This window comes from Barnesiella sp. (assembly GCF_022723415.1).
Lineage (GTDB): Bacteria > Bacteroidota > Bacteroidia > Bacteroidales > Barnesiellaceae > Barnesiella > Barnesiella intestinihominis.
Genome location: NZ_JAIJHU010000020.1, coordinates 1 through 47,478, shown reverse-complemented (window position 1 = coordinate 47,478; position 47,478 = coordinate 1). Strand labels below are relative to the sequence as shown.

Below are 47,478 nucleotides of genomic sequence, written 5' to 3'. Positions count from 1 at the left end.
CGGCCGGTCATCTCGGTGAGCTCGGCCAATCGATAGCCTGTGCCCGGCAAGGTCACAATCAGGGCATCGGGGGTACGGGCGATACGCAAGGCTTCGATTTGTGTATCTAAGACCGACGACGTGCAAGGCTCCAACAAGTCATGTATAAAATAGTTATCCAAGTAAGAGATTTTGTCGCCAATTCGTTGGTAGTATAGCTTATCGCCGCAGTCCATTCCGCAACTTGGCTCGAACGAGTGCAGGGGAAGACGGTTTTCCGTTCCCAATCCCTCTATCCATGTATCATATCCTCTCAAATATATGCGTTTGCGTAATTTACCGCCTATCTCAAATGTGTCGGTATTCACGACCGGTATTTTTAGTTTCTCGCCCGACGGGTTAAGGGGCGATGCGGATTCAATGGTAATTGTATCGCCTTTCTCCAAAGTGAAGTCATACCATAGCCACTCTTTTTCTCCGTCCAAGAGGTAGACTTTTTTGTCCTCTTCGCGAATGAGAGCGATCTCCGTGCCGGAAGCGTAGTCGCAACTTTTCGATTCGACGAACTGTTTATAGATTTTTCCGTTTACAGCTTTTTCTCCTGTTATGTAGTAATGTGCAAATACGTCGATGTCCCAGATGTAACGGTCCTCCGGGTCGTGGTGATAAAATCCGAAATTGCAATCTTTCACGTAAGGGTCATATGCATAGGTGTCGCCACAAGCCCCCTTGTTCCCGTACTCATATTCGCCGGTGACAAGATTTTTCACATAGGACAAATATATCCAGACATTGCAATCTGGAACACATGGCGCTATGGTGAAGGCGGCGACCAGCCAATCATTTTTCAAACCGCCGATCCCTTCTATTACGTCATGAATAAGATATTCTAACCTTTTACGATAGGTCGAACCCACTTGTATTGTATCTACATAACGGACATCTATCTGCATATAATCCAAAGCCGAACGGCTATATAAGATAGACATATCTCCTTTTTCAAGAGAAAAGTCATAGATTAATCGTTCTTCACGGTTATCGCCGGTTATTTCCCGATAGTACACTTTTTTGTCATTTTCCCTTACTACCACGTAGCAGGGGGTATTCTTTTGCAATCCGCAGGTCGTGTACCTATAAAATTTTTTATATGTCGTTCCATCGATTATCGTGTCGCCTTTTATCTGACAGCGGTAGTCGCCCAGATCGCCGGTGTATCCCCATTCCACCCCTTCACGAACCAAAGGGACATATTCATATTTATCATCTAAATTATCATTCGGTCTTTGCCATTCGTTTTTACCGGTGGCAGTATTTTTTACGTATTCGAGTTTATTCTTGGTCTTTTCGTCAAACTCCGAAGTGATTTGATAGAACGGATACAAAATGTTATATCCGGTTTCGGTACTTCCGATTCCCTCGATACATTCTCCTCTTTGGTTTTCCAGTTTTATCATTTTCCTGTATTTCCCGTTTACTAAAATAGAATCGAGGCTTTCTACTTTCATGCCGAAATACCCCGGTTCTGTATGCCATGCCTGCATAATGTCGCCTACTTGTTTTACATTAAAATCATAAATGGGAACTTCTTCGGCATCTTTCGAGTACAAGCGATAAACAACCTTATTCTCTTCCCGGGCATAACCTGCAATTTTATAACTATCCGGATAATCACGGCTACTATTCCCCAGTTGCTTATATACTTTACCATTTATAATTTCCTCGCCAATGAACCGATAAATCTCACCATTTTTATACCCCCACTCTATTCCCTCCCGTACCAAAGGGACATACTCGTATTCCTGTGCTTGCAAGACGCTACCGCTCCATACTATCGACACGGCAATCAACAATAATAGTCTTTTCATATTTCGGTTCCTCCCTATATTATTTAAATTCTACATTTGCCCCAATTTTTGCTTCGAAGCCTTTTTGTATCATTATCTCTCCCCCGGCATCGATTCGCAACGAGCCACCGCGCTCCACTGTTCCACCGGAGATTGTTACATTTCCTTTACACTCGATTATCAATGTCGCACCGTTCTCTATGATTACCCCTTCGTCTATCCATACATCTCCACCGGATTCCAACGTGAGAGTTCCCGATTTTAAAACAACGTCTCCCTCCGTCCGGTTCGTATCTACCGCTTGGCCGATGTGGACGTTGTTCACGTGTAAATATTGTGAAGAACGTAGCGTGTCGTTTTGCAGGTATAGCGGGGCAATGTATGGTATGGCATTGTGCTTGTAAACCGTCACTACACTGTTGGGAGAGACTTCGTTGAAGGTTACGCTTGCTCCCGTCACAGTTTTTATTTCGGGTAATCCGTTTATTCCAGAGGTTATTGCCACTTTACTGCCGTTCAGTCCGTTACCGGCCACTGTAATCGAACTGTTCGAACGTGCAACCGAGATATCATCATATACCGAAGGGATATCGGTCCACATCTCGAATTCGGGACAGCCGATTAAACTGTGGGTCAAACTACACCAACGTGAATATTTGTTATACGCAAAACTTACTTTTGAAAAAGCCTCCGCTACACCTATTTGATTATTACCTTCTTTTATTTGTTCTACGAATTTTTTTTCTAATCTTACAGAGGAACCAATCCAACCGCTTCGAGTATTACCCAAAAAGGCAGGACCTCCATATAAGCCGGCTACCGTAAAGGAACTGCCTATGTTATATGTTACATTATATTGTTCATATATGTCGAATGGTGTCACATCGCAGGCTGTTGAGTAGGCTATGGCCGGATAGTCTTGATTCGTTAAATTATTTAATCCATTGCTTTCTTCAAAAACATGATGACAAGTTACCCCTTGTACTGCAAGAATCCCCCAATAAGGATATTCATGGTTTTTATGAGACTTTGTACCGATACCGCCGGGATTACCGTGTCCATGCCAACTGAAAAAACCGTATCTCTCATTCATTTCCGTTATTACTTCCGAACCGCTCGGAAATGTAGGATTTTCCGTATTATATGAAGGTTTTTCTTCAAAAATAGTATATTGCGGGAAAATCGGGCTAAAATTAGAAGATACAGAATCCGCTTCATGTATACCTTGTAATTCATCACATTGATGATAAAAAGCCTTTTGCAGATAACTGTAATCGCCATTGCCGGGGTTGCGCTCATACCGTATCAGTTTTTCGGTATAGTTTGCAATCTCCTGCCGATTGGTGCATAACAATCTACCCACAAAAATCTCCGGAGCATAGTCCATAGTATACATTTCACTACTTTCAAATTCCCCATACAAAGAATCTCCATCGACATTCCAATTTCCATTAAAATCACTAAAATACAAATCAGAAGGAATAGGCCAATCAACATAAATACTAGAATCTTGATTTTGTGAATCCTTTATTGTTATGCTCCGTCTTCCCGTTCCATATCGAATGGGCAATACGGTATAATCGCCCGCTAACAAGGCGTAGCGGAGAGAGCCGGAGTCGTAGGTATATTTCAGATAGGCTCGCGGTTTACCGGCATCATCGTCGATGTTAGAGACCAAATCGCCCCCTTGAAAATCGGGACACGCTAAGATATCCTCGATACAAACTACTCCTGCCGAGTATCCTTTTTGCCGTTTCCACCCGATGAGGCGATCGAAAGCCGGAGCTAATTCCCGATTTGTCACAACGGTATATTCGAAGTCGGGTAAAGTAGTAACTGTCCGGGACGAGGCTGAACGGGTCGCTGTCGCAGGGGCGAACCCATCGACCTGAGCGGGGTTGACGACTATCCGTTTCGCCTCCTCTCTTCCCCATCGAACGTTATTTCTGCCGGTTGCTCTGCGGGATATCGCCCGAAGGCGCGATGGGTTTTCGGAACCTGCGTTTTTCACCGAATAATCGAGACGAACGGTCACGGAATTACGAAAGAGGATTTCACCATCGGTCGGAGCGTAACTTATCGGGCATACAGCAACGGTGACGATGTGGTTGTCACCGTCGAGAAATCCTTCGTCTACCACTTGTACCGGAACAGCCGGCCAATATCGGTTGTTGCTATATACCGTGCTGTCGGGGGAAACGAACAGTTGCTCGCTTGTATTCCTGTCGGAGGGAATAGGCGGCTGGGTCGGATAAACCGGTAGCGTATACCGAGTCGCAGTTGTGGTCTCTCCCGTAACGGAAACCGTGAAATCGGTAGCATCGCAAGGAACGGAAAATCGCAAATAGTGTACAGGCAGCTCGGGCGTACCGGCTGCGGACTGTGTCCACAAGTCGGGATATCTGAGTCGAAGGTAAGAGTCGCCATTTTCACTAACCGTGTCGGTTGTCAAAAGGTGTTGGTCGAATGTCGCCGTATAGCTGATTTGCGCATTGGCTGCCGAGATGGAGAGGGCAAACAACAGGGCGACGACCGTATGCCTCAATCGTGATATTATCGGTTTCATGAGTGTTGCCTCTATTTGGTCAATATCATACGTTTACTGTCTATCTCTTTCCCATCGGCCACGAGGGAGTAGATGTACATTCCTGCCGAGAGCTCCGAGCCTTGCAAGGTTACTTTTCCTTCACCTCGGTCGGCGATTTCCATGCGGCGTATCTGCTCGCCTTGCAGATTGTAGATATATAGATCGGCCTGTTGTGTCTCGTAGGGTAGGGCAAAACGTATGACGGTGGTTGCACTGAACGGATTGGGATTGTTCTGATAGAGGGCGGGAACAATAGCACTTTCCGACTCGACTGCGGTATTGCGTCGCTCGGACTTGCGGAGTGCGCCGCCTATGGGTGTTCCGTCCCGCAAGGCTGCCAGATCTTTTTGCAATTCGGTGATGACAGTTTCTTGCGAGTCGACTTTTGCCTGTATTTCATTTAAGGAGTTAACAATCAGTGGAATCATGCCTATATAGTCGACATACATGTATCCTGCTGAATCGGTACGCACTAATTCTGGATAAACCTCTTTTACCTCTTGTGCCAAGAATCCGAAATGGGTACGGGCATTTTCTTTTTTGTTTATTTTTATGTTGTTTGTTCCGGCAGGAGTTTCCTTGTTCAACTGATAACTGATTCCCGAGAGTCGGAGTAATCCCGAGAGTGTGTTGTTTAGCGGTTGTATGTTTTTTTTGAAACGACTGTCAGATGGTGAATAAAAATAACCGATAACATCAACATTTAAGAATTGTATCATCGAACCATAATTGGCATTGTCATAGAGAACTACGTCTCCCTCGGAACTTGAAAAGCAGAATCCTTCACGGCCATATAAATGGAATAACGATGGATTTTCCGAAGTTATATATCGTCCGATATAAACATCATTTACAGGGTTACTTACCGAATTATAAAATGAAATACGGGCAGGGGCTTTTTCGTTTTTGGGGAAAAGGTTCAAAGTAGAGGAGCCCATAGAATTTGAACCATATCCACCTATTGAAATTTGTCCATCGTTTTGGATTTTCATTTGTCCCATTACGCAGAAAGAAAAACTGTATACTGCTATTACAAAAAAGAGGCGATTTGTTTTCATGATATTTTCGATTAAGTATTAAATTTTAGTTTATTCCAATGAGGTTATTTCGTTTAGAAACGATGTAAATATAATTGATTTATTTTTGATTTATTGTGTTTTTTATTATGAAAATATATGTTGTTAACAATAATTATATATAGAACTTTTAAGGGAGAGTATTGTGTATTTAGGAGTTGTGATTGTAGGGTTTACCCTCTTGCCTTGCGGGTACTCCACACCTATATATTGTGTGGCAAAACATAGGGGAGGAGGGTGAGATGTATTTCCCTTTCGCTTCTGCTCCGATTCTATATGTGACACCCCGTAATGCTGCGGGGTACGGCAGGGGGAGAAGTGAAAATCTATCTTTATGCCGAAACGAGAAGTACCACTTTCAATTCTCTCCCCTCCTTATCTCATTTGTGATGAGCTGTGGGAGAGGGGGAGGTCTCATTCTGTTTTCGTTATTGAGGGATTGGAAGTAAAGATAATTCTTACTGATTTCTTATTGTGTCGAGGTGGTGGGCCTGTTGCGGTGTTATGAAAAAAGCGAGGCCGCCCTAAAAGTTTTATGGACGATCTCGCTTCGCTGCTCCGCATGAGCGGTTGTCTTGTTGTGGACAGCCGTTTGAAATTTTTTCAAACGGTTGTGTTTTACGTTTTTATATTTCGTGTTTTTTCCCGAATGTGAAATTTATGCCGAAACAGAAATTGGCTCGGGCATGATTGATGGGAATGAACTGTTTGGAATATTTGGTGGCAAAATAGTCTGTGCCGAAAAACAGGTTGAAGCCGGGTGCGCATACGTTGAGAATGGCTCCCACGGAGCTACCCATATTGGAAACGGAGCCGTTGAGGGTGATGTGGAGCGCCGATAACGGGCGGAAGTTCACGGCGGCCATACCTTCGGCATAGGTGCGATGTCCGCCGAAGCGAGTCGTGGAAAGTAGTCCGAAAGAGATGTGATTGTCCAGAATGCTATATTCTGCGCCAATGCGCATGGTCGTGCGTAACGAATTGGTAACGGATTGGCTATCGGATTTATAGAATTTTGCCAGCGCTTCCAAATCGTCTCCTAACTCGTCGGCTTTATCGTCGAACGGGTTGTTTCCTTCTTCGTCGTCTTCGGCTCCGATATTGTCGAATCCTGTGTATCGGAATTCTTTGGTGGGATCGGTTTCTCCACGAGTGAGGTTGTTCCATTGCATGAATCCGATGTCGGTAAGGGCCGCAGATAAGGTGAGGTTATCGATCAGCTCGTAAGTCGCCCCTAAATCGAATCCCAGTCCGAAGCCTGCCACACCGAAATCTCCGGTGTCGTAGTCGGTGATTTCTCCGGTCTCGGGATCGGTCTCTAATTTCAGGAGGGAAGAGGCTTGTATATGTCCGGCTTGTTTGATGAACCATTCGTCTTGGGACATGGATATATCCATGCGATCTATCCTTGCTTCGGCATGTGCCGCACCTACCAGCACTTTTACTTTGGCTCCAACTCCCAATTTGTCGTTAATGTCCCGAGCGTGTCCTAATGCGAGTTCCACGTAATTGTCGGTCGAAACCGTGATGTTACTCATGTCGTAACGGGTAATCCCGGTTTCTTTTTGTCCGGTTTTGAGAAATTGGAATATTTCTTTGGGCATATATGCTCCCGAATAACTTTTGAGGGCGAGGTTGAACGTGTTTTGTCCACCCCATGCCCAGAATCCAAAAGAGATGATGTCTAATCCCAAATCGAGTTCGACGGTATTGTTGGGAGTGAGTTTGCCGAGAAAGTCGTCGGCGGGGACACTGGGGTGGAGGAATGTGACCAATTCGTTGCCTCTCGGATAGAGGAATGTCCCAAGTCCTAAATTGGAGTTCACTCCTAAATAGAAATTGCCGAGTGCAGGAAAACTGACGTATCCGTTGGGCGTTTTCAGGGCTGGATTAAGCTGGTTGCGTTTCGTCATCTTTTCCATGAAATAGGAAGAGTTGAGCGTTTGAGCCGACAATCCCATTGTCAAAGCGATGCCTATGCATACGCTCAGTATGTATTTTATATTGTGTTTCATTGCTTTCTGGTTTTAATCTATTACAAATCGTCTAAATCCATTTGTGCTCCATCGGGAAGTTTCGCCGACATGCGCACAACGATGAATTGGTCGGGGCGGAGGGTGACATCGTTATTGCCATCACTGTTGACTCCTTCGATTTTTATCGATAGTTTGTCGAGTTCTTGAAGGGCTTTATCTCGCTCTTCTTTGATGGTGATTTTTACGGCTGTGGATTGTATCGTGCCGTTTCCATTCGGAGCCGCTTCGATTTTTACGGATTCGGGTAACGTAATGCCTGATATAATTTCCCCGGCTTCGTTGCGAGGTTCGACAGAAAGCGTGAGATCCACGGGAATGGCGTTGTCGACAACGGCAGAGATTTCGAGGTGTTTGACTTTATCGGTGATATCGGCCAAGTCGCTGCTGAGGTCTTCTATCGTGTCGTTATAGAAAATTCGAAGGTTTTCAAATTCTAACGGAACGTTTATGTTGTAATCGATGTTTATGTTGTAATCGTTTTTCCCTAATGAGATGGCTTGGTCGTCGTTTTCACTTTCCACTTCTACTTCGGTTACTTCTATGTCGATCTTGTCGGGAATCGTGTGGAGCAGGGCCGTGAGGGAGCCCGATGTAATTTCGGGAGAGTTCTTGGTGATCGTGAAGTCGCTTTTTTGTCCTCCGGCTATTTTTAATGCCAGACTCACCACGTTGTCATTTACCACGTCTCCGTTTTCGTTCAACGGTGAAATTCGGAATTTCGTGGATATAGGCGCTTCGATGGGGTTCTGTACAGAGAGGCCGAGAGAAAGATCTTTTACTTCCAATGCTGTTCCTTCTTCTTTGAGGAAATCGGGTAGGTCGGATAGGGATACCGATGTATTTATGTCTACATTGGGCACTATGGTTCCTGCGACTTTATCCACCCGTATTTGCGGAGTCGGCAAAGTGAGATTGGGTTGGATATTGATTGTCGTGTTTTCGAGATCGTCGGCTCCTACGGTTTGTTTGTCGGCATAAATTTTTCCATTGATTGCAATTTCGTCGGTCAGAATCAAAGTCCCGTTTTCTACTATGGGATTTGAGAATCCATAGACGGTAATGGGAATGGATATTTTACCGCTACCTTGACTTAGTTCGACTGTCTTGGAGATGAAAATGGAAGAGCCGTCGCGAACGATTTCGTTACTAGCTTCTATGTCGAAATCGAGTACCTGAGGAAATTTCAATTCGACACCTACTAAGTAAAGTCGAGGTAAGAAAACGGGCATTCCCGATATTGTAATGTCGAGTGTCGTGTGAAGTGTTTGTCCGTTATTATCGGTGACTTTTATACTTTTTACCGCTTTTACCTCTGTCGGTATTTCGGTGTTGATGTTGAAGTTCTCTGTCGTGTGTATATCTGCTTCGAATTCCACTTCTATATCCGGGACTTCCAATCCGGGTATATCGGGTATTTCACCGGTCTGGGTTTCGAAACGTCTTGTATAAGGCTTAAAGTCGGGAGCGAAGTCGTCTATCACGACGGGATCGATAGCGTCGATATTTTCGGAAATATTATCCGCTTTGTTAATTACGTATTTTCCGTCGATGACATGGAGAACGTCCCCTTCTTCAATCATACGGCTGAGCCGTATCGTGTCGGTTTTGCCGATGGGCAAACTCAGATTACCTCCTACACTGATTTCCAAATTGATGTCTTTGTTTAAGTCATAATCGTTATCGATACACGAGAAAAGACCTAACAGTAACCCGGAAATCAAGCTACTTGTAGCAAATTTTGTAAATTTCATAAAGTGTATTAAATCGATAGTTTATTATATTTTAACATATTAACCCCTTTCTTTCCGTCGCAAATGTATCGCTTTTTTCTCAATATTCTATATATTTTTACAGAAAATAGTTATTATATTCTATTTATAGAATATTCGTAAATTTTTGATAGCCCTTTCACTGTCTGGTTTTTACTCTTTTCCTCTGTGCTGCGTTAGCGGTATGGGGAGGGGTGGAAAGGGGGCATAAGATTTTTGACTTGTAAGGTTTAATTCTGTCACTACCGTTGCCGGTATTTTCTAACCCCTCCGTCCTTGCGGACACCTCCCCTATATTTTGCAGGACAAAACACCCCATAATACTACGGGACACGGCAAGGGGAGAGGTTGATGCCTTGATACGTTTCCTCTGTTGCAGATATTTTTTAACCCCTCCGTCACTACGTGCCACCTCCCCTATATGGCTGGCGCCACACAGGTGAGGAGTTTAAATATCTCCGATAGAGAAAACAGCCCCCCGCAATGCTACGGGGCACGGCAAGGGAGGAGTTTTAAGTATCTCCGATAATGGAAACTGAAATACCACGTAAGGCTACGGGAAACGGCAGGGGAAGAGAATAAAAATGTCTCTGCGAATGTTCTTTTTCCTCCCTACCTGCGGCAAGAGTTAAAAGACTATTCCCACTAAGAAGCTGTTTTAAATTTATAGAGAAATAATATTATCATTGCAAGCAGGTATGTTCCGGCCATATTGCGCCCCTGTCTCGCATCTTGAATTCCTTGATTTTTGTCAATAACCCGCTATTGACTACATATCTCGGACTCCAATCAGCTTCAACATAGGTCTCAATCTGTTTCGGAATAAATTTAAAATAGCTTCTAATTCTCGACTGGTTTCCATGTCCCTTTTCGACACTTTGTCTCATATCGCGTGTTCAGGCGTTGAGACGGCTTTAAAAAAACAGGGCTGTTTCAACAGTAGAATGAAACAGCCCTGCGCGGAACAAGCAAAAGGATTATTTGATTATGATCGTTTGTGCCGGTGTTCTCGCAATTATTTGCGGAGCATACAGACATTGTATCGTGGATAGTCCTTGTGTATATTCTCCGGGTCGGTCGACATCGAGCTCATAGGAGATAACATAGGTCCCTTTCGGTAAGAAGTCGAAATAGAACCGAGTTTCGGTATTTTTTACTTCTTCGTAATAACAGATACGTTCCCTGCATTTATATCCCGAAAGTTGTTCTGTCGGTTCGAAACAAGCCGCTCTCGAATCGGTGAGGCATACGAATTGCATATCTCGTCCGACGGAGATGGTGAGCCGTATGGCTATGCGATCGCCTGTTTTGAGCGTGACGCGGTTGAGCGGTACATAGGTCGCCGATTGCACTCCTTGTTGTCTTACCACGATTTGCCGTGAGAGCGCGAGGTCTTCGACCGATGCGGAAGTTACGTTTTTGACATCGTCGTAGTATTGCCAGTACATTGCGCCCCACGAGGGTTGTTCATGATCGGTGGAAATAACAGCTTTGGCGGCAGCCGCAGAGATTTCGTTACCGGACAATGTGTATTCCGTCAGTCCCAAAAAAGGTTCTTCGGGACTGTTTTTCATTTCCTGTCCCCCCCAAACGATCGATGTTTTATTCTCGTCGGGAGCAAGCCAGTCTGTTCCGCCTTCGAGCAGAGCGTATATGGCTTCGAGCGTAGAGGGTACGGCTCCCCAGTCGTTGGTTTGTTTTTGGGAGAGCAGCCATTGCCGCATGGCATCCAGTTCGGAGGTTACGGGCTCGATTTCGGAGAATGCGTTGAATAGGGCACATTGTTCTTGTACAGCACTGTTGTTGTAGTAATAATGAGAGCGATTGTTGGGCCAGTACATGCCTTTGGCTGGCTGACTGACGGCATATTGCCGCAGGGACTTCAAGATGTCTTTTGCGTCTTCGACAAAGCCATATCTATAAAGGGCTGTGGCGGCATAGGCTTTTTCTATCGTAGAGAGGTTGACCCAATATCTTAGTTTTTCGACCATCTTTTTATGCAGGTCGAGGGTTTCCCCGGCCAAAGGTATATCTCTGTATGAAGAGCGTACATAGAGGTAGCAGATATCCTCATAAGAGAGGTTTTTATCTGGGTTCTTTTTTTTCTGATTTACAATCATTTTGTCGAGGTATGCGACGGCAGAAATTTGCATTTCTTTTATTTCACTTTCATCAAGAGGAATACCTAATTTTCGCAGTCTCGAAAAGCCTTCCAATGTATTTATAGAAACTAAGAAATTAGTTTTCATACCACTAAACCAGCTCCAACCGCCTTCGGTAGTTTGCAGATTGTGGAGTTTGAGTATCGCCTCTCGGGTGAGTCGTTCCGCCCGGTTTTTGTCGAAGAGCGTGGACAATTGTTGCATTCGTTCGGTTTGGTTGTCTGCCTCCAATACCCACGGGGTGGCCGAGAGCAATACTTGTTTCAGTTCTTCGTTTTGAGCCAACAGCGACGAGAGATTCTTTCCTCCCGTGGCTTTCCATGATTCGATGGCTTGTGCAATGCGGGGGTTGGAGTTCGCGAGCATTACTGCCACGCTGTTGGAGAAGAGCGAAGCCATTGCCGAAATCGCATCATCGCCGGTTAAATCGGCCAACGGCGGCAGGGCTTGTACCGCATACCACACCGGATTATCACAATATTGCAGAACCATGCGATAGTTTTCTACCGTCGGTGATTTCATTTTTTTGTCCATGCCGGACCATGTGATCGAGGTCGAGTGTTTGCCTCCGGGGATATAGAACGGCTTACTGTCGGTTACCAGCACTTTTGCGGGCAATACGGGCAGTATCTGTTGTTCTCCATCGCTGTGTTGCAGGGTGGATGCTTTTGTGCGGAAGCCTAATACTTCGATTCCTTCGGGAACGGAGAAGCTGTAATCGACCGTGCGGCTTTCTCCGGCATCGACGATGAAGGCGAATTTTCGAGAGTCGGAGACTTTCTCGGTATAAGGATCGAACAATTCGAAAAGAATGGTTCCTTCCTGCACCTTGTCCGTGCGGTTTTGTATGGCTGTCGATACGGTGACTTCGTCTCCTTGTCTGACAAATCGCGGCAGATTGGGCGATACCATAAGTGGTTTACTCGATATGGTTTGTGCTTCGTATCGTCCCGTGAAAAGGTCGCTTGTGTATGCCAGCGCATAGAATTGCCAAGTCGCATTTTCATTGGGTACAGTGAAGGAAACGGAGACGTTGCCGAGAGAATCGGACATCAGGGTGGGATAGAAGAATGCCGTACCTACCTCGCTTGTGCGATAGGAGTCGGCAGCAGATTCTTCTGTCCCGGCGATATCGGCGATAGAAATAGCCTTATTTTCGACAGCAACTCCTTTTTGGGCAGAACTTAGTTCCGTTACGACACATTCTTCCAATACCGGTTGTTCTCCAATTACTTCACGGAAATCTGCAATATCGTATCCCTCGCTTTGTGCCGCACCTCGTATCGCCAGAGGTCTTGCTTTACCGTACCACAGCAATCCGAAGTTGAGAAACTCGGTGGAGCTTTCGATCGGGCAATAGGAGGACTCGGCAAAGTCGTAGATACGAATCGAGTAGTTGTGGGTATATTCTGTTCGGGGAGTGGTGGAGATACGCAATGAGGGGATCGGAGTCGGCACATTGAAATTCCAGCGATGGGTGCGAATGGCCTGCATGGAAGCGTCGAACATCTCGGTCATGAATCGTGCGCTCACGGGATTCCCTTCGGTATCGGTTATCGAGAAGGTCCAGTTTTCAAGGCTGCCGGGTAGCAATTTATCCCGGAAAGAGGCGGTCTTGATGTCGAGTCTCTTATCGGGAGCGGCCGTGCGTATGGTCGCTTGGGCGGTCGTCATTTCCCCTTCCTTGATCGTGAGCAGACTGATCGTCGCCAATCCGCCGAAAGAATCGTCGAATTTGAAATCGATTGTTTTACAGCGATTGTCGAGCTTTATCATTTTGGTTTCGATCAAGCTGTCGGGTGTATAAACGGAATAGAAGACATAGGCGTTTTTGAAAGAGCTTCCTATGGGAATTTTTACCGTTTCGCCTGCTTCGGTGGTCAGTTCGGTGCGGGGAAGCCATAATCCGGCAAAGCGGGGAGGCCGTTTGTCTTTATCGCTGTACAGCACGAAATTAGTTTCATTGCGAATGATACGCCCTGTTTCATCGTCGCTAAATGCCACGATACGGTAGGGGCCCGATTGCCATTTGGTAAAATCGGGATAGACAGCTTTCCCGTCGGCTGCGATGAGAACTTCGCCGACTTGCATTTTTATTTTGAGGCTGTCGAGACTTTCTTCGTCGGAGTCGTATAATGAATAGAATACGAGGCGGCAGGCCCGTTGTACGGTCTGTCCGTTGAGCGTATGAATTTCGGCCTTGATTTGTCCTGCCGATTTATATTTGTCGATATATTGCGGTGCGGAAATAGAAATGAAATAGGGGGAATCGCCCACTTGTACCGAAACGGATTGCTCTACCGTTTCGCCCGTAGGTGCGGTTATGGTCGCTGTGACGGTGTAGATATAGGCTTGTTCCTTATTGATATTTTCTTCCGAAGACTCTCGTTTCGGGGTGAACGTGATGGCAAAGTTACCCGCTTTGTCAACTACCGAGGAACCAGAAGCGATTTGTTCATGGGGGAGATAAAGCCGGAAGAACGGGTTCGTTCGGCGGGAAATCGTGTATTCGACTTCTGCTCCGGCTTGCGGAACTTCGCTGTAACTGACTGCGCTACCTTTTATCGTGAGCGGTTTTCCAAAACTCGTTCCCTCTTTTACGGGGTCGAATTCGACCTTGAACATCGGTAACTTGTATTCGGCTACCGAAATGCTGAGCGCATTGGCCCAAGACCCATCGACTTGTATGGTGTAATTCCCAAGCATGTTACCTTGCGGTACTACGAACGAGCCGTTGAACTGTCCGTATTCGTCGGTGGTCATTTCGAGAGTGGACAGTGTCCGTGAAGAAGGATCGATGAATCGTACCGTACATTTTTCACGAGGTATCACGCGACTTTCTTCCGTATTATTGACGTATCGTATTCCCGAGAAATAGACAGTCTGCCCCGGACGATAGAGCGAGCGATCGGAGAAAAGAGCGGTCTTTTTCTCTTTGTCGTATCGATCCCAATAGTCCGTGTAAGATAAGTCTGCAAGAGGTGAATAACCGTCTGTCGGAGTGGATATTTGGGCGAAAGCATAATATCGGGTATCGTTCGTGTCGATTATACAGAGTCCATTCTTATCGGTTTTGAGCCGGCTTATCTCTTTGACTTGCTCATAGCTTCTGTTTTTTGCGGTGTAAACCGTGACATCGGCGTTTTGTATGGGTTTACCGGTTTGGGCATCGACAGCGAGCAGTTCCAAGCTTTTTTCACCTGCACTGCGGACAATGGTTTTTATGCCCGATACCGTGTGGTTTACAGTCGAACTACCGGGTTTCCCGTCGATGAGCATTTCCACGACGTAGTACCCGGGAGCAAGATGGGGAAAGGCGATCTTTTTTTTGTCGGGAATCAAAGAGAGCGGCCGGTTCAGTCCGTATTTGTGGGTATAAACGCAGTTACTGCGATCCCAATCGTTTTGTTGCGGCCGGTATTGTTCTCTGGCATAGAACGACAGCGTGTCGGGTTGCCGATAGATATTTACGGTGAGTGTATCGACGTTGCGGAATGAGAGTTCTACGCTATCTGTTTGACCCGGATAAGAGACGTTGGGCAGATTGAAAGATGCTTCTTTCCCGGTGAGTCCGTTGCGTTGATTTTTGAGTGCGTTTATTCGGCGATATTTCGGAAAGTCTTTTATCCATCGGTCGCAAATGTCGAGGGCTTGTTGGGCGTCGTCGTATTTCCCGGATTCCCGTAGTTTCGAGACCAGAACGGTGGCGATTTCGACCGAGTAGGGTTTCGCCCGGTAAGCGTCCAGAATCGTTTTTAATTGACCGATGTAGTCGTAATAGGCCGAACTTTCATCGTAAAAATAGATATCTTCGCCGAGGTATTCGAGCCGATTCAGATCCCACATCATAAATGGAGCGGATAGTTCATCGGCGGCATGGAATTTCAAGGCATCGGCGTAGAGTTGCAAAATGCGATTGTCCTTGACCGTTTTGCCGGAAAATACAGCGGTTGTAAATTCTTTTGCCGGGGAAAGAAGTTTTTGGCGGACAAGCGGTTGTATTCTGCTATATTCGTCCATTCCCTCGTATATTTCTATGGCTTCGTTCAGCACGAAGTCGTAAAGTGTAGGGCGGAAGAGCGAGTCGGTCCCTATGGAAAGCGCCTCTCGGTAACTCTCGATCGGTGTGTTTTGTAAGGCTTCGGCCGGGGCCGTGGCTTGTGCGAGGAGCGTATCTATTTTTTCGGTAAACATGTTTTTGCTCCAAGACTCGACGGGTAACGAGAAATCGTTGATTTCGTCCCGCCAGCGTATCTGATAATTTCTGTCGAGATAGAGATTGTACATCTGAGCTGTTAACAGCCGTAGCAAACTTTGTTCGACAGGGTTCTCGGAACGATCGGCGAGAGCGGTTGTCTTATCGATAATCGCCGGGAGGCTGTCCCTGTCGATGAGGAGTTGTGCCGCAGATTGTTTGACAAGTGCGGCGATTACAGCCGGAGCATTTTGTTGGGACAGTGCTTTTTTCAAAGCGACCGTTGCCGAGTCGACGGCCGCTTTCGGTGCAATCTTGATTTGTTCTTCGGTCGATAATTTTTTCTTCATAGTATTTACGTTTGTCGTGCTTACCAGAGCATTTGCCCCGATGATGGCCCCTAACGAAAGGAGGGCTGTCACGATGATCCATATTCCTTTTTTCATGTCTGAAAGTGTTAATATGTTGGGTATTTATAAATAAATTTTACTTAATAGTATATATTTGAAAGACGGTTTTTGTTTTAGGAATGCTGCATGAGATTTTCTTTTTTCCCATCTATTCGGTCGACAATGACGGCAATGGCTCCGTCGCCTGTGACATTGCAAGCGGTTCCGAAGCTATCCATCGCAATATATAGCGCTATCATGAGAGCTTGTGCCGTTTCGTCGAACCCCAGCATGCCTTCAAGTATGCCTAACGCCGCCATAATAGCTCCGCCGGGAACTCCGGGCGCTGCGACCATCGTAATGCCGAGCATGAGTATGAACCCACTGAAATCTGTCGTATTTATGGGCATGCCGCTCATCATCATAATTGCCATGGCACATGCCGTGATTTTCATCGTGCTACCCGATAGATGTATGGTGGCGCATAAAGGAATAACAAAGGTGGCAATGTTTTTGCTCACTCCGTTTTTAATGGTTTGAGCCAACGTGACCGGAATGGTCGCTGCGGAAGATTGCGTGCCGAGCGCGGTGGCATAAGCGGGAAGCATATTTTTCAATAATCGCAGCGGATTTTTTCTCCCGATGATACCGGCTAAGACGAATTGAACGAGCAGCAAAAGAATGTGTAAGATGAATATGACTACGATGATTTTGACAAAAACGGAGATAATCGAGGCGACTTGTCCCGAAACCGTCATGTTGAGAAATATCCCGAAAATGTGTAGCGGCAATAACGGTATAATGACTTTTGCTATAAGCAAGGAGACAATGTCGCGGAAATCGGCGGCGGCCATTCTCAGGGTGTTGCCTTTGACTACGGATAGTCCCAATCCAATACAGAAAGAGAGCAGCAGGGCGGTCATGATGTCGAGAGGGGCAGGCATCTCGACTGTAAAATAGGGCTTTAACGCCATGTTACCGGGGTTGTCTATTATCGCCGCTGTGTGTGCGGATTCGGTAATCAGTTCCGGGAAAACAGCTCTTCCACTGAAATAGGTGAAGAATCCCGAAAATACGGTGGAACCGTAGGCGATGGCCGCCGTGACGAGTAACAACCGTCCTGCGCCTTTCCCCAAATCGGAAATGGCCGGGATAATCAGTCCGATGATAATGAGCGGAATGGCAAAGGTGAGAAAGTTGCCGAACAGCCCGTTGAAGGTGACGAATATACGTGCGACGGGAACGGGCAGGAACTGTCCCAGCGCGATACCTGTCGCTATGGCGATGAGGACTTGCCACAGGAGGGAAATCCGAAATTTTTTCATAACGCTGATGCTTTTAGCAAAAATAGGAAAATATTCCCTTTTTGTCAAGGAAATGCAGCGCTATCTTTTACAGAAGTACTCGATCTTAATCGATGAAAAGGTCGGCCGAAACTATGTCTGTGCGGATATTCTCGGCAGAAGCGTATTGCCGTAGCAGCCCCGTTGTGAAGGCTATGGTTTCGTCGAGAGGCATTTCTTCGCCATAAGCATTGATTATAACGAACAAGTTTTTGGTGTCGAGCGTTATTTTAGTCCGTTCCTCGTCGCTGGTGGGCGTGCCTATACCTCCTTTATCGTCGCGGTAAACCGGGAGTCCTTCGATATTGAGAACGCCCCGGCCGATACCTCGGAAGATTTCTCCTTCTTTCCCGACTCCCAAAATGAGAGTGTCTCCTTCGATACGATCGGCATCGAAAGCTCCGATGGAGTATCCCGAACGGACAGAGACCAGATTGATGAGATCGACCAACGTATCGATGCGATAGATTCCCAGACCTCTGATAATGCGCCTGCAAAGGGCCTCGGAGGAAACTCGATACCGATTGGGGTCTTTACCGAAAGACCGATAGGCTTTTCGTGTGGCTTGTATGGCGGGTCGTTTGTTTATTTCGTCGATTTTGTAGGCGGCTGCGATGCGGGAGGCTTCGTCGTCTATTTGTTCCCACAGACGAGGATCGGTTTCGGTGTTGGTTACTTGTGCTCCGATGATACCAATTTTCAGGCCGGGGCAGACCTGTGCAAAATTGTTTTCGATACGAATGGTTTTCATGCGTTTTCGCTCTTTTGGATAAAAAAAGATATTTCAAAATTAGCGAAAAATTACATTATTGTTGTTTTTGAGTTATGTTTTTTTCTTTTAATATATTATATTTGCATACGTTGCGAAAGCGGGTTGCACTCGGCATATTCAGAAGAATTTGTTTCTGATTGCGTTTGCACCTTCTTGGCATGTATTGAAAACACAATTAAATTTTGATGATATGAAATCACTACATCTGTCGCCCTCGGGCGCTCTCAAAAAGGGTTGGGAATTGACCAAGAAGCATTTTATCGTTATGCTCGGTCTGGTTTTGGGTTATATGGTTTTATTGTGGGTCATCAGCTTGCTCAGCGGAGCTGATACAACTACGTTTCGCTATTGGATTTTGTATTTAGTGAATCTGGTTTTGTCTGTGTGGGTCAGTGCGGGATTCGCTAAAATTTTATTGAATGCATACGATGGGGAAGAACCTTCGTTCTCAGTATTCGGAGAATTACTCCCGAAATTGGGCGGACTCATAGGGGTGAATGTTATTGTTGCCGTTTGTTATTGTATTCCATTGGTGTTGGGCTTTATCGTTTTGTTTATCGGAGCGGGAGCAAGTGCGGTTTCTTTTAATTTAGCCGATCCTTATTCATTCGGATATTTTATGGGACAGGCATTCGGCGGAGTGACGGGTATTCTGTTTTTGGTGCTGCTTTTGGTGTCTTTTTATATTGCTTTGCGGTTGATGTTCGCCGTTTATGCTTACGTCGAAGATTTTTCTATCGGAGTCATGGGTGCGGTTCGTAAAAGCTGGACGATGACACAGGGAAACATGTGGACTATCCTTCTTTGTATTTTGATGATTATCGTTCTGAATTTATTAGGGCTCGTAGCTTTGATTATAGGTGTATTCGTAACTATGATTATCACTATGTTCATGACGGTAGCTATGTATCGCCAGATTAAAGAGGGTGAGGAAATAGTAATCGTGGAGGAATAACGGATTGTCGTTTCTTCGATACTTCTCGATGTTTGCGGCACATTGGGAGAGAGGTTGATGCCTTGATACGTTTCTCCTATTGTGGATATTTTTTAACCCCTCCGTCACTACGTGCCACCTCCCCTATATTACTCCGCAACACCCCGCAATGCTGCGGGACACGGCAGGGGAGGAGTTTTAAATATCTTCGATAGAGAAAACTGAAACACCCCGCAATGTTACGGGAGATGGCAGAAGAGAAGGAGTAATATCAACGGCAGCAACAAATAGGGTATGCACCTCTTCCTCTGCTCATCGTAGATAAGATAGGGGAGGTGTTTTGCGACATTCTTTTATCGCGTAATTTGCCGGTAAGACAAGACGTATTCAACCTTCTCCTAAGTATCGAAGCAGGGGAGAAGGATAAATGCAATTCATTGCGTTCGCTAAAATTTATGTTTATTTTCCCCTTTGATTTTCTACTTGATATCCCGAGATAGGGAAATGGGGTTATCATACAAGAAAAGCGGTCAATTCTTTGACCGCTTTTCTTGTGTAAGTATAATATATATAGTTTGTTAATTTATAACCGGGAATTCGATAGTTTCACTTATCTCGTTCCAGTCCTCGATAGAGAAGTCGCCGGGCGTTTCACCGGACATGATTTCTCCCAAAATGATGTTGAGAGTCAGTTTTGTGTTTTCCGAAAGGGTCGAACTTAAATTTTTGGAGAGTTTATGTTCGCTACCGTCTTCCAATGTAATGATCAGTTCCAAAGGAGGATTCTCGGCGGAGGGGAACAGCATGACCGTAGCGTTGCTCATGATTGTCCCGTCGGTAGAACGTTCCAGATTAAATTTTACTGTTTTGGTCTTGTTTTCAGTTTCGGCTGTATAGAAGTTCATCTTTTCGGCAATACCTCCGATACGAGCTTGAATGTTTGTAATCATAGGGCTGAAAACTTCGTTTTGCTTCATTTTTGCAATTATTTTAAGTCCGGCAGTTACACGCGTCAATGAAGCCTGTAAATCTTCTTTTCCTATTTGTGCCGGTTTTACAGCATGCACTAAATCATATACGGGCATGTAAGTATTATCGGTATTGGCCCTTAATCTGAAATATAAATTGGAAAGGTCAACTCCTTGCGTTATGCCGGGGGAGTTAATGGCCGGTGTATTATAAATGGGGTCATCGTATTTCGGAGTTCCCCAATATACCATATTGTATGTTCCCAGAGGAAGATGGAGCGGTCTATTGTATTCTCCATATACATGCCCGTCTAATATGGTATAGTATCCATTGAATACAGTTTTATTTCCGTTGATAAAGTTCCCGTAATAAATGGAAGTTTCGGCATTACACGGATAAATTTCGAGAATACCCGTAAACGGGTTTTGGTTAAGAGGGTCGGCGATACGGGCTCTTACTTCGGGGGTTACCAGTTGAGTCTCTTCCGGCGGTGTGGTGTTACTGTTTACATTGTCATCGTCTTTACAAGCAGAGAAGAGGACGAGAAAGGAGATTGCTCCCAACAAAAGTTTTTTCATAATGTTATTGTTATATTTTAATATTTGAGTCAATATGACTGAATCTATTTATATAACAATGAGGAAGAATTTTTGTTTTTATGGAGGTAAAGAGAGAAAAGGGGGCAATTTGATTTATCCGTCGATAATCGGGGTTTTTGATAAGATATCGAGAGCGATGACTACTGTCATATAGAGAATGAGACAGCCGATGATTCCATAAAGCCAACGGGCTTTTCGGCGGGAAAGTCTCGATGTGAGCATGCGGCAGTTCTTGCTGTTGAAGAACCAATTCCAGTCGGCTATCGCCGCACAGAGGGACAGTATGCCCGATATGAGAAACAGGCATAGAACGATGAGTGCAGGAATGAGTGCCGGGGTGTCGTTCATTGTGGTAGCGGGTTCAACATTTTTTCATGAGGATATTTCTCCTATTTTTTCGATGCCTCGCTTGGCAAGAAAAATATAGGATTGGAGGTTCGGGTTATACTATGATTTTCAGATGTCGAGTGTAATGGACCGGGCTCCGTTTTCGGTCTCGGCGATATGGACATTTACACAATCGTAGGGGAGCAGCTCTTCGATTTTGTCGGGCCATTCGATGAAGCAGAGAGCCCCGCTGGCGAAATAGTCTTCGGCTCCGAGGTCATAGGCTTCTTCGATTTTGTCGAGCCGGTAGCAATCGAAGTGGTAGATGAGTTCGCCGGTAGTAGCGGACCGGTATTCGTTGATAATGGCGAATGTGGGACTATTGACGGGGTCGTCTACACCGAGTTCTTCACAAACGGCTTTAATGAAAGTCGTTTTTCCGGCTCCCATGTTGCCGTGAAAAGCGAATACCGTATTGTCGCCCATGAGCTTAATGAATTGGCGGGCTGTTTCTTGTATTTGGTCGAGATTTTTTATCGTAAGCGTGTGCATGAGTTTTTATTTTTTCGTGAGTGTTATCAAGGGAATCATCATTTCTTCCATAGAGATGCCTCCGTGTTGGAACGTATCTTTATAGTACCCTACGTAGTAGTTGTAATTATTGGGGTATGCAAAGAAGTCGTGGTTCGTGGCGAATATGTAGGTGGAGCTGACGTTGGGCGACGGCAGTCCGTATCGTTCGGGTGTTTTGATTTCATATACCTGCTTGGGGTTGTAGCTGAGCGATTTCCCTACTTTATACCGTAAGTTGGTATTGGTATTTTTATCGCCGATTACTTTGATGGGGTTATTGACGTGTACCGTCCCGTGATCGGTGGTGAGAATGATTTTAAAATCTTTTTCGGCGATTTTGCGGAAGAGGTCGAGCGCCGACGAGTGGCGGAACCAAGACTCGGTAATGGAGCGGTAGGCGGCCTCCGAGGAGGCGAGCTCACGAATCATTTTGGATTCGGTGCGAGCATGGGAAAGCATATCGACGAAATTGAGCACGCAGACATTGAGTTGGTTATTCTCGATTTGCGGGAAGTTTTGAATGAGTCTTTCGCCGAATGCCGATTCGTTGATTTTATTGTAAGAGAATGTATATCGTTTGCGGAACCGGTCGAGCAGTGTCTGAATGAGGGGAGCCTCGTTCAGGTTTTTTCCTTCCTCTTCGTCCTCGTCTACCCACAGGTCAGGGAACATGCGAGCTATCTGGTTGGGCAGCAACCCGGAGAAGATAGCGTTGCGGGCATATTGTGTGGCTGTGGGCAGGATACTGAAATAGAGGTCTTCCTCGGCCGTAAAGTATTCGTTAAGCAGAGGTTTGATCACTCTCCATTGGTCGAAACGGAAATTGTCGATGAGTATGAAAAATACTTTCTCCCCGTTGTCGATGAGGGGGAAGACTTTGGTTTTGAAAAGTTCATGGCTCATCAAGGGGTGCTCGCCTCCGGTAATCCACTTTTCGTAGTTTTTCTTGACGAATTTGGCGAAAGCGCTGTTGGCTTCGGTCTTCTGCATGGTGAGCAGTTCGTCCATATCGCTTTCGGCTTGTGCAAGTTCCAATTCCCAGAACACGAGCTTTTTGTAAACGTCGAACCAGTCGTTCCAAGAATAGGAGTCGTTTATTTGGCTACTAATGTGTTGGAACTCCTGTCGATAGTCGCTCGATGTCTTTTCCAAGATGATCTCTTTGTGGTGGAGATTTTTCTTTATGGAGAGGAGGATCTGATTGGGATTGACCGGCTTGATGAGGTAATCGGATATTTTGTTTCCGATGGCTTGGTTCATGATGTTTTCTTCTTCGCTCTTGGTGATCATGACGACGGGAATCTCGGGATTTTCCATCTTGATCTGGCCGAGGGTATCGAGCCCGCTCAATCCCGGCATGTTTTCGTCGAGGATAATGAGGTCGAAGGTCTCGTGAGCTGCTTTTTCAAGCGCATCTCGTCCATTCGATACGGTTGTGACTTCATATCCTTTTTGTTGTAGAAAAAGGATATGCGGTTTCAGTAAATCGATTTCATCGTCGGCCCAAAGTATTTTACCGTTTTTCATAAGGCTCTGTCGGTTGAGGATTGTTTTCAAGGAATAAGAAATAGTCTTCGAAACTGTATCCTTCGAGCAGTTTCTTGAAGTTATCCTCGCTGATCATTACGGGTCTTACTCCCGGCGGATAACGGAATGTTTCGCTGTTATCGAGAACCCGACGATAGTGGGATAACTCGTCAAAGTTATTAAATCCTTTGACAACTAACATACTTATTTCGTTAAAGGTCATTATTTCGAGGTCGAAATCTTTAATGACGAAGCTGGTGAAGTTGTGTTTCGCCACGTCGAAGAGTAATTGATTGGACGACACGCTGTCGGTCGCATAGACCAGAAGTAGCACGTGCGGTGCATTCAGGTCTTGTGTGAACGTTGCCTGAGCGGTATCGTTCGCCAACGTCGTCGTATCGTTGGTGAGCCGTGCCTTCCAAATCATTCCCCGCATGTTCCCGCTGCCTTCGGCAATCTGACGTCCCTGAGCGACTCCTTTGAGCATTGTGGTCGCCATAGGCGAAACATCGGCTTGCGGGTAACGTTCGAGCAGATCTTTCAAACCTGCTTTGAAATGGTCGTACTGTTTGTCACCGATGTAGGCCAGTGCATCGAGGAAAAGGAATTTGGGCATAAGCGGCGAGAGCGGATATTTTTCTTTCATGAAAGTCGTGTTCCCGTGTACCGTTCTGTTGTCGTTTTCGAGATAAGCGGCATAGGTGGCTTCGTAAATAGAATCTTGGACAGCGCTCATGCGTCGCAGATTATCCAAATAATGCGGATCGGCCATAGCTTGCGCATAGGGGCTTTCGGGGAATACAGAACGAATCTTATCCCGGTATATCCCTGCGGTGACGACATCTCCGTTACGCATGTACATGAGGTACATGTTATAGTATACGTCGAGTCGGTAGGGGTTCTCGGGGAACCGCTCTTCCAATAAGTTGAAGTTGGCGATGGCCGCCGGATAGTCTTCGAGTTTGTTTTTGAGGATAATACCCATGTTGAACAAGCCTTCGGCAACGACTTCGTTCGATGTTTCCATTGCCTCCGGTGTCATAGGTATTTGTTTGAGGTAGAATTCGGGGTTATGGGGATCGTCGGCCGCATCGGATTGTATGCTGTCGGGGTTTTCTTCATCGGGGAGAGAATTGTCGGCCAAATCTTCATTCTCACTGTTTCCCGATTGTTCGGCAAAGTCGCTCATGGAGAATCCCGATTTGTTGCGACGACGCCAGTCGTCTTCGAGTTTTCGGCTACCCCAAATCCGTTGGAATTCGGTTTTACCGGCAGAAACCATAGGCTTGTTATAGAAGTACCATGATTTGTCCCCAGAGAGAATCGTCGTATTTTGTTTGGCCGAGTTGTCGTTGTTGAACTGAGGCCCTTGCTGTTGGGCGAGATATTCTTCTCGCTGTTGTGCTTCGGCCTCTTCTTTTTCTTTTTTGATGAGGTCGTCGATGATTTTTTGTATGGCTTTGTTCCGGTCGTCTTCACTCATGGCCGCCAAGTTTTGCAAACTGTCTTGCAGCTCGACATTTTGTGCATAGACAACCAGCTCGTCGAGGACAGACGATCGTCGGGAGAGCAGGTCGTATTGGGGATAGTCTTCTTTCAGTTGGGGAATGGCTTCGGCATAGCACGGTTGGGCATCGACATACTCTCTTCTTTCGAAATAGAGATTGCCGAGCGTGATTTGGCAGATGGCTTTTTCTATGCCGTTGCGAGTGCTCTTTTGATTTGCCAAGCGGTAGTTTTCCATCGCTTTGAGCGTGTCTTTGCGGGACAGGTAGAGATTGCCGATGGCGTAGTATATTTGATCGAGATATTCTTTGTTACGATCCCGGGAAGCCATACGGGTGAGTTTCTTTACTTCTTTCGAAATATCTTTCCCCGAATAGACTTCGGTTTGTTTGATCCGAGCATTGAATTCGGTTCGATAGGGTGGGTTCATGCCGATGACTTTTCCGTATGTCTGGTATGCTTTCGTAGGATTTTGTGTGGCTGCATAGAGTTGCGCCAGCAGGAATGTCATTCGGATGCGTTGTTGTTTGCTCGAAGCAGACTTAATGGCCGTTTCGAGAAAAGGAATGGCTTTTTCGTATTCTCCTTTGTGAACAAGGTAATCGGCATTGACTGTCGCAAACCAGTTGTTTTGGGATTCGGGCAATTTCTCATTGTTGATTTTGAGCAGTATATCTTCCGCTTCGTACAACCAGCCCATAGCGATGTAACACCGAGCTTGCCAAATGCGCGACTCTGCTACCAAATCGGGCATCCAAGTGAAATGGCGGGATATATAAAGGAAGGTCGCAGCGGCTCCGAGGAAATCGCCTTTGTAGTATTGTGCTTTTCCCATAAGCCTCCATGCGTTGTGAATAAACGGGTTGTATTCGTCCCGTTTCATATACTCCCGGTATTTGGGGTCGCTCATTTTTTTAGAATTTCTTTTCGGCCTTTTCTTAATGGAATGCAACTGTATGGCTTTCTGGCATTTCTCGATAGTCCGATCGAAACTTCCCGATGGTTGCGGATCTTTGGGATTTGCATAGGCTTGTGCCGGATGCATGAGCAGGAGGTCCGTGAAATTATCCTCGTATCCTTCTTCCATCTCTTTGAGTTGTTCTTTGTAATTTTCTATTCCGTTGAAATAGACGTTGTAGCGGGTGGTAAAGCTATGGTAAAAACGTGTCACCGCCGTATTCTTTTTCGTGGAACAAGATACGAGTGTAAGAACAATAAATAAACCGATAGTATGTAGTATTCTTTTTTTCAATCGATGTTATAGGGATAATACTCCATTTTTAAAACTGAATTTTTCCTGTTTTATTGCTTTTTACCGGTTGCAGAATGTAGGTAGGAAGCTATAATTTTTACAACAAAATAGGCGATTATTAAGGTAAATACGATGGTTGCCCCCGCAGGGACGTCGAGCCAATAGGAGAGCGACAGTCCTCCTATGCCGCAGAGGAGATTGATTGCTCCCGACAGCCAAACGATATTTCGGAATTTGTGACAGAAAAGTTCGGCGATCATTTGCGGTAAAGAGAGTATGGAGATGAGGAGCATGATACCGACCAGACGAATGGTAAGAACCACGGCGGTCGCCACAAAAAATGTCATGATATAGTTGACGAGGCGTGTCTTGATACCGCGGGTGTGGGCAAAGTCGGCATCGAAAGCCGTATATATGATGGTCTTGTATTGCAATACGGTGTAGAAAATCAATAATGCGGCAAAGGCCGCAAAGATGAATATATCCGTGCGGGTGATGGTGAGAATGTTTCCGAAAAGAAATTCCGTTAGCCCTGGTGTGTAGCCGGGGGTCATGAAAATAAAAATGATTCCGATTGCCATGCCTAACGCCCATACGACCGCTATGGCCGAGTCTTCGCGAACCGATTTGCCCCGAGACAGCCATTCGACTCCCAATGCGGAAAGGATAGCGAAAACAAGAGCCGAAAGCGTGGGATTGATGCCGAGGTAATACCCTACACCCAAACCACCGAAAGATGCATGGGTTATGCCCCCGGTAATAAATAGCATGCGGCGTGCGACGATGTATGTGCCGATGATGGCACTTGTTATGGAAATGAGTAGTATCGCCCACAAAGCATTTTGAAAGAATGTATAATTGAGAATGTCTATCATAAGCAATTATTTGTCGATCGTTCTTTGTTCATTGACAACGAGCAGTATTTCGTCTCGCAGTGACTCGGGGACGGCGATTTGTCGTAATTGCAAACTGCGTACCCACCCCGGCACATCTTCCGGTCGTAGCGTATAGAAAATTTCCCGAAAGAGTTCTATTTGTTCGGGTGTATAGCTGTCGGGTTCGATTCCTTTCCAAGCATCGAGCTCTTCGTCGTCGTAGTATTCTATTGTTTTGCTTACTCCGGCGAGCAGGCTGTCGCGTTCGCAAACGAGATGCCGTCCGCAACATTCTTGCGGAGGTTCTTGAATTTCGGTTTGAACTATTTTATTAGTTTTTTCAACCTGTTTTTTTAAATCCCGTCGATGGAAATAGTAAGTAACAATACCTAAAAGTATGATGGATGAAATGAGTATAATCATAATCGTGTTCCTTCTTTTTCGTCCTTTTCAAGCGAGAAGCCTGCTTTACAGAGGTCTTTCCAATAGTTGGGGTATGATTTATCCACTACCGAAATGTCTTTTATCTTTATTCCCGGGAAGAGAAACGAGGCCGGGGCAAATGCCATAGCCATGCGATGATCGTCGTAGGTTTCTATGACCGGTGTAACCTTCGGAGTGATAGATTCTCCGTCCCATTCGAGTGATCTATCCGAAGATATTAGTTTATATCCTAATTTAATAAGTTCATTTTGTAGAGCGGATATGCGATCTGTTTCCTTTATTTTAAGGGTTTGCAGGCCTGTGAATTTGAACGGAAGCCCTATTAAACAGCAAGTTACGACAAGGGTTTGGGCTAAGTCGGGTTGCTCGGATAGGTCCTGTTCGTATAATGAAATGGTTTTGTCCGATTTTCTTAGTTCTATGCCTTCCTGAGAAAACAGGCTGGAAACACCCAGCGGTTCAAAAAGTGCAGCTATGTGGGCATCACCTTGAAGGCTTTTGTTCGAGAGATTCGGCAGGAATATGTCGCCTTCGGGTGCGAGCACCGCGATTTCATACCAATAGGAAGCTGCCGACCAATCCGGTTCTATTCGGAATTGCTTCGGGCAGTATCGGCCGGCCGGAACTCGTATGGTATTGTTGGAGCGGTGTGTCTCTATACCGAAATGAGACATCATTTCGAGAGTCATTTCGATATAAGGCGTAGAAACTATTTTGCCTGTGAGGGTCAGCTCCAATCCGTTTTGCATATAAGGTGCTATCATGAGTAGTGCCGATATGTATTGGGAGCTGACATTACCCGGTAGAGAAAGCTCTCCGCCTCTTAGTTCTTTCCCAAAAATTTGCAAAGGGGGGAATCCTTCTTTGTCGAAGTATCGGATATCTGCTCCTAGAGAGCGTAGAGCATCGACCAGTATTTTTATGGGGCGTTGTTTCATTCTCTCGGAGCCCGATATGATACATTCGTAATCTCGTTTTTGAGCATAGTAGGCCGTGAGAAATCGCATGGCTGTTCCTGCTCCGTGTATATCGATCGAACTGTTTTTTCCCGTGAAAGCCTGTTTCATGACCCGTGTGTCGTCACAGTCGGACACGTTGGTTATCGGTATCGAATCGTCGCACAGGGCGTTTATGACGAGAGCTCTGTTGCTGATACTTTTGGATGCCGGCAGTTCGACTTCTGTGTGGCAGTCGTGTGGAGCAAAGACTTTGTAATTCATTTGTTCGCTGTGGGTTTTGTCGCAAAATTAGCAAAAAAAGAGGAATGGTATGTATCATTTCTTTATTTACCGATGAAGTATTTCTCACAAATCTCTCTTTTCAGCATCTTTTGTTTTTGTAGTCTCTTTTATTTTTTGTCGCATGGAGGAGAAGGGCGGATAGTTTCCTTGTTGCCTTGATACGCTTCCTTTGTTGCAGATATTTTTTAACCCCTCCGTCCTGCGGACACCTCCCTTATATTCCCTAACGGAAGCACAGGGGAGGAGGGTGAGATTCAATATTTTTGCTCTACTGTCGTTTTAACCCCCTCGTCCTACGGGCACTCCCCCTATATTTCCTTATGGAAACACAGGGGGAGAGGATTGAAAGTGGTGTTTCAGTTTCGGTATAAGGATAGCATTGTGCACTTCTCCCCTGTTCGTATGGTTGCGCCACACCCCGCAATGCTACGGGGCACGGCAGGGGAGGTGTTTAAAGTAGCCCTCTGCTCGTTTTTACTACGCCTAAACTAAATAAAATATGAGAGGATAGGGTAGATACTTGGTGGTTAAAAAACGTTATAGTTGAATATATTTCCTGTGGAAAATTGTTTTAATGGAAAATAGCAGATATATTTGTTGTGATATTTCTTGTAGAATATATTTCTATTGGAAAATAAATTAAGAACTAAATAATAAATTTGAAAAATGAAAATGCTGTTGAAACGTTATTGGCTCCCGGTCACAGGTATTCTGTTAGGTGCTTTGGGCGGTTATCTTTATTGGCGGTTCGTAGGTTGTGCGACGGGTACGTGTCCTATTACCTCTTCTCCTTTTGCCAGTACGGTTTGGGGAGCAGCGATAGGAGGATTGTTTGTGAGTTCATTCAAAAGAGAAAAGAAATATGATTAAACGAGTGTTGTTTTTGACGGTGGGTATACTATCGCTTATGCTTGCCGCCTGTGAAACGAAAGCGATAAATAATGGTAAAAAAGAAAATAAAATGAAAACGATCGAATTGACAAAGGCTGATTTTTTAAAGAAAATAGTGGATTATGAAAAAAATCCCGAGGAGTGGATATATTTAGGAGATAAACCGGCGATTATCGATTTCTATGCCTCTTGGTGCGGACCGTGTAAAATGGTGGCTCCGGTATTGGAAGAGCTGGCTGCGGAGTATGACGGGCAGATTTATGTTTATAAGGTGAATACCGAGCAGGAGCAAGAGTTAGCGGCATTGTTCAATATCCGTAGTATACCCTCGTTTTTGTTTATACCCATGAACGATAAGCCTCAAATGGCTATGGGGGCGATGCCCAAAAGTTCGTTTAAAGAGGCAATCGATGGTGTATTATTGAAAAAATGAGTAATTTTATGCCTCTTGTCGTAGATAAGAACCGTTGTCCGCAGAATCATCGTTGTCCGTTGATTTCGATTTGTCCGCAACAGGCCATCAGCCAGACCGGTTTCGGCTTGCCTCGTATCGATTCGGATAAATGTATCGAATGCGGGAAATGTGTCCGCCACTGTGGTATGAAAGCTATATATCGATTGGAAGATAAGTATGGAACCATTTTGTAAGATTCGTGATTTTTATAGAGCGATAACCGATTTTGAAACGAGATTTGAGAAGAGATATGGGCTTTGCCTGAACGAAGGGATGCTTTTGTGTTGCCTTCGTCAAGAGCCGAGGCTCTCTTCGGGAGATATCGCCAAGCAGTTGGGGCTTACTCATTCCAATACATCGAAAGTGATTCGTTCGGTAGAAAAGAAAGGTCTCATCGAACGGATATTGGGCGATGACGACAAACGTCAGATGTATTTTTCTTTGACTCAGGAGGGCGAACGTTGTCTGAAAGAGCTCGAATGTTGCGATGTCGAAATTCCCGATGTGTTGAAAAAGATATTATAGTTGTGTAAAATTGAGAAGCTGTTTTAAATTTATTGAGAAATAATATTATCATTTCAAGCAGGTATGTTCCGGCCATATTGAGCCCCTGCCTCGCATCTTGAATCCCTTGATTTTTGTCAATAGCCCGCTATTGACTGCATATCTCGGACTCCCATCTGCTTCAACATAAGTCTCAATCTGTCTCGGAATAAATTTAAAACAGCTTCTGAATTTGATTCGGATAGAACGTTTGACCCCAAGTGGAGATTTTTACCACTTGGGGTTATTATTTGTATATAGTTTGGGCGATATGCCGAATATATGTAACTAAATAATAATATATACATTTACTTTTGTTAGATATTTAAAAAATATTAAAAGCGTATTTGGGAATTATGATTTCTTTATTTTTACAATAAAATTATATTATAACACGAGGTATATATGAAAAAATTATTGTTTACTCTTGCCATTTTGTCGGGAGGGGTATTGTCTGCCGCTTTTGCACAGACAACATCGAGAACCCTTCCAGATGAAGCCCGAAATGTTAAGAATGATCCTGTGCTTGTCCGGCAATTTTTGGAAAAGTCGAGGAATTTTCAGAAACGGCAAATGTCTTCTGAAAGTGGTTTTCAACAAGTTCGTCCCTTGACGCGTAAAAAATCAGATGTAATTATCGATGCGGCTCCTTCTCTTTCGAATCTGAAATTGAACGGAGCTGTCGTTTATGATGAGAATAAAGATGTCAATACTTTCGGACTCTATTCATTTTCGGCCCAAGCTCCGGTAACCCGGGAAGAAGTGACTCTTATTCCTCGCTTGTCTGCGAGCGGCGGAGCGATTTATTCCGATGGAAAATTATACGTTTATGATTATGCCATAGATTATGGATATGTGTCGTCGAGTCGTTATGCTGTTTATGATGCTGTGACCGGGGCAGAGCTCGATTATAAAAGTATGGGTTATTCGTTGGGGCCTGTTTATCGGAATGCGGCAGTGAGTTGTGCCAAAGACCCGGTTACCGGCAAGGTCTATTGCTGCTCTTATGGTTATAACGAGAAGACAAAGGAGTTGTGCTATGTACTTTCTACATGGAATCTCGAAGGTATGTCCAAAGACAGTATAGCCCTTTTGTCGAAACCGATGCAGGTAATGGCTTGTGACTCTAACGGAAAACTTTACGGTATTTCGGCCAGTACGGCTACCGAGGGAAACAATGGCGGTATCTTGTATGAAATCAATAAAACAACGGGTACACTCCGGGAGATAGGAGATACACAAGTGTCTCCAAAATATACTCAGTCGGCTGTAATCAACACTTCTGACAATACGTTTTATTGGTTTGCCAATGAAGAAGACGAGGCTGCGAATCTTTATACGGTCGATTTGACAACAGGAGAAGCCGCTTTGGTCGGAGCGTTACCTTATGGAGATCAAGTCGTGGGGGCTTATATTCCCGACCCCGAAGCTCTTGATGGAGCTCCTTCGGGACCAGAGAATCTGTCGGTCTCTTTCGAGAACGGTTCCCTTTCCGGTACTGTATCTTTCGATATACCGTCCGAGACATACGATGGAAATGTTTTGAACGGTGATGTGACATATAAAGTTTTGGGTAATGGCGATGTGTTGGCTACAAGTGTCGCGGCTGCCGGGACGAAGGTTTCATGTCCTGTGACCGTTCCGTCATCGGCCATTTATAAATTGGAGGTCGTTTTGTCCAATTCGGTGGGCGATAGTCCTAAAAGCGATATGACCGTTTATATCGGCAAGGACAGTCCTTTGGCAGTGAACAATTTGAAAGTGGTTCGGACCGGCGATGTAAATACGGTTTCATGGAATTCTCCTACGGGTACGAAAAATGGGGGATATATGAATGTGGACGATTTACGTTATAAGATCGTGCGTATGCCCGATAATGTTCAAGTCGCCACAAATCATGCCGACAGTGTTTTCTCCGACACATTCACGACCGAAGAGTTGGCTCTTTACTACTATGTGGTAACTCCTTATAACGATGGTATCGAAGGCGAGCCCGCATCTTCCAATTCGGTGAGTGTAGGAGATGCGTTACTGCCTCCTTATTCACAGGATTTTACAGAGAAAAATTCTTTGGGATTGTTCACTGTGGTCGATGTGAATAACGATAATAAAACGTGGACTTATTCGAATGGTACGGTTCGGTATGCCTATCACATGAAGAATAATGCGGACGATTGGTTGATCACACCTCCTTTGAAATTGAAGAAAGGCTATATGTATGAATTTTCATTCGATACGTATGTGTTGAGCGCTCGTTCCGAGGAAAAGATGGAAATCAAGATGGGAACGGCTGCCACGGTCGAGGCGATGAATACCGTCATTATGGAGGAGCGCACTTATACCAATACGAGAACATCGCCCAAGACCGAGACTTTCTCGATCATGCCCGATGCCGACGGTACGTATTACATCGGATTCCATGCGGTAAGCGATGCCAATAAGGGAAATCTGACCGTCGATAATATTAAGGTGGGAGAGCCCATGTCTATTCATGTTCCGGGAGAAGTAGAGAATCTCACGCTTATTCCCGGAGCAAAGGGCGCATTGTCTGTTACAATCGGGCTTACTGCCCCGACAAAGAATCTTGTGGGCGGAGATTTGACCGAGTTGACAGCCGTCGATGTGAGACGTGGAGAGACTTTGGTCAAGACGTTTGAATCCCCGGCAAAAGGGACTGCACTTCAATTTGTGGATAATGGGGTCGTTTCCGGTTTGAATATTTATAGTGTGGTTGCACGCAACTCGTTTGGAGAAGGGGCTGTTACGACCGATACCGTATTGGTTGGCATAGATGTTCCGTTGGCGCCTCAATCGGTAACTTTTACCGATGAAGGGAACGGTTCGGGCTTGCTTTCTTGGGATAAGGTTCCCGAGACGGGGGAAAACGGCGGATATGTAAATCCCGAGGAAGTGGTTTATACTGTATATGATGCCGATTCGAAAGTGGTTGCCGACGATGTGACGGGCGACCGCTACGAGCTTACTTCGTTGAATAGCGAGATGCCGCAGGTGTTGTCTTATTTCTCGGTGACCGCTAAGAATCAAAAAGGAGAATCGGAGCCTGCGCAATCCAACTCGCGGTTAGTAGGACCTTCATATCCGGCTCCTTATACCGAGTCGTTTGCCGATGCGACAATTACCAATGGCCCGTGGACAACCGAACTCCTTGCCGGAAAGAGTTATGATTCCGATTGGACTCCACGAGCAGACCAATCACAGGATAACGATGGAGGCAGTGCCGACTTCCAGGGATATGCCGCCGGTGCTTCTACTCGCATTTACAGTCCGAAGATCGATATTTCGGCAGTCGATAATCCTCGTCTCAATGCTTGGATATTGATGCCGACCGGGGGTGTGAGAGTTCGTTTCCAAATTTCGGACGATTATGCCGATTGGCACGATGTAGATACTATCGAGGTCGCCGAAGAGTGGACTCGTGTGAATATAGACCTCGCGTCGTACAAATCCAAAAATTTGCGGATAGCCTTAGTGGGAGAGTGTCTCAAAGATTTCAATTTTGCCTATGTGGATCATATCGAAATTCGCGGTTATTTAGATAATAATCTTCAAGCGACAGGTATTACCGGACCGGAGAAAGTCAATTTCAAGGAGGAGGCTAAATATGTCGTATCGGTTTTGAATGAAGGCGTACGGGATGCCTCGCAATTTGCGGTTTATTTGACCGATGAGGAATTTAACGTATTGGCGACGAAAACAGTAGAGTCACTGGCTGCTCAGAGCTCTGTGAATGTGGAAATATCCTATACGCCTTCTATCGAAATGGCGGGCTCGGAATTGACGGTTTATGGTGTCGTGGGTTATGATTCAGATGAGGAACAAGACGATAACCGTACGAAAACCGCGGTCGTAACCAAAGTGAATGGTTCTTCCTATCCCGTAGCGACTGGATTGACCGGTAACCGTGAGGGTGCAGCCATTAAACTTGCGTGGTCGGCTCCGTCGCTCTCCAAACCGGTAGCCGAGGTTGTGACCGATGGTTTCGAGGATTATGACCCGTTTACCATCGATGGTTTCGGGGCTTGGACGGTAGCCGATGTCGATGGGGGGAATACTTATGTATTCGGAGAATCTCAATCTTGGCCTAATGCCGGACAACCGCAGGCGTTCATGATTTTCGATATGAATTCCGAGCATATAGCTGGATTGGGTGTCGATGAACGATTCATGATGGATAATTCTCATGGTTCCAAGTTGGCGGTATGCTGGTCTTCCGACCCTCAGACGACCGATCTCGGTCACAACGACGACTGGCTTATCTCTCCTCGTCTTGCCGATGGCGGACAGACCGTATCGTTCCAAGCGAAGGCTTATGATTCGAGCTTTACGGAATCGATAGAAGTATATTATTCGACAACGGGCAATGCTATCGAAGATTTTACGAACAATTTGGCTAAGGTAAGTTCTGTGCCGGCAGATACGTGGGCTACTTATACTTACGACTTGCCTGCGAATACCACCTATTTTGCCATACGTTGTGTATCGGCGAATGCATTCTTATTGGGTATCGACAATGTGGTTTATAAACCGCAACCGGTTCTTCCCGAAGGGTTGGCTGTGGAGAGTTACAATGTATATCGTAACGGGGAGCTGTTGGATAATACGGCTGCGACCGAGTTTACCGATAACGCTCCGTCCGACGGCGATAATGTTTATGCCGTATCGGTAGTTTACAACATGGGTGAATCTATATTGTCGGATCCGTGTACGGTGGGGACTTCGGGTATAGAAAATAATTCGATGGATAATATTCGCGTATACGAGGAGAATGGTACTATCGTCATTCGTGGTGCAGAGGGCAAGCGAGCCACAGTCTCCGATATGTCCGGTATCGTATTGCATAACGATATTTGTTCCGATGTCACGGTCATTTCGGTAAGCAGAGGCGTATATGTAGTTAAGGTAAACGGGAAAGCGATCAAGGTGATCGTTCGTTAAGGTATTTGTCGTGCATAAGAAAGGAGCCGCGACCGAGCATTCGGTCACGGCTCCTTTCTTATTGTGTTATATCGGCGTGCGGAAGAGCGAGAAGTTCACGCTCCCGTAACTACGGTGCTGGTCGAATAGGGGGTGAGTGGAAAAGTCATTGTTTTTGGAATGTTCGAGAACGAAGATTCCGCCCGGTTTCAAAAGACCTCTCGATAGCACTTCCTGCGGCAGGGTTTCCAACCGGGGCAGATCGTAAGGCGGATCGGCAAAAATGAGGTCGAATTGTTGCCGGCAGCTTTGTACGAACTTGAACACATCTCCCTTGATAGGAGTCAGATTCGGGTCGTTGAGTTGTTGTTGGACTTTGCGGATAAAATTGTATTGTGTCGGATAAATTTCCACGCATACCACCCGGCTGCATTCGCGCGATAATAATTCGAAACTGATGGCTCCTGTTCCGGCAAATAAATCAAGGGCTTCGATGCCCTTGAAATCGATCAGGTTTTCGAGTACGTTGAAAATGTTCTCCCGCGCGAAATCGGTCGTCGGTCGAGCTTTTATATTCGTAGGGACGTCGAAACGTCTGCGTCCGTATTTACCGCTAATAATTCGCATATTGATTCTGTTTTTCCATTTTTCTTGCAGTCTCGGCAAAGATAATATAAGGTGGGAGAAAGACAAAGCGAGCGGGTTTACTTTTCTTGTCGGTACACTTTGTATGTTCGTATCAGGAGGTAAAGGCGATGGGATAAGAATATTGGTTAGCAATTATCGTGTCGAATGCGGTTAATTGTGTCGGATAAAGTATAGCTTCCTGTAATATAATAGAATTCGTATTGAAACTGAAAAATGAAAGGGACGATTTTTTTCTCCATGAGCTTTTCTCTATATTTGCGGCATTCGCCGCCAATATAAGATGCAGCTCGGCATAGCCAAGTCGGAAATGAGATTTCGGTTTGCCTTTGTGCTCACCTTTCGCTATATTTGTAGAATATAGGATGCGGTTCGGCATAGTCAAATCGGAAATAAGATTTCCGTTTGCCTTTGCACTCACCTTTCGCTATATTTGCGTTTGTTATAGAATAAAAGAAAATTGTAGTTTTTACAAGCAAAAAGGGGAATGATTTTAGATACATTGTTTATTGAGAGTCTCTCGAATTTCGTACATGGTCTGTCAACGGCTTTTTTCCTATATTTCGGAATCAATTTGGTTTTCTTTCGGGCTACGAATCGGCCTCTTTTTATTTTGGGGTGTCTTTTTTGCCTGTGGGGTGTCCAAGACTTGAAAGACTTGTTATTGTATATAGATACTATCGGCGATTCTCCATATTATTCTACTATTCTTTTATCGATAGATATGTGGGCAGTTCCTCTTTGTGCGCTTTTCTTGTTGGAGATATTGTCCCCCGGGTTCGCTACTCTCCGTCGAGTCCTTTTGTTTGAATTACCATTGGTTTTATTTACTGTCGTTTATATAATGACCGGTTTATTCGAGGTTTATATGTCGAGTGTCGTTTATACGGCGGTAGTTTGTGCATTGGTAGTCTTGTTTATAATCGTGAGGGTGAGGAGGTATAACCGGTATATGCGTGATAACTATTCTTATACCGAGCGTATTAATGTACAGTGGCTGATGAACAGTATGGCTATTTTGGCCGTGTGTCTGTTGTCTTGGCTGTATGTTTGTACGAATGTCAGCCATTTGGGCGATATGTTTTATTATATTTCATCTACTGTATTGTGGGCGGTTGTTTTGTATTATAGTTTGCGTCAAGAATGGATTCCTCAGGCGCAAGATATGGAGTCGGAGGAAACGGGTGTATCCCGTAATTTCGTTTCGCAGATGGGAGGCAAGCTCGAAGAGTATATCCGAGAGAAGGAACTCTATCTGAACCCCAAATTGTCGTTGTCGGACTTGGCGGTCGAGATGGGAACAAACCGAAGTTATTTATCCAATTGTCTGAATAACGAATTGGGTATCACTTTCTACGATTATATCAACTCGTTCCGGTTGGAAAAGGCGAAAGAGATTCTCGATGACTCCGGTTTCGAGGGCTGTATCGAAGATGTGGCGATTCGTAGTGGTTTTAATTCTGTTTCTACATTTCGTCGTTCTTTTCAAAAAAAATACGGTTGTACTCCTTCGCAGTATCGGAAAAATGCCTTAGGACATAGATAGTTGCCTTGAAGATTCCGTTAAGGGAGAGTAAATTGTTCAGGTTCAATCAAGACAATCAAAAAACTATGGGATCTTTTTTAACCCCTCTCCTCAGAAACAGGTTTCTTCGGTGCTTTCCCTATATTAGGCCAACTTTTGTTTATTGGTCGGTTTCGAAACTATTTAGAAGCTGTTTTAAATTTATTGAGAAATAATATTATCCTTGCAAGCAGGTATGTTCCGGCCATATTGAACCCCTGTCTTGCATCTTGAATCCCTTGATTTTTGTCAATAGCCCGCTATTGACAAAAATCTCGGACTCCAATCTGCTTCAACATAGGTCTCAATCTGTCTCGGAATAATTTTAAAACAGCTTCTTATTTGAAATAAAAAAGGCTGTCTCCCGACAGCCAATTTGTAAACCTTAAATCTAATACTATGAAAAAACATAGTACAAATGTATAACTGTAATTCTTATTTTCCAAATCAAGGCCTTAAAAAGGTTGTTGATTTAACATAATTTGAGTGAAATCAATTGATTTTGTTAACTAGTTTGTTTTGCTCTTATTTTCTTGGGAACGAGAAAAGTATTTATGAAAGAAGAGCAGCTGATAATCTATGGAATTGTTCCAATAGGCATGGTTGTGTCCTCCGGGACGTTCGATATAATCGTGTTTTATATTACGGGTGAGTAATGCCTGATGTGTTCTTCGGTTGACTTCGAGAAAGAAATCGTCTACTCCGCAGTCGATGATAATGGCGAGATCTCCGTCGTTTAGAGAGGGGATCAGGTTAATAACGGTGTGTTCGTCCCAGCGTTTTTTATTGGCTACGAATTCTCCCAACTGGTCTTTCATTTTCCAGTTCGTAGGGAAAGGGCGGATATCGAGACCTCCGCTGGTGCTGCCTACGGCTCCGAAAACATCGCGGTGACGGATTGCATTCCACATGGCTCCGTGTCCTCCCATACTGAGCCCGGAAATGGCTCTTGCCTTGCGATCGGGTATGGTACGGAAGTGGGAGTCGACGTATCGAATCACTTCGTCTGATATATAGTCTTCGAATTGCATGTCTTTATTGCGGGGGCTGTTCCAGTACCAACTGTTAATTTTCCCATCGGGGCAAACGATGATGAAGTTGTAGAGGGAGGCGATTTGCGGCAACTCGGGTTTTATTTTCAGCCAAGCCGAATAATTGTCTCCGCATCCGTGTAGGAGGTACACTACCGGGTAACGGGTGTCGCTATGGGTGTAGCTTTCGGGGAGGATAATTACGTTTTTGAGGTCGTGCCCCATTTTGCTATGTATAGTTATCGTGTCGACTTGTTGAGCCGAAAGAGTAGCGACACATAGGAATAAAGTGAGCAGTAAAGAAATGTTTTTTTTCATGGGTGTAATTTTAAAAATTTATCGTTTTACATATTCGGTAACAAAATCTATATTGTCGAGTAACAAGCGACCGGGGGCGTTATAGAACTGTAATCCGGTAATTTCTCCGGCTTTAACTTGGGAAATAAAAAAGTCTTTACCGATTTCGTCGTTTAACAGTGCCTGCCAAGCGGTATCGGAAGCATCGAGAGTTTGTCCGTCTTCTCCTTCGGTCGTTGCCAATATATCGGTGAGGATAATTCGTTGTTCCTCTTCGGGTAACTCTTCTTCGGGTTCGAAGAGATTGTATTCGTCATCGTCGCCGGTGATTTGTCCGATGAGGTCTTCGCTATCTTCGTAACTGCTGATCTGTCCGGAAAGCCACCATTCGCCGTTCCATTGTATGAATCCGGTACGTAAAATGAGAGACGGGTCTTTCATATCGCGGGGAATCCCTATCAGCGAGCGGTTGGTCGCTTCGATAATCCGGTCGGTCGCTATGTGGCGGAATCGGGTGACTGTCTCATCGGCGTTTTCGTAACGGAAATAACCGGTGTATTTGTGTCCCATACTCGACAGAGAGGCATGTAAAGGGGAAGCCTCTCCCAATACTTCGGCAAGCCAGTGGGGTGGTGTGAGCCGCATAAATTCGGTTACATGATTGAAACCGAAGTCGTTACAAAGCAGGTTTACCATATCGGGTATTTGCTCGTCCATACCGGCTTCTTTGGCTTCTTCGGCAAGGGACTCGGCTTGGTCTTCCAATAAGAAACCGTTGTTGAAGAATAGGTAGGACTGGGTACAAAGCCAAAGAAAACGGGCGTGCAATGCGTAAAGGTTATGAGATTCTTTTTCGTCGATTCGGAAGTATTGGAGTAGCTTTTCGTTTTCGGGAGCCGATTCGTATTCGGTCTCGAATATTTCCATCACGTCGGAGGCTATCGCAGCGAATGTATCGAGTGTGGGTGAATAGGGTATGTCGAGGTTGTTGAGTTGCATGTGGTAATGCCACACGAGGAATTGTACCTCTTCGATGTTGATTTCGCCGGGCGTATAGTCTTCGTCGAGTGTATAAAACGGGAGCGGTTTTCCGAAACGTTTACCGTGAATACGAGTGAAGGCTTGAAAAATACCGGTTTGTGAAATAATATCCTCGAAATAGGCCGTGAGGATGCAGGCAAGCTCTTTTTGTTCGGTCTCGTCTATTTTGCGATAATCGCTTTCTTCGAGAGAGGTTTCGACGGCTCGAATGGCAGCCAGAACTTTATTGGCCAATGTGATGTAGTAAAGGTCGGTGGGTGCTGAGCCGGAGTAAGGATGCAATGTTTTCCAATCGCCGTTATATATGCGTTGTTTGTCGGTATTCATGCGAAACTTGTGTTATGTGTTTACAAAAGTAGTTATAAATTGGGAAAAGAGTGGCGTATTGTAGCGTTTTATTATGTCTGTTACACGGTTTCCCATTATAAAACGAGTTATAAGGGATATTTGCAGATGAAAAAGCCGGGCCTCATCGTACAATCGAAAGGAAAGTATTGATTATCGAGGATAAAATAATTAACTTTGTGACCTAAAAGACATAGGGCCATAGAGATGGCCTACAATATTAATAGCGTTTGCTATTTGTTCCATACAGAATGAAACGTCGGAAACTTCATTTGATATGAACGGGAACAAGTTGTAAGCGTCCTGCTTTGCATGGGCGTGACTTGCCGTTCATAACACCAATTCCGACGGGTGCATTCTGGGCAGTTTCGTCCATGCTTTGTATCCGTTGAATTTGTTGTATTATGAACATTGGCATTCGCATAGATTTTGAATGCCAATGGATTTTATCATTAAGCATGCCTCCCCATTGTACACAATTTTCAAATGGGTATCGGGGCGTTTTTTCGTGCGGGGAAAACGAGGAAAGTATTACCGCACGAAAACCTATATTTCGATAACGTTAATTTGGAGCATTGGATTGTTGTCGCCGGTTGCGAATGTTTATGCCCGTGGGTTTACCGAGTCGAGGTCGAGGCCCACTTTTGTTTCGCCCTATTATTTTGGTCCCAATGCTTTCCCGATTCCTGATGTACTGACAAAAACCAGTGATAAACTTAAAATTGAATTGGCAGGGGATTACTATTGGGGCAAGAATTATACGACGGATATTTTTCTGAAAACCCATATCCCCTTATGGACGCATCGAGCCAATCTTTCGCTTTGGTGGCCTGTGATTGAATGGTATGATGATATAAAAAACAAAGGTAAAATGTCGGGAGATGTATACCTCAGTATAGACATGCAGCTCTTCGAAGAACGTAGAATAGTGCCATCGTGGACTTTAAGAGCTGCCCTCAAAACCGCTTCGGGAGGAGGTTACGAAATCGACCGTTATTATGATTGTCCCGGTTATTTCTTTGATACCTATTTGGGTAAAACGTTCCAGATTGCGAGCGCCGTGATACAGATTTTTTCCGGTGGCGGATTCTTATGTTGGCAAACGGACAACGGCAGGCAAAATGATGCGGTTCAGTATGGAGTTTTAGTTGGGTTACGATGGGGAAAATTCAGTATAAGCGAGACTTTTGGCGGATATAGTGGTTGGGAATCGAATTCTAAAAAATATGGACATTTGGCTCATGATTGCCCTATGTCTTTGAAAACAAAACTTTCGTATGTCATATCCAATTGGGAGATCGGTGCGATGTTGCAACATGGTTTGTCCGATTATCCTTATACTCAGCTACGAATCGGCATCTCTTATTCTATCGACATTCTCAATCGGGAATGAGTTTTTTGTGCTTTTTACAATAAAATTTATTCTATGCCTGCCTTGTGTTTGTTTGACAAGTCTGTCTAAAAATAGGTAACGCTCCGGTATCACCAAATAAATTTGTTTCTGCTCTCACCTTTCGCTATTTTTGTCTCGGAATTATGAAAAAAGGAACAGAACAAGAAGAACAGGGCGCGCCGTTGGCTGCCGGCTTGCATGCGTGGTACGCCGAGAATCACCGGGTGTTGCCGTGGAGGGGTATTACCGATGCGTATCGTATTTGGATTTCGGAGATTATTTTGCAGCAGACACGGGTGGTGCAGGGCTTCGAGTATTACAATAGATTCATATCCCGATTTCCCGATGTGCGATCTTTGGCTGCCGCCGATGACGACGAGGTGATGAAACTGTGGCAAGGATTGGGCTATTATAGCCGGGCTCGTAATTTGTTGACTGCTGCCCGTCAGGTGGTGGAACGATTCGGCGGGGAGTTCCCGACGACTTACGAGGGTATACGTTCTTTGCAGGGAATAGGGGATTATACGGCGGCAGCGATAGCTTCGTTCGCTTACGGGTTGCCTCATGCCGTGGTGGACGGTAATGTGTATCGGGTTCTTTCCCGAATTTATGGTATCGATACGCCTATCGACACGACCGAGGGACGAAAGTTGTTTGCCGCTCTTGCCGACGAGTTGCTCGACCGGAAAGACCCGGGCGGGTATAATCAGGCGTTGATGGAGTTCGGTGCACTGTATTGTGTTCCTCGCTCACCTCAGTGCGGAAGGTGTATTTTTGCCGACCGTTGTATGGCTTTGGCGACTCATCGGGTAGAAGAGTTACCGGTGAAACAGGGTAAGACGGTGGTAAAACCTCGTTATTTCAATTATTTTTATGTGAGACAGGGCGGAGATACTTGGATTCGCCGGCGGGAGGGACGTGATATTTGGCGTAATTTGTATGAGCTTCCGCTTATCGAGACCGATGAAGAACAGGGGCTCGATGACTTGCAGCGTAGCGGTATTTGGGCAGAGTTGTTTCATGGCGCCGGACAAGTGAGTGTTTCGTCTCAGGTGTATAGTTGTAAGCATGTGTTGTCGCATCGTATCATTCATGCCCGTTTTTACATGGTGGAGACGGAGTTTGCTCCCGATATGACCGGGTATATGAAGATTCCGGTGGAACGATTGGGAGATTATGCCGTGTCGCGCTTGACCGAAAGTTTCTTGGAAAAGCTGTCTATGAATTATCCTTCGTTGTTTTGAGACCGGATAATCTTACTTATTCATACGGGTAAGGAAAGGGATAGTTACTATTTATATAAACGAGGCTGATGTGCTGAATGTCGCTGTGTTTGGGGGCAGTCGAAATCAGAGGGGATTTTTTATGTGTCTAACTCCTGTCATCAGAAACTATTGTTTCTTCGGTTTCTTCCCTTTAATCCCTCTCATCGTCGCTACCGCTCCTCTGTTTCTCCCCTATATTTTGCGTTGTAACACCCCGTAATGCTACGGGACACGGCAGGGGAGAAGGTTAGAGTGTTTTGTCGCTAAAATTTGTTTCTGCTCTCGGTTTGCACTATCTTTGACACAACATAAAACAATCGAATGATAGAAAGAGTAATCATATTGGATGCTGTCGATCCGGTAGCGTTTTACGGCGTGAATAACGCGAATGTACAGTTGATTAAGAATTTGTTCCCGAAAGTGCGTATTGCCGCCCGCGGGAATGTGATGAAGGTGATCGGCGATGAGAAGGAGACCGAGGTTTTCGAGGAGAAAATCAAGTTGCTTGAAAAACATTGCGCCGAATATAACCAGTTGAGCGAGGAGGTAATCATCGATATTATCAAGGGCGATGAACCGCAAGCGATAAAACCGCAGGAGAACCTCATTATTTACGGAGTGAACGGTAAACCGATTACGGGGCGTACGCCAAACCAAAAGAAACTGGTGGAGGCTTTCGCCAAAAATGACTTGACTTTTGCGCTCGGTCCGGCGGGGTCGGGCAAGACTTATGTGGCGATAGCCCTTGCGGTGAAAGCGTTGAAAAACAAAGAGGTGAAGAAGATTATCCTGAGCCGTCCGGCTGTGGAGGCAGGAGAAAAATTGGGCTTTCTGCCGGGGGATATGAAGGATAAAATAGATCCTTATCTGCAACCGTTGTACGATGCTTTGCAGGATATGATTCCGGCAGTGAAGCTGAAAGAGTACATGGAGACGAACGTGATACAAATCGCTCCGTTGGCATTTATGAGGGGGCGTACGTTGAGCGATGCAGTGATTATTCTCGATGAGGCGCAGAACACGACCACACACCAGATAAAAATGTTTCTTACCCGATTGGGTATGAATGCGAAAATGATCGTTACCGGCGATATGACGCAGATCGATTTGCCTGCGTCGCAGACTTCGGGGTTGATACAGGCGATAGGGATTTTGAAAAATGTAGAGGGTATAGCCCGAGTGGAATTCAACAAGAAAGATATCGTGCGACATAAATTAGTACAGCGTATCGTCGAGGCTTATGAAAAACACGACGAGAAAGTACGCAAGGCTTCCATGTCTAAAAAGTATGAACAAGCCGAGAAAAAAGGAGAAGAGTAATGGGCGGTAACCTGTGGAGAAAATGGCTGGGAGAGAGTGACGAGCCAGGTCGTAACCGAGTGCAGGCTTTTGTTTATTCTCGTTTGTGGATGGGGGTATTTCCTTCATTCTTGGCAGGATTCGCTGTTATATTCCTTATTTGTTACTGGGGGAATCTGCCTGTCGAGAAGTCATCTAACAAGGCTTTGCTCTCCGGACTGTTATGCGTGGTGGGTTATGCGATAGGGGTTTGGGCTGCCGTAGCTCCCGATAAAGACGATGAGGAAGACGAGGTAGAGGATTCAACCGGAAAGGCGAGTTGGATAGATAAAGTGAAGTTAGCCGTTTGTTGTTTGGCATTAGTCGCTATATTCGCTTATCCCAGCATAGAACGGGTACTTAGCGGTGAACGAACCATTTTAGAGGGTTGTGTCGAACTGACGGGAAAATGCTTGATGATTGTCTGCTTGTTTGTTCCCGTTTATATCCGTTTAAAACGAAAGTCGAGAGGGAGTTTGAAATAGATTTATCTTAATCTTGCAATCGGTACACTATCTCGTTTTTATGTTGTATCTTTGCGCACAGATGTGAAAATGGGCTGAGCCTCGGCACTCTCAAATGAATTTGTTACAGCTCTCGGCTTGCACCGTTTTTTGCAAGGTCATTATCGAAGACGAATAACCGATTATAGTATAAACAGAAAAAGTATTACAGAAATGAAAAATGCTTTGGTAAAAACCGATTTCAAATTTCCCGGACAGAAGAGTGTGTATCACGGCAAAGTGCGCGATGTATACAATATCGACGACGAGCTGTTGGTGATGGTGGTCAGTGACCGTATTTCGGCATTCGACGTGATTCTTCCAGAGGGTATTCCTTACAAGGGGCAGGTGCTGAACCAGATTGCCGCTAAGTTTTTGGATGCTACGTCGGACATTGTCCCGAACTGGAAGGTGGCTACTCCCGATCCGATGGTGACCGTGGGGCTGCGTTGTGAACCATTCAAGGTAGAAATGGTCGTGCGGGGATATTTGACGGGACATGCATGGCGCGAGTACAAGGCTGGCAAACGAACGCTTTGCGGTGAGACGATGCCCGAGGGCATGAAGGAGAACGAAAAATTCCCGCATCCTATCATCACGCCGACTACCAAAGCCGATGAGGGTCACGACGAGGATATTTCGAAGGCGGAGATTATCGCCAGGGGTATCGTCTCGAAAGAGGACTATGAACAGTTGGAGAAATATACGTTGGCGTTGTATCAACGAGGCTGCGAGATGGCTGCTCAAAAGGGGCTTATTTTGGTGGATACGAAGTATGAGTTCGGCAAAATAGGCGATAAAATCATTCTCATCGACGAGATTCATACGCCCGATTCTTCGCGCTATTTCTATGCCGAAGGTTATGAAGATCGTCTTGCCCGTGGCGAGGAACAACGTCAGTTATCGAAAGAGTTCGTGCGTCAATGGTTGATTCAGAATGGATTTCAGGGTAAAGAGGGTCAACAGGTTCCCGAAATGACCGAGGAATACTGCAACAGCGTGTCGGATCGCTATATCGAGCTATATGAGCATATCGTGGGCGAAAAGTTCGTGAAAGCCGAGGGCGAGGACGTTGCCGCCCGTATCGAAAAGCACGTGACCGATTTTTTGAACAACCGTAAAAAATAACCGGTAAAAATCGATTGGTGACGAATGGATTATAAAGCGGAGGGAATAAAGCCTTATGACGAGGAGACGGACAAGACGACGCAGGTGCGGGAGATGTTCGATTCTATCGCTCCGGCTTATGACACAATGAACCGGACAATGACACTGGGTATAGACCGGTGGTGGCGTCGGGTGGCTGTGAAAATGTTGCGTCGCTATTCTCACCGTCGTATTCTCGATGTGGCTACGGGTACGGGTGATTTGGCGTTGCTACTGGACGAGCGTCTGCATCCAGACTGTGTCGTGGGTATCGATTTGTCGGAAGGCATGTTGCGCATAGCTCGTGAGAAAGTGACCGAGCGAAATGCACAAGAGCGGATTCTTTTCGAGGTGCAGGATTGCTTGTCGATGACATTCGACGACAACAGTTTCGATGTGGTGACGGTCGCCTACGGGGTGCGTAATTTTGAACATCTCGAAGATGGTTTTCGGGAGATGTACCGGGTGTTGAGTCCCGGCGGCGCACTGTGTGTGATCGAGTTGTCCACTCCTGAAAGATTCCCGTTTCGCCAGCTTTATAAGTTCTATACCTATACGTTTATTCCTTTCGTGGGTCGGTTGGTGTCGAAAGACCGCCGGGCTTACAGCTATCTGCCCCGTTCGGTAGCGGCCGTTCCACAAGGTGAGGATATGCTCGCTATTTTCCGTCGCGCGGGTTTCGGCCATTGCTATTGTCGTCGGCTCACTTTCGGCGCTTGCACGATTTATATCGGAGAGAAGTGAGAGGAGATAAATAAGAGTGAGTTTAGCGAGGCAGTTTTCTAACTGCCTCGCTTTTTAATGATTACATTTTATAATAAGTCGTCCCGGCAAGTGTGAGAGATGAAATATTACGTCTGTCTCGTGCTAATCTGTAAGAACCTTTATAAATGGTATTCCCATTTTCGTCCAATAATCTCACCTCTCCATTTTGTAATCTATAAGTAGCGGTGACGACTAACCGGTCGCCGTCCCATAATTCGCACTTTCCACTGCTGTAAAGATATATTTGTCTGCCGTCGTTGGCTTTGAGGCGTTGGGTTGAACGGAATACGACATTTTGCGATATACAAGTTTCGAAGGAAGCAATGTTTTCAATCGGTTTATTTGCGTTTGAAGAAAATATGATTCCTCCGCCAAGTAGCATAATGGCAACAATTAATTTTTTCATGTTTTTTTAGTTTGAGATTTTCCTACTCATTTATCGGCTTTTCGGATTCCTCCGGTTTGTACCTTGAAAGAGATAGATTACGCACATAAAAAAACGCGGTACTTTCAGTATATTCCCACTCAGAGGTGTTTGGCGTAACCCGACAGAAAAATAGACCAAAAGCCCGCGCTAACAAACGCGAGCATTTCAACTCTTATTCTTTTCTGTCTTTTTAGTCGCCAAACTTTCTGAGCAGCAGAATAAAGCTAAAACGCTTTTCCAATATGTCTAAAATGTGCGTATCAAATTATACGCTATGTTTCATAGGCAAATTATGTTATTGTTTATGATAAAAGCAAAGGTAATAAAATATTTATAATTTGTATAAAAACAGAGGAATCTGTGTAGTAGTTTACAGATGTTGTATCTCTTTATGGGCAAAATAATGGGGCTATCCGACTTTTTGGGGGGCACTTCTCAAAATCGGAGGGAGAATTTTTATGTATTTAACCCCTCTCCTCAGAAACAGCTGTTTCTG

The 47,478-nt window shown here is 45.3% G+C and carries 34 protein-coding genes; 13 read left to right on the top strand and 21 right to left on the bottom strand.

The features are described 5' to 3' along the window. The 8 genes from QVD32_RS05830 to QVD32_RS05795 all read right to left on the bottom strand — a co-directional run. On the bottom strand, positions 1-1,844 hold a 1,844-nt coding region (locus tag QVD32_RS05830; RefSeq protein ID WP_287710160.1), incomplete at its 3' end, for a hypothetical protein. A 19-nt stretch (positions 1,845-1,863) separates the two neighbouring features. Beyond that, a complete protein-coding gene (locus tag QVD32_RS05825; protein WP_118687488.1) occupies positions 1,864-4,389 on the bottom strand; it encodes a C25 family cysteine peptidase in 2,526 nt (841 codons plus the stop codon). 11 nt (positions 4,390-4,400) lie between these two features. Then, positions 4,401-5,468: a tail fiber domain-containing protein gene (locus QVD32_RS05820; RefSeq protein ID WP_118687489.1), complete on the bottom strand. Its 1,068-nt coding sequence runs from the start codon at positions 5,466-5,468 to the stop codon at positions 4,401-4,403. Positions 5,469-6,112: 644 nt separating this feature from the next. Then, complete coding sequence (locus tag QVD32_RS05815) at positions 6,113-7,501, bottom strand: DUF5723 family protein (protein WP_008861232.1); 1,389 nt, start codon at positions 7,499-7,501, stop codon at positions 6,113-6,115. A gap of 20 nt (positions 7,502-7,521) precedes the next feature. Then, entirely contained in the window at positions 7,522-9,273 is a 1,752-nt protein-coding gene (locus QVD32_RS05810) for a hypothetical protein (RefSeq protein WP_008861231.1), read from the bottom strand. A 995-nt stretch (positions 9,274-10,268) separates the two neighbouring features. After that, complete coding sequence (locus QVD32_RS05805) at positions 10,269-16,094, bottom strand: alpha-2-macroglobulin family protein (protein WP_118687490.1); 5,826 nt, start codon at positions 16,092-16,094, stop codon at positions 10,269-10,271. Between the two features lie 77 nt (positions 16,095-16,171). Further along, entirely contained in the window at positions 16,172-17,362 is a 1,191-nt protein-coding gene (locus QVD32_RS05800; protein WP_021892295.1) for a dicarboxylate/amino acid:cation symporter, read from the bottom strand. A gap of 85 nt (positions 17,363-17,447) precedes the next feature. Beyond that, on the bottom strand, positions 17,448-18,131 hold the full coding sequence (locus QVD32_RS05795; protein ID WP_021892294.1) for a B3/B4 domain-containing protein: 684 nt from the start codon (positions 18,129-18,131) through the stop codon (positions 17,448-17,450). Between the two features lie 211 nt (positions 18,132-18,342). Here QVD32_RS05795 and QVD32_RS05790 point away from each other — a divergent pair, with 211 nt between their 5' ends. Beyond that, complete coding sequence (locus QVD32_RS05790) at positions 18,343-19,107, top strand: glycerophosphoryl diester phosphodiesterase membrane domain-containing protein (RefSeq protein ID WP_021892293.1); 765 nt, start codon at positions 18,343-18,345, stop codon at positions 19,105-19,107. 557 nt (positions 19,108-19,664) lie between these two features. Here QVD32_RS05790 and QVD32_RS05785 read toward each other — a convergent pair. The 8 genes from QVD32_RS05785 to QVD32_RS05750 all read right to left on the bottom strand — a co-directional run bounded on the left by QVD32_RS05785 (position 19,665) and on the right by QVD32_RS05750 (position 28,378). Continuing rightward, a complete protein-coding gene (locus tag QVD32_RS05785) occupies positions 19,665-20,633 on the bottom strand; it encodes a FimB/Mfa2 family fimbrial subunit (protein WP_008861226.1) in 969 nt (322 codons plus the stop codon). A gap of 114 nt (positions 20,634-20,747) precedes the next feature. Further along, positions 20,748-21,002 carry an immunity 17 family protein gene (locus tag QVD32_RS05780; protein ID WP_040295858.1) on the bottom strand — a complete coding sequence of 85 codons (255 nt, stop codon included), beginning with the start codon at positions 21,000-21,002 and terminating at the stop codon, positions 20,748-20,750. Between the two features lie 108 nt (positions 21,003-21,110). Beyond that, positions 21,111-21,533 (bottom strand): tRNA (adenosine(37)-N6)-threonylcarbamoyltransferase complex ATPase subunit type 1 TsaE, encoded by a 423-nt coding sequence (gene tsaE, locus QVD32_RS05775; RefSeq protein WP_008861225.1) that lies wholly within the window; start codon positions 21,531-21,533, stop codon positions 21,111-21,113. Between the two features lie 6 nt (positions 21,534-21,539). Next, positions 21,540-23,081: a T9SS response regulator signal transducer PorX gene (gene porX / locus QVD32_RS05770; protein ID WP_021892291.1), complete on the bottom strand. Its 1,542-nt coding sequence runs from the start codon at positions 23,079-23,081 to the stop codon at positions 21,540-21,542. Next, complete coding sequence (porW, locus tag QVD32_RS05765) at positions 23,068-25,839, bottom strand: type IX secretion system periplasmic lipoprotein PorW/SprE (protein WP_252206142.1); 2,772 nt, start codon at positions 25,837-25,839, stop codon at positions 23,068-23,070. Before porW ends, porX begins: the two co-directional genes overlap by 14 nt. Before the next feature lie 50 nt (positions 25,840-25,889). After that, positions 25,890-26,714: a metal ABC transporter permease gene (locus tag QVD32_RS05760; protein WP_021892288.1), complete on the bottom strand. Its 825-nt coding sequence runs from the start codon at positions 26,712-26,714 to the stop codon at positions 25,890-25,892. Between the two features lie 6 nt (positions 26,715-26,720). Continuing rightward, positions 26,721-27,137: a hypothetical protein gene (locus QVD32_RS05755; protein ID WP_021892287.1), complete on the bottom strand. Its 417-nt coding sequence runs from the start codon at positions 27,135-27,137 to the stop codon at positions 26,721-26,723. Beyond that, complete coding sequence (locus tag QVD32_RS05750) at positions 27,134-28,378, bottom strand: 3-phosphoshikimate 1-carboxyvinyltransferase (protein ID WP_021892286.1); 1,245 nt, start codon at positions 28,376-28,378, stop codon at positions 27,134-27,136. The genes QVD32_RS05755 and QVD32_RS05750 overlap by 4 nt, the downstream gene beginning before the upstream one ends. Before the next feature lie 687 nt (positions 28,379-29,065). Here QVD32_RS05750 and QVD32_RS05745 point away from each other — a divergent pair. The 5 genes from QVD32_RS05745 (at position 29,066) to QVD32_RS05725 (ending at position 35,243) form a co-directional block, all read left to right on the top strand. Beyond that, positions 29,066-29,269: a DUF6132 family protein gene (locus QVD32_RS05745; RefSeq protein ID WP_008861219.1), complete on the top strand. Its 204-nt coding sequence runs from the start codon at positions 29,066-29,068 to the stop codon at positions 29,267-29,269. Continuing rightward, positions 29,262-29,723, top strand: a complete 462-nt coding sequence (gene trxA, locus QVD32_RS05740; RefSeq protein ID WP_046416096.1) for a thioredoxin — start codon at positions 29,262-29,264, stop codon at positions 29,721-29,723. The genes QVD32_RS05745 and trxA overlap by 8 nt, the downstream gene beginning before the upstream one ends. Then, on the top strand, positions 29,720-29,938 hold the full coding sequence (locus QVD32_RS05735; protein WP_229033641.1) for a 4Fe-4S binding protein: 219 nt from the start codon (positions 29,720-29,722) through the stop codon (positions 29,936-29,938). The genes trxA and QVD32_RS05735 overlap by 4 nt, the downstream gene beginning before the upstream one ends. Beyond that, a complete protein-coding gene (locus QVD32_RS05730; protein WP_021892284.1) occupies positions 29,922-30,269 on the top strand; it encodes a MarR family transcriptional regulator in 348 nt (115 codons plus the stop codon). Before QVD32_RS05735 ends, QVD32_RS05730 begins: the two co-directional genes overlap by 17 nt. A 423-nt stretch (positions 30,270-30,692) precedes the next feature. Next, on the top strand, positions 30,693-35,243 hold the full coding sequence (locus tag QVD32_RS05725; RefSeq protein ID WP_118687492.1) for a choice-of-anchor J domain-containing protein: 4,551 nt from the start codon (positions 30,693-30,695) through the stop codon (positions 35,241-35,243). A gap of 66 nt (positions 35,244-35,309) precedes the next feature. Here QVD32_RS05725 and QVD32_RS05720 read toward each other — a convergent pair whose 3' ends face one another. Together QVD32_RS05720 and QVD32_RS05715 are read right to left on the bottom strand one after the other, a co-directional pair. Beyond that, entirely contained in the window at positions 35,310-35,849 is a 540-nt protein-coding gene (locus tag QVD32_RS05720) for an RsmD family RNA methyltransferase (RefSeq protein WP_118687493.1), read from the bottom strand. 112 nt (positions 35,850-35,961) lie between these two features. Then, positions 35,962-36,288: a hypothetical protein gene (locus tag QVD32_RS05715; RefSeq protein ID WP_021892281.1), complete on the bottom strand. Its 327-nt coding sequence runs from the start codon at positions 36,286-36,288 to the stop codon at positions 35,962-35,964. A 66-nt stretch (positions 36,289-36,354) separates the two neighbouring features. Between QVD32_RS05715 and QVD32_RS05710 the strand changes: the two genes are divergently transcribed. After that, on the top strand, positions 36,355-37,413 hold the full coding sequence (locus QVD32_RS05710) for a helix-turn-helix domain-containing protein (RefSeq protein ID WP_021892280.1): 1,059 nt from the start codon (positions 36,355-36,357) through the stop codon (positions 37,411-37,413). A gap of 527 nt (positions 37,414-37,940) precedes the next feature. On the opposite strand, the gene QVD32_RS05705 is transcribed toward QVD32_RS05710, so the two are convergent. Further along, positions 37,941-38,780, bottom strand: a complete 840-nt coding sequence (locus QVD32_RS05705; RefSeq protein ID WP_008861211.1) for an alpha/beta hydrolase — start codon at positions 38,778-38,780, stop codon at positions 37,941-37,943. Between the two features lie 18 nt (positions 38,781-38,798). Beyond that, positions 38,799-40,127 carry a DUF3843 family protein gene (locus QVD32_RS05700; RefSeq protein ID WP_021892279.1) on the bottom strand — a complete coding sequence of 443 codons (1,329 nt, stop codon included), beginning with the start codon at positions 40,125-40,127 and terminating at the stop codon, positions 38,799-38,801. 457 nt (positions 40,128-40,584) lie between these two features. On the opposite strand from QVD32_RS05700, the gene QVD32_RS05695 reads away from it, so the two are divergent. From QVD32_RS05695 to ubiE, 6 genes are all read left to right on the top strand, one after another. Beyond that, positions 40,585-41,538, top strand: coding sequence for a hypothetical protein (locus QVD32_RS05695; RefSeq protein ID WP_021892278.1), 954 nt, complete (start codon positions 40,585-40,587; stop codon positions 41,536-41,538). 143 nt (positions 41,539-41,681) lie between these two features. After that, the gene (gene mutY, locus QVD32_RS05690) at positions 41,682-42,782 is read left to right on the top strand and encodes an A/G-specific adenine glycosylase (protein ID WP_021892277.1); all 1,101 of its coding nucleotides are present in this window, start codon (positions 41,682-41,684) and stop codon (positions 42,780-42,782) included. Between the two features lie 342 nt (positions 42,783-43,124). Continuing rightward, positions 43,125-44,123 (top strand): PhoH family protein, encoded by a 999-nt coding sequence (locus tag QVD32_RS05685; protein WP_008861207.1) that lies wholly within the window; start codon positions 43,125-43,127, stop codon positions 44,121-44,123. Next, positions 44,123-44,626, top strand: coding sequence for a hypothetical protein (locus QVD32_RS05680; protein WP_021892276.1), 504 nt, complete (start codon positions 44,123-44,125; stop codon positions 44,624-44,626). Before QVD32_RS05685 ends, QVD32_RS05680 begins: the two co-directional genes overlap by 1 nt. Positions 44,627-44,818: 192 nt before the next feature. Beyond that, the gene (locus QVD32_RS05675) at positions 44,819-45,772 is read left to right on the top strand and encodes a phosphoribosylaminoimidazolesuccinocarboxamide synthase (protein ID WP_008861205.1); all 954 of its coding nucleotides are present in this window, start codon (positions 44,819-44,821) and stop codon (positions 45,770-45,772) included. 24 nt (positions 45,773-45,796) lie between these two features. After that, entirely contained in the window at positions 45,797-46,534 is a 738-nt protein-coding gene (ubiE, locus tag QVD32_RS05670) for a bifunctional demethylmenaquinone methyltransferase/2-methoxy-6-polyprenyl-1,4-benzoquinol methylase UbiE (RefSeq protein ID WP_021892275.1), read from the top strand. A gap of 61 nt (positions 46,535-46,595) precedes the next feature. On the opposite strand, the gene QVD32_RS05665 is transcribed toward ubiE, so the two are convergent. After that, on the bottom strand, positions 46,596-46,961 hold the full coding sequence (locus tag QVD32_RS05665; RefSeq protein WP_040295854.1) for a hypothetical protein: 366 nt from the start codon (positions 46,959-46,961) through the stop codon (positions 46,596-46,598). Positions 46,962-47,478: the final 517 nt, after the last annotated feature.

Bases quoted from the DNA above. Each gene is read 5' to 3' on its own strand.
- QVD32_RS05825 (WP_118687488.1), bottom strand. From the start codon at position 4,389: ATGAAACCGATAATATCACGATTGAGGCATACGGTCGTCGCCCTGTTG.
- QVD32_RS05820 (WP_118687489.1), bottom strand. From the start codon at position 5,468: ATGAAAACAAATCGCCTCTTTTTTGTAATAGCAGTATACAGTTTTTCT.
- QVD32_RS05815 (WP_008861232.1), bottom strand. From the start codon at position 7,501: ATGAAACACAATATAAAATACATACTGAGCGTATGCATAGGCATCGCT.
- QVD32_RS05810 (WP_008861231.1), bottom strand. From the start codon at position 9,273: ATGAAATTTACAAAATTTGCTACAAGTAGCTTGATTTCCGGGTTACTG.
- QVD32_RS05805 (WP_118687490.1), bottom strand. From the start codon at position 16,094: ATGAAAAAAGGAATATGGATCATCGTGACAGCCCTCCTTTCGTTAGGG.
- QVD32_RS05800 (WP_021892295.1), bottom strand. From the start codon at position 17,362: ATGAAAAAATTTCGGATTTCCCTCCTGTGGCAAGTCCTCATCGCCATA.
- QVD32_RS05795 (WP_021892294.1), bottom strand. From the start codon at position 18,131: ATGAAAACCATTCGTATCGAAAACAATTTTGCACAGGTCTGCCCCGGC.
- QVD32_RS05790 (WP_021892293.1), top strand. From the start codon at position 18,343: ATGAAATCACTACATCTGTCGCCCTCGGGCGCTCTCAAAAAGGGTTGG.
- QVD32_RS05785 (WP_008861226.1), bottom strand. From the start codon at position 20,633: ATGAAAAAACTTTTGTTGGGAGCAATCTCCTTTCTCGTCCTCTTCTCT.
- QVD32_RS05780 (WP_040295858.1), bottom strand. From the start codon at position 21,002: ATGAACGACACCCCGGCACTCATTCCTGCACTCATCGTTCTATGCCTG.
- tsaE (WP_008861225.1), bottom strand. From the start codon at position 21,533: ATGCACACGCTTACGATAAAAAATCTCGACCAAATACAAGAAACAGCC.
- porX (WP_021892291.1), bottom strand. From the start codon at position 23,081: ATGAAAAACGGTAAAATACTTTGGGCCGACGATGAAATCGATTTACTG.
- QVD32_RS05760 (WP_021892288.1), bottom strand. From the start codon at position 26,714: ATGATAGACATTCTCAATTATACATTCTTTCAAAATGCTTTGTGGGCG.
- QVD32_RS05755 (WP_021892287.1), bottom strand. From the start codon at position 27,137: ATGATTATACTCATTTCATCCATCATACTTTTAGGTATTGTTACTTAC.
- QVD32_RS05750 (WP_021892286.1), bottom strand. From the start codon at position 28,378: ATGAATTACAAAGTCTTTGCTCCACACGACTGCCACACAGAAGTCGAA.
- QVD32_RS05745 (WP_008861219.1), top strand. From the start codon at position 29,066: ATGAAAATGCTGTTGAAACGTTATTGGCTCCCGGTCACAGGTATTCTG.
- trxA (WP_046416096.1), top strand. From the start codon at position 29,262: ATGATTAAACGAGTGTTGTTTTTGACGGTGGGTATACTATCGCTTATG.
- QVD32_RS05735 (WP_229033641.1), top strand. From the start codon at position 29,720: ATGAGTAATTTTATGCCTCTTGTCGTAGATAAGAACCGTTGTCCGCAG.
- QVD32_RS05730 (WP_021892284.1), top strand. From the start codon at position 29,922: ATGGAACCATTTTGTAAGATTCGTGATTTTTATAGAGCGATAACCGAT.
- QVD32_RS05725 (WP_118687492.1), top strand. From the start codon at position 30,693: ATGAAAAAATTATTGTTTACTCTTGCCATTTTGTCGGGAGGGGTATTG.
- QVD32_RS05720 (WP_118687493.1), bottom strand. From the start codon at position 35,849: ATGCGAATTATTAGCGGTAAATACGGACGCAGACGTTTCGACGTCCCT.
- QVD32_RS05710 (WP_021892280.1), top strand. From the start codon at position 36,355: ATGATTTTAGATACATTGTTTATTGAGAGTCTCTCGAATTTCGTACAT.
- QVD32_RS05705 (WP_008861211.1), bottom strand. From the start codon at position 38,780: ATGAAAAAAAACATTTCTTTACTGCTCACTTTATTCCTATGTGTCGCT.
- QVD32_RS05700 (WP_021892279.1), bottom strand. From the start codon at position 40,127: ATGAATACCGACAAACAACGCATATATAACGGCGATTGGAAAACATTG.
- QVD32_RS05695 (WP_021892278.1), top strand. From the start codon at position 40,585: ATGGATTTTATCATTAAGCATGCCTCCCCATTGTACACAATTTTCAAA.
- mutY (WP_021892277.1), top strand. From the start codon at position 41,682: ATGAAAAAAGGAACAGAACAAGAAGAACAGGGCGCGCCGTTGGCTGCC.
- QVD32_RS05685 (WP_008861207.1), top strand. From the start codon at position 43,125: ATGATAGAAAGAGTAATCATATTGGATGCTGTCGATCCGGTAGCGTTT.
- QVD32_RS05680 (WP_021892276.1), top strand. From the start codon at position 44,123: ATGGGCGGTAACCTGTGGAGAAAATGGCTGGGAGAGAGTGACGAGCCA.
- QVD32_RS05675 (WP_008861205.1), top strand. From the start codon at position 44,819: ATGAAAAATGCTTTGGTAAAAACCGATTTCAAATTTCCCGGACAGAAG.
- ubiE (WP_021892275.1), top strand. From the start codon at position 45,797: ATGGATTATAAAGCGGAGGGAATAAAGCCTTATGACGAGGAGACGGAC.
- QVD32_RS05665 (WP_040295854.1), bottom strand. From the start codon at position 46,961: ATGAAAAAATTAATTGTTGCCATTATGCTACTTGGCGGAGGAATCATA.